This is a genomic window from Amycolatopsis sp. NBRC 101858 (assembly GCF_030269325.1).
GTDB classification, from domain to species: Bacteria; Actinomycetota; Actinomycetes; order Mycobacteriales; family Pseudonocardiaceae; genus Amycolatopsis; species Amycolatopsis ponsaeliensis.
Window position 1 is genome coordinate 676,944 of the sequence record NZ_BSTD01000002.1, and the last position, 54,201, is coordinate 731,144.

General features: G+C 72.2%; 58 protein-coding genes (2 of these 58 running past the window's edge). 24 read left to right on the plus strand and 34 right to left on the minus strand.

What is annotated here, in order from left to right; translation table 11 throughout:
* Both QSK39_RS16365 and QSK39_RS16370 read right to left on the minus strand, forming a co-directional pair.
* Positions 1-203 carry the 5' portion of a hypothetical protein gene (locus QSK39_RS16365; RefSeq protein ID WP_285479918.1) on the minus strand. The gene continues 187 nt to the left of window position 1, outside the view, so the window shows 203 of its 390 coding nt (coding positions 1-203); it begins with the start codon at positions 201-203; the stop codon falls past the left edge of the window.
* 91 nt (positions 204-294) lie between these two features.
* Positions 295-1,533, minus strand: coding sequence for a GDSL-type esterase/lipase family protein (locus tag QSK39_RS16370; protein ID WP_285478591.1), 1,239 nt, complete (start codon positions 1,531-1,533; stop codon positions 295-297).
* Between the two features lie 89 nt (positions 1,534-1,622).
* Between QSK39_RS16370 and QSK39_RS16375 the strand changes: the two genes are divergently transcribed.
* Positions 1,623-1,898 carry a hypothetical protein gene (locus tag QSK39_RS16375; RefSeq protein WP_285478592.1) on the plus strand — a complete coding sequence of 92 codons (276 nt, stop codon included), beginning with the start codon at positions 1,623-1,625 and terminating at the stop codon, positions 1,896-1,898.
* On the opposite strand, the gene QSK39_RS16380 is transcribed toward QSK39_RS16375, so the two are convergent.
* From QSK39_RS16380 to QSK39_RS16390, 3 genes are all read right to left on the minus strand, one after another.
* On the minus strand, positions 1,895-2,734 hold the full coding sequence (locus QSK39_RS16380) for a GH25 family lysozyme (RefSeq protein ID WP_285478593.1): 840 nt from the start codon (positions 2,732-2,734) through the stop codon (positions 1,895-1,897). The two genes, QSK39_RS16375 and QSK39_RS16380, sit on opposite strands and share 4 nt — an antisense overlap.
* A 91-nt stretch (positions 2,735-2,825) precedes the next feature.
* The gene (locus QSK39_RS16385) at positions 2,826-4,274 is read right to left on the minus strand and encodes a radical SAM protein (protein ID WP_285478594.1); all 1,449 of its coding nucleotides are present in this window, start codon (positions 4,272-4,274) and stop codon (positions 2,826-2,828) included.
* Entirely contained in the window at positions 4,274-6,853 is a 2,580-nt protein-coding gene (locus QSK39_RS16390) for a glycosyltransferase (RefSeq protein ID WP_285478595.1), read from the minus strand. Before QSK39_RS16390 ends, QSK39_RS16385 begins: the two co-directional genes overlap by 1 nt.
* Before the next feature lie 115 nt (positions 6,854-6,968).
* Between QSK39_RS16390 and QSK39_RS16395 the strand changes: the two genes are divergently transcribed.
* From QSK39_RS16395 to QSK39_RS16415, 5 genes are all read left to right on the plus strand, one after another.
* Positions 6,969-8,051, plus strand: a complete 1,083-nt coding sequence (locus tag QSK39_RS16395; protein WP_285478596.1) for a sensor histidine kinase — start codon at positions 6,969-6,971, stop codon at positions 8,049-8,051.
* A complete protein-coding gene (locus QSK39_RS16400) occupies positions 8,048-8,692 on the plus strand; it encodes a response regulator (protein ID WP_285478597.1) in 645 nt (214 codons plus the stop codon). Before QSK39_RS16395 ends, QSK39_RS16400 begins: the two co-directional genes overlap by 4 nt.
* 99 nt (positions 8,693-8,791) lie before the next feature.
* Positions 8,792-9,181, plus strand: coding sequence for a hypothetical protein (locus QSK39_RS16405; RefSeq protein WP_285478598.1), 390 nt, complete (start codon positions 8,792-8,794; stop codon positions 9,179-9,181).
* A 1-nt stretch (position 9,182) separates the two neighbouring features.
* A complete protein-coding gene (locus tag QSK39_RS16410) occupies positions 9,183-10,478 on the plus strand; it encodes a DJ-1/PfpI family protein (RefSeq protein ID WP_285478599.1) in 1,296 nt (431 codons plus the stop codon).
* 156 nt (positions 10,479-10,634) lie between these two features.
* On the plus strand, positions 10,635-14,288 hold the full coding sequence (locus QSK39_RS16415; RefSeq protein WP_285478600.1) for a family 78 glycoside hydrolase catalytic domain: 3,654 nt from the start codon (positions 10,635-10,637) through the stop codon (positions 14,286-14,288).
* Positions 14,289-14,357: 69 nt separating this feature from the next.
* Here QSK39_RS16415 and QSK39_RS16420 read toward each other — a convergent pair whose 3' ends face one another.
* On the minus strand, positions 14,358-14,702 hold the full coding sequence (locus QSK39_RS16420; protein WP_285478601.1) for a hypothetical protein: 345 nt from the start codon (positions 14,700-14,702) through the stop codon (positions 14,358-14,360).
* A gap of 217 nt (positions 14,703-14,919) precedes the next feature.
* On the opposite strand from QSK39_RS16420, the gene QSK39_RS16425 reads away from it, so the two are divergent.
* Complete coding sequence (locus QSK39_RS16425) at positions 14,920-15,102, plus strand: CsbD family protein (protein ID WP_284746653.1); 183 nt, start codon at positions 14,920-14,922, stop codon at positions 15,100-15,102.
* Positions 15,103-15,158: 56 nt separating this feature from the next.
* Here QSK39_RS16425 and QSK39_RS16430 read toward each other — a convergent pair whose 3' ends face one another.
* On the minus strand, positions 15,159-15,440 hold the full coding sequence (locus tag QSK39_RS16430; RefSeq protein WP_285478602.1) for a hypothetical protein: 282 nt from the start codon (positions 15,438-15,440) through the stop codon (positions 15,159-15,161).
* 54 nt (positions 15,441-15,494) lie between these two features.
* On the opposite strand from QSK39_RS16430, the gene QSK39_RS16435 reads away from it, so the two are divergent.
* Positions 15,495-16,061, plus strand: a complete 567-nt coding sequence (locus QSK39_RS16435; protein ID WP_285478603.1) for an isochorismatase family protein — start codon at positions 15,495-15,497, stop codon at positions 16,059-16,061.
* Between the two features lie 248 nt (positions 16,062-16,309).
* Here the strand turns inward: QSK39_RS16435 and QSK39_RS16440 are convergent, their stop codons facing one another.
* Together QSK39_RS16440 and QSK39_RS16445 are read right to left on the minus strand one after the other, a co-directional pair.
* On the minus strand, positions 16,310-17,212 hold the full coding sequence (locus QSK39_RS16440) for a serine hydrolase (RefSeq protein WP_285478604.1): 903 nt from the start codon (positions 17,210-17,212) through the stop codon (positions 16,310-16,312).
* Positions 17,209-18,075 carry a LysR family transcriptional regulator gene (locus QSK39_RS16445; protein ID WP_285478605.1) on the minus strand — a complete coding sequence of 289 codons (867 nt, stop codon included), beginning with the start codon at positions 18,073-18,075 and terminating at the stop codon, positions 17,209-17,211. The genes QSK39_RS16440 and QSK39_RS16445 overlap by 4 nt, the downstream gene beginning before the upstream one ends.
* A gap of 108 nt (positions 18,076-18,183) precedes the next feature.
* Between QSK39_RS16445 and bla the strand changes: the two genes are divergently transcribed.
* The gene (bla, locus tag QSK39_RS16450) at positions 18,184-19,092 is read left to right on the plus strand and encodes a class A beta-lactamase (protein ID WP_285478606.1); all 909 of its coding nucleotides are present in this window, start codon (positions 18,184-18,186) and stop codon (positions 19,090-19,092) included.
* Here bla and rimO read toward each other — a convergent pair.
* The 8 genes from rimO to QSK39_RS16490 form a co-directional block, all read right to left on the minus strand.
* On the minus strand, positions 19,076-20,443 hold the full coding sequence (rimO, locus tag QSK39_RS16455; protein WP_502873281.1) for a 30S ribosomal protein S12 methylthiotransferase RimO: 1,368 nt from the start codon (positions 20,441-20,443) through the stop codon (positions 19,076-19,078). The two genes, bla and rimO, sit on opposite strands and share 17 nt — an antisense overlap.
* Before the next feature lie 5 nt (positions 20,444-20,448).
* Entirely contained in the window at positions 20,449-20,766 is a 318-nt protein-coding gene (locus tag QSK39_RS16460) for a hypothetical protein (protein ID WP_285479949.1), read from the minus strand.
* Positions 20,767-20,861: 95 nt separating this feature from the next.
* The gene (locus tag QSK39_RS16465; protein WP_285478607.1) at positions 20,862-21,494 is read right to left on the minus strand and encodes an NAD(P)H-dependent oxidoreductase; all 633 of its coding nucleotides are present in this window, start codon (positions 21,492-21,494) and stop codon (positions 20,862-20,864) included.
* Positions 21,495-21,524: 30 nt separating this feature from the next.
* Positions 21,525-21,776, minus strand: a complete 252-nt coding sequence (locus tag QSK39_RS16470; RefSeq protein ID WP_285478608.1) for a hypothetical protein — start codon at positions 21,774-21,776, stop codon at positions 21,525-21,527.
* Between the two features lie 85 nt (positions 21,777-21,861).
* Positions 21,862-23,112, minus strand: a complete 1,251-nt coding sequence (locus QSK39_RS16475) for a PucR family transcriptional regulator (protein WP_285478609.1) — start codon at positions 23,110-23,112, stop codon at positions 21,862-21,864.
* Positions 23,113-23,136: 24 nt separating this feature from the next.
* The gene (locus QSK39_RS16480) at positions 23,137-23,835 is read right to left on the minus strand and encodes an alpha/beta fold hydrolase (RefSeq protein WP_285478610.1); all 699 of its coding nucleotides are present in this window, start codon (positions 23,833-23,835) and stop codon (positions 23,137-23,139) included.
* A 14-nt stretch (positions 23,836-23,849) separates the two neighbouring features.
* Complete coding sequence (locus tag QSK39_RS16485) at positions 23,850-24,944, minus strand: FAD-dependent oxidoreductase (RefSeq protein ID WP_285478611.1); 1,095 nt, start codon at positions 24,942-24,944, stop codon at positions 23,850-23,852.
* The gene (locus QSK39_RS16490) at positions 24,941-25,630 is read right to left on the minus strand and encodes a TetR/AcrR family transcriptional regulator (RefSeq protein WP_285478612.1); all 690 of its coding nucleotides are present in this window, start codon (positions 25,628-25,630) and stop codon (positions 24,941-24,943) included. The genes QSK39_RS16485 and QSK39_RS16490 overlap by 4 nt, the downstream gene beginning before the upstream one ends.
* A gap of 455 nt (positions 25,631-26,085) precedes the next feature.
* On the opposite strand from QSK39_RS16490, the gene QSK39_RS16495 reads away from it, so the two are divergent.
* Positions 26,086-26,511: a DoxX family protein gene (locus tag QSK39_RS16495; protein WP_285478613.1), complete on the plus strand. Its 426-nt coding sequence runs from the start codon at positions 26,086-26,088 to the stop codon at positions 26,509-26,511.
* Here the strand turns inward: QSK39_RS16495 and QSK39_RS16500 are convergent.
* Both QSK39_RS16500 and QSK39_RS16505 read right to left on the minus strand, forming a co-directional pair.
* The gene (locus QSK39_RS16500) at positions 26,508-27,014 is read right to left on the minus strand and encodes a VOC family protein (RefSeq protein WP_285478614.1); all 507 of its coding nucleotides are present in this window, start codon (positions 27,012-27,014) and stop codon (positions 26,508-26,510) included. The two genes, QSK39_RS16495 and QSK39_RS16500, sit on opposite strands and share 4 nt — an antisense overlap.
* Positions 27,015-27,287: 273 nt before the next feature.
* Positions 27,288-28,046: a D-Ala-D-Ala carboxypeptidase family metallohydrolase gene (locus QSK39_RS16505; RefSeq protein WP_285478615.1), complete on the minus strand. Its 759-nt coding sequence runs from the start codon at positions 28,044-28,046 to the stop codon at positions 27,288-27,290.
* 174 nt (positions 28,047-28,220) lie between these two features.
* On the opposite strand from QSK39_RS16505, the gene QSK39_RS16510 reads away from it, so the two are divergent.
* Both QSK39_RS16510 and QSK39_RS16515 read left to right on the plus strand, forming a co-directional pair.
* A complete protein-coding gene (locus tag QSK39_RS16510; protein WP_285478616.1) occupies positions 28,221-29,090 on the plus strand; it encodes an alpha/beta fold hydrolase in 870 nt (289 codons plus the stop codon).
* 4 nt (positions 29,091-29,094) lie between these two features.
* Positions 29,095-29,685 (plus strand): TetR/AcrR family transcriptional regulator, encoded by a 591-nt coding sequence (locus tag QSK39_RS16515; RefSeq protein WP_285478617.1) that lies wholly within the window; start codon positions 29,095-29,097, stop codon positions 29,683-29,685.
* Here QSK39_RS16515 and QSK39_RS16520 read toward each other — a convergent pair.
* The 3 genes from QSK39_RS16520 to QSK39_RS16530 are packed head-to-tail and all read right to left on the minus strand — an operon-like array spanning position 29,682 to position 31,943.
* Positions 29,682-30,224: a dihydrofolate reductase family protein gene (locus QSK39_RS16520; RefSeq protein ID WP_285478618.1), complete on the minus strand. Its 543-nt coding sequence runs from the start codon at positions 30,222-30,224 to the stop codon at positions 29,682-29,684. The two genes, QSK39_RS16515 and QSK39_RS16520, sit on opposite strands and share 4 nt — an antisense overlap.
* Before the next feature lie 53 nt (positions 30,225-30,277).
* A complete protein-coding gene (gene tsaA, locus QSK39_RS16525) occupies positions 30,278-30,778 on the minus strand; it encodes a tRNA (N6-threonylcarbamoyladenosine(37)-N6)-methyltransferase TrmO (RefSeq protein ID WP_285478619.1) in 501 nt (166 codons plus the stop codon).
* Between the two features lie 43 nt (positions 30,779-30,821).
* Positions 30,822-31,943 (minus strand): S1 family peptidase, encoded by a 1,122-nt coding sequence (locus QSK39_RS16530; RefSeq protein ID WP_285478620.1) that lies wholly within the window; start codon positions 31,941-31,943, stop codon positions 30,822-30,824.
* A gap of 399 nt (positions 31,944-32,342) precedes the next feature.
* On the opposite strand from QSK39_RS16530, the gene QSK39_RS16535 reads away from it, so the two are divergent.
* Positions 32,343-33,431, plus strand: coding sequence for a mandelate racemase/muconate lactonizing enzyme family protein (locus QSK39_RS16535; protein ID WP_285478621.1), 1,089 nt, complete (start codon positions 32,343-32,345; stop codon positions 33,429-33,431).
* A 69-nt stretch (positions 33,432-33,500) separates the two neighbouring features.
* On the opposite strand, the gene QSK39_RS16540 is transcribed toward QSK39_RS16535, so the two are convergent.
* From QSK39_RS16540 to QSK39_RS16560, 5 genes are all read right to left on the minus strand, one after another.
* A complete protein-coding gene (locus QSK39_RS16540; RefSeq protein WP_285478622.1) occupies positions 33,501-33,830 on the minus strand; it encodes a hypothetical protein in 330 nt (109 codons plus the stop codon).
* 101 nt (positions 33,831-33,931) lie between these two features.
* Complete coding sequence (locus QSK39_RS16545) at positions 33,932-35,221, minus strand: GGDEF domain-containing protein (protein ID WP_285478623.1); 1,290 nt, start codon at positions 35,219-35,221, stop codon at positions 33,932-33,934.
* Between the two features lie 110 nt (positions 35,222-35,331).
* A complete protein-coding gene (locus QSK39_RS16550; RefSeq protein ID WP_285478624.1) occupies positions 35,332-37,041 on the minus strand; it encodes a sulfatase-like hydrolase/transferase in 1,710 nt (569 codons plus the stop codon).
* Between the two features lie 114 nt (positions 37,042-37,155).
* Positions 37,156-37,551: a PPOX class F420-dependent oxidoreductase gene (locus tag QSK39_RS16555; RefSeq protein ID WP_285478625.1), complete on the minus strand. Its 396-nt coding sequence runs from the start codon at positions 37,549-37,551 to the stop codon at positions 37,156-37,158.
* Complete coding sequence (locus QSK39_RS16560; RefSeq protein ID WP_285478626.1) at positions 37,548-38,453, minus strand: NmrA family NAD(P)-binding protein; 906 nt, start codon at positions 38,451-38,453, stop codon at positions 37,548-37,550. The genes QSK39_RS16555 and QSK39_RS16560 overlap by 4 nt, the downstream gene beginning before the upstream one ends.
* 206 nt (positions 38,454-38,659) lie before the next feature.
* Here QSK39_RS16560 and QSK39_RS16565 point away from each other — a divergent pair, with 206 nt between their 5' ends.
* The 7 genes from QSK39_RS16565 to QSK39_RS16595 all read left to right on the plus strand — a co-directional run bounded on the left by QSK39_RS16565 (position 38,660) and on the right by QSK39_RS16595 (position 44,115).
* Positions 38,660-38,854 (plus strand): antitoxin, encoded by a 195-nt coding sequence (locus QSK39_RS16565; RefSeq protein ID WP_284746680.1) that lies wholly within the window; start codon positions 38,660-38,662, stop codon positions 38,852-38,854.
* Positions 38,855-38,929: 75 nt separating this feature from the next.
* Entirely contained in the window at positions 38,930-40,102 is a 1,173-nt protein-coding gene (locus QSK39_RS16570; protein WP_285478627.1) for a VanZ family protein, read from the plus strand.
* A gap of 100 nt (positions 40,103-40,202) precedes the next feature.
* On the plus strand, positions 40,203-40,589 hold the full coding sequence (locus QSK39_RS16575) for an STAS domain-containing protein (RefSeq protein ID WP_285478628.1): 387 nt from the start codon (positions 40,203-40,205) through the stop codon (positions 40,587-40,589).
* 92 nt (positions 40,590-40,681) lie between these two features.
* Positions 40,682-41,077, plus strand: coding sequence for an ATP-binding protein (locus QSK39_RS16580; protein WP_285478629.1), 396 nt, complete (start codon positions 40,682-40,684; stop codon positions 41,075-41,077).
* The gene (locus QSK39_RS16585; protein ID WP_502873282.1) at positions 41,070-42,698 is read left to right on the plus strand and encodes a PP2C family protein-serine/threonine phosphatase; all 1,629 of its coding nucleotides are present in this window, start codon (positions 41,070-41,072) and stop codon (positions 42,696-42,698) included. Before QSK39_RS16580 ends, QSK39_RS16585 begins: the two co-directional genes overlap by 8 nt.
* Complete coding sequence (locus tag QSK39_RS16590; protein WP_285478630.1) at positions 42,695-43,765, plus strand: cobalamin B12-binding domain-containing protein; 1,071 nt, start codon at positions 42,695-42,697, stop codon at positions 43,763-43,765. Before QSK39_RS16585 ends, QSK39_RS16590 begins: the two co-directional genes overlap by 4 nt.
* Positions 43,762-44,115, plus strand: a complete 354-nt coding sequence (locus tag QSK39_RS16595) for an STAS domain-containing protein (RefSeq protein WP_285478631.1) — start codon at positions 43,762-43,764, stop codon at positions 44,113-44,115. Before QSK39_RS16590 ends, QSK39_RS16595 begins: the two co-directional genes overlap by 4 nt.
* A gap of 251 nt (positions 44,116-44,366) precedes the next feature.
* Here the strand turns inward: QSK39_RS16595 and QSK39_RS16600 are convergent, their stop codons facing one another.
* On the minus strand, positions 44,367-45,161 hold the full coding sequence (locus QSK39_RS16600) for an MBL fold metallo-hydrolase (protein WP_285478632.1): 795 nt from the start codon (positions 45,159-45,161) through the stop codon (positions 44,367-44,369).
* A 47-nt stretch (positions 45,162-45,208) separates the two neighbouring features.
* On the opposite strand from QSK39_RS16600, the gene QSK39_RS16605 reads away from it, so the two are divergent.
* Positions 45,209-45,586 carry a MerR family transcriptional regulator gene (locus QSK39_RS16605; RefSeq protein WP_285478633.1) on the plus strand — a complete coding sequence of 126 codons (378 nt, stop codon included), beginning with the start codon at positions 45,209-45,211 and terminating at the stop codon, positions 45,584-45,586.
* Here QSK39_RS16605 and QSK39_RS16610 read toward each other — a convergent pair.
* A complete protein-coding gene (locus QSK39_RS16610) occupies positions 45,567-47,615 on the minus strand; it encodes an MMPL family transporter (RefSeq protein WP_285478634.1) in 2,049 nt (682 codons plus the stop codon). The two genes, QSK39_RS16605 and QSK39_RS16610, sit on opposite strands and share 20 nt — an antisense overlap.
* A gap of 74 nt (positions 47,616-47,689) precedes the next feature.
* Between QSK39_RS16610 and QSK39_RS16615 the strand changes: the two genes are divergently transcribed.
* The 3 genes from QSK39_RS16615 (at position 47,690) to QSK39_RS16625 (ending at position 48,929) form a co-directional block, all read left to right on the plus strand.
* Positions 47,690-48,142, plus strand: coding sequence for a MarR family winged helix-turn-helix transcriptional regulator (locus QSK39_RS16615; protein WP_285478635.1), 453 nt, complete (start codon positions 47,690-47,692; stop codon positions 48,140-48,142).
* Between the two features lie 112 nt (positions 48,143-48,254).
* Positions 48,255-48,380, plus strand: coding sequence for a hypothetical protein (locus tag QSK39_RS16620; protein WP_285478636.1), 126 nt, complete (start codon positions 48,255-48,257; stop codon positions 48,378-48,380).
* 129 nt (positions 48,381-48,509) lie between these two features.
* Entirely contained in the window at positions 48,510-48,929 is a 420-nt protein-coding gene (locus QSK39_RS16625) for a hypothetical protein (protein ID WP_285478637.1), read from the plus strand.
* 63 nt (positions 48,930-48,992) lie between these two features.
* On the opposite strand, the gene QSK39_RS16630 is transcribed toward QSK39_RS16625, so the two are convergent.
* The 5 genes from QSK39_RS16630 to QSK39_RS16650 all read right to left on the minus strand — a co-directional run.
* Positions 48,993-49,619 carry a DUF4360 domain-containing protein gene (locus tag QSK39_RS16630; RefSeq protein WP_285478638.1) on the minus strand — a complete coding sequence of 209 codons (627 nt, stop codon included), beginning with the start codon at positions 49,617-49,619 and terminating at the stop codon, positions 48,993-48,995.
* A gap of 182 nt (positions 49,620-49,801) precedes the next feature.
* Entirely contained in the window at positions 49,802-50,665 is an 864-nt protein-coding gene (locus tag QSK39_RS16635; protein WP_285478639.1) for a spermidine synthase, read from the minus strand.
* Positions 50,665-51,024, minus strand: a complete 360-nt coding sequence (speD, locus tag QSK39_RS16640; protein WP_285478640.1) for an adenosylmethionine decarboxylase — start codon at positions 51,022-51,024, stop codon at positions 50,665-50,667. The genes QSK39_RS16635 and speD overlap by 1 nt, the downstream gene beginning before the upstream one ends.
* Positions 51,017-52,159 carry a type III PLP-dependent enzyme gene (locus tag QSK39_RS16645; protein WP_285478641.1) on the minus strand — a complete coding sequence of 381 codons (1,143 nt, stop codon included), beginning with the start codon at positions 52,157-52,159 and terminating at the stop codon, positions 51,017-51,019. Before QSK39_RS16645 ends, speD begins: the two co-directional genes overlap by 8 nt.
* 22 nt (positions 52,160-52,181) lie before the next feature.
* Positions 52,182-54,201: the 3' portion of a glutaminase domain-containing protein gene (locus QSK39_RS16650; protein WP_285478642.1), read on the minus strand. 530 nt of this gene lie beyond the right edge of the window; only the last 2,020 of its 2,550 coding nucleotides appear in the window; its start codon lies off the right edge, out of view; the stop codon is at positions 52,182-52,184.

Sequence of the window (54,201 nt, forward strand, 5' to 3'; positions counted from 1 at the left end):
AGGAAGGGACGGTATTCGGCCTCGGTGCCGGTCCCGTTGTCCTTGGCCCAGTCGCGGGCACCGTGGCCGGCGGTCCGGCACACGGAGACGACAGTCCGCCGGAGATCGCCGCGCCGCGAGTCCGGGCGGCCTTCGGTGAGCGGGGCGACGTTCCAGGCCACCGACAGCAGGCAGCAGCCCGCGTCGTCCATCGAGTTGTTCATCACCGGACGTACTTTGCGGACCCGTGGGCACAGTCCGGTCGCTCCGACTCGCGACGTCACGCCATCGTGTGAAGAACCCGCCCGGATCGGGTCATCGACGCGCGGAGCCGGCCAGCATCGGCAGTGACACGAAGTCCGCCAAAGCCTGCTGTCCCACCGCGTTCGCGTGGATTCCGTCGCCGTTGTCGAAGGCCGGGAGGATGATGTTGGGCTTCAGCGGATCCTTCAGCACCACGTCGAAGTCCACCACGCCGGAACAGGTGCCGCCGCACGAAGACCAGCGGGAGACGAACAGGCCGATCTCGTGCCGCGCCAGGTTCGCCGCGTCGTTGTAGCCCGGGCGAGGCGTGCTCGGCGTGACGTACACGGCGATCCCGGCCGCGCGCAGCCGCGCGAAGACGGCTCGGTAACTGGAAAGGATCGCCGCCGCGTCGCAGCCGTACGCCAGGTCGTTCGTGCCGTAGTAGTAGATCACCGACGTGACGCCGTGCAGTGCCAGCACGTCGCGGTCGAGGCGGCTGCCCGCATCCAGGCCTGCCACCGACGGCGGCATCCCCGGGCACGAAGGAGCGCTCGTCGTCCCCGAAACGCCGGCGTTGGCCACCGCCAGCTGGGCCGACGCCGGGGCCTCCGCGACGATCCGGCGCGCCAGGTCGTCGGTCCAGCGGCGGTCCGCGCCGAGCTGGGTGCACCCCGGGCCGCAGTTGGTGCTGCCGATCCCGTCGACCACCGAGCTGCCGAACGGGACGACCGTTCCGTGCAAGGACGTGTTGTGCACGTCGATGGCGCTGACCACGTATGTCGAGCCGACCGTCGTACCGAAAGCGCCGCCGGAGACATCGGCCGTGTGGTCCCCTGGCGCGCTCAGGTAGTTGTCCCGCAGCGCCGCGCCGTGGCGGCCGGGCGTCGCCGTGCCCGCCACGAACATGCTCACCGCGAGATTCGTGTCCGGGCGCGTCGTGAGGCGGATTTCGTCGCTCCAGACGTCTCCGCCGACGGGAATCGTCACCGACGGCTTGCCGGCGAACGTCAGGTCGCGGGTCCCCGAAACCTCGGCGCCGCTCGTGCTGAGGCCGGCGGTGGCGTGCCCGATGGTCAGCGGCCCGGTGCCGAACGTGTTCTGGAGCCGGACGCGCACGGCATCGCCGCCCTGGCTGAGGTGGGTGATCATCCGCAGCGACCGGCCGGACACCGGCGCGTCCGCGTGCCCGTCCTGCGACTGCGCCCACGACGTGAACCAGGCGGGCCCCGCGCCGTCCGCGCCGGGTGCCGAGGCGACGACCACCGCGGAAATCGTGGCCAGTACAGCGATCCGATGGGCTGCCCGCATCCGGTCGATGGTAGGGAGCCGGTCACGGAAGCGGCAAGCAGCTTGTCCGTTCTTGTCAGCGGCCGGGTTTGCGGGTTCGATGAGCAGTCATGACGCTGCGAGGCCTGCCGAGACGGCACGAAAGCACCCCACGGCTGTTCGGCGAACCGTACGAGACCCCCGACGGCACGACGGTGATCACCGTGACCAGCCCGCCCGGTGTCTTCGCGATCCGTGACGGCCAGGCCAAGTTCGAGCCGGCGGTCGACGCGACGCGCATCGCCGTGCTGGCCGTCGGCACCGGCCTGGTGGCGGCCACCCTCGGCACGCTCGCCGTCCTGCGCCGGCCGCCGTGGCCGGACCTCACGGGCCGCTGGGAGCGTTAAGCCGCTCCCCCGGCCAGCGCGACGACCCGGCCGAACGGGCCGTTGTAGTAGTTCTGGTCGCCCGGCAGGCCACCGCCGCGCGCGAACTGCCAGATGCTCTGCTTGTCCCAGCCCGCCGGCAGCTCGCCGACCTCCGGGCCGTAGCGCGCGAGCCACAGCGGGTTCGTGTTCCCGAACCGGGACGCGTTGCCGGTGCACTGCTTCCACCACGCCGTGCTGGTGTAGATCAGCGCGCTCCGCTTGACCTTCGCCAGGTACGTCCGGGTGAAGTCGGTGATCCACGCCGTCATGTCGGCCGGGTTCTTGCCGTAGCAGACGTCGCCGTACGGGTTGTATTCGATGTCCAGCGCGCCCGGCAGCGTCTTGCCGTCGGAACGCCAGCCGCCGCCGTGGGCGATGAAGTACTCCGCCTGCTCCGCGCCGCCCGAGATGTCGGGCCGCGCGAAGTGGTAGGCGCCGCGGATCAGGCCCGCCGCGTGCGCGCCGTCGTACTGCTGGCCGTACTGCGGGTTGACGAACCCGGTGCCCTCGGTCGCCTTGACGTAGGTGAACTTCGCCCCGCCGGCCGCCGCCGCGGCCCAGTCGACGGCGCCTTGGTGCCCACTGACGTCGTGGCCGAGCGTCTGATCGGTCGTGTCGGCGCGGGCGGACCCCGGCACGACGCCTTCGTGCAGCGCGATCTGCGTGCCCGCGAAGTTCGTGCCGGCGAGCGAATAGTCGGGCGCGGCTTCGGCGGGCATCGCGACGACCACCGAAGCGAACGCGGCCAGCGCGCCCGCCCCGGCGAGGCGCGCCCGCCACCGCCGTTCGTCGTGTCCGGCAACGGTTCGGCTCATCGGGGCTCCGATCTCGGTACGGGCACGGGCGAACCCCATGCTGCCTGCCCTGATCGCTCCCCGCGAGCGATGTGTCACTCGATGTGGTGATCTATAGCTCGGTGGTGATGATCGCCTCGATCAGCGTTTCCCCCGTCCGGGTGAGTTCGACGACGCCGTCGTCCGGCCGTAGCTCGACGAGGCCCCGCGCGGCCAGCGACCGGAACTTCCCCAGCCAGGGTTCCGCGAACAGCGAACGCCCCGGGAACCGCTCCGCGTGCAAGGAATCCCGCAACGGCTGCAACGTCGTGAGCGCCATCTTCACCGCCCGCGCCTCCTGGGCTTCGGGCGTGAACCGCGTCGCCGAGCCCAGCGGGATCCGGCCGTCCGAAACGGTCTCGATGTAGCGGCGGGAGTTGACGTCGGTGATCGCCTCCGACGCCCGGCAGCTCGACGAACCACCCAGCCCGATCGCGACCTCGGCCTCCTGCTTGTCCTGGTCGACCATGATGGCCTTCCACTTCTCGGGCCCGAGGCCGGCGCGCGCGAAGTACATCGTCGGGTGCTCGGTGTAGCCCGTGGCGCGCAGGCCGTCGGTGAGCAGCTCGCGCATCTGGTACTGCTCGCCGAGCGTCGGCCAGCGGTGGCCGTCGCGCACCAGCTTGTCCCGGTACGCCGGCAGCTGCCACGCCGCCGGTTTCTCGCCGGTGACGCCGGTGCGCGTGTCGCTGTAGGAGGCCAGGTGCAGCTTCGTGCAGACCACCGCCGTGACTTCGTTCTCCAGCACGACGTCGAGGTCGCGGCGGACGCTGTCGAGGGTCTGATCGAGCAGGCCGTACATCAGGTCGATGCTGACCCACTCGAAGCCCAGCGACGCCGCGTTGCGGACGAAGTCGACGCACATCTCGGCGCTGTGCTCGCGGCCGCACAGCTCCAGCACGTGGTCGTCGAACGACTGGACGCCGCTGGACAGCTTGGTGCAGCCCAGGTCTCGCAGCAGCGCAAGCTTGGCCGGGGTGAACGTGCTGGGGTCGCCCTCGAACCGGATCGTCGTGTCCGCGGTGAAGCCGAACTCCGAACGGTAGAACTCCAGCAGGCGGCGGATCTCCGGCTCCGGCAGCAGCGACGGCGTGCCGCCGAAGACGTTGAACTCCCCCACCTCGGCGCCCGCCAGGTTGGGCACGGCGTCGAGCCACAGCCGGGCTTCGGCGATGTTGAGGTCGACCCAGTGCTTCGCCTTTTCGTACTGCACTTCGGGTTTGCCCTTGACCAGCACCACGGGGTACTGGCAGAACCGGCAGCGGTACGCGCACGTCGGGATGTAGGACCACAGGTGGATCGGCTTCGAGGAAGCCAGCTGCGCGTCCAGGTCCCGCAGGAAGTCCGACGGCGAACCGGGGACGTTGCCCGGGAAGACGTGCGCCCCGAACGGGTCCTCCTGCACGAAGTCGAGCAGGTGCCGGTTCTCCGGCGCCTCGAGGACGTCGAGCACCGCGGGCCGCGGCCACGCCGGGTCGATTGTGTGCAGCGAGCCGATCGCCTCTTCGTAGGCGAGGGTCATCAGAACACCCCTCCGTTGCCGAAGTAGTTGTGGGCCTCTCCGGATTCCCGGTCCTCGCAGTAGTAGTGGACGAACTCCGCGAAGCGCTCCGCCGGGATCTCCGCCAGGCACGGCGGGAGCGGCGGCGGGAAGCCGATGTCGTCGCCGACGTGCCGCCGCAGGCAGGCGAACAGCTCGTCGGCGAACTCGAGGTACAGCCGGTACGACGGCGTCTTGTACGCGTGGATCGGCGTGAAGTCGACGACGCGCATCTCGTCGCGGATCTCCGCGATCCGCCGGGCCAGCCGGGCCGCCAGGTCGGCGCCGAAGAACGCGATGACGGCGTCGTCCTCCAGCAGCGCCGGGGTCAGCAGCACCGGCAGGATCGTGTTCTTCGGCGTGAAGTCCTTGATCGAGAACTCCCACGCCTGAAGTGCCTCGGCCTCGGTCAGATCCGCGGCGACGGCCGGCACCGACGGCCGGATGTCGCGCATGACGATGATCCCGTCGGATCCGTAGGCCCGGCCGGCGATGACCTCGTCGATGGCGTGGTCGACGCGGCGCGGGTTGATCTCGACGCGCGAGCGCGGCGCGTAGGTGATCGCGTCGCCGCCGCTGGCGACCTTGATCCCGAAGTCCCAGTCGTCGGACAGGTGGCTGACGAACTTCCCGTCCTGCAGCTGGTAGAAGATTTCGATGCCGCCCGCGCGCTCGTAGGCGTCCCGCTCGACGGCGAAGCCCTTGCCGTCGGGGAAGCCGCCGAACAGCGAGAACGTGACGGCGCGGCACCGCAGCGTCCGCTGGATCGCGTCCCACAGCCGGGGCCGGCCGGTGAAGTGGTCGAAGTTGTAGTAGTAGTCGCAGACGCCGATCGCGGCCTTGCTCGACTCCATCGCGGCGAACAGCTCGCTCAGCCAGTGCGGGTCGACGCGGCAGTCGGCGTCGGCCGACACGAGGTAGAACCGCTCCCCCGGATCGGTGTCGGGGCGGTTGCGGCTGCGCGCCGCGGCGAAGTCCATGCCCGCCCGCCGCGCACACGACACACCCTGCTCGGACTCGGCGATCACGTGCAGCGCCAGGTCCGGATGCGAAGCCGCGAAAGCCCGCGCGACGGCCACAGTGTCGTCGGTCGAGTTGTTGTCGACCAGCACGACTTCGTACCGGCTCTTGTCGAGCGGCGCGTCGCCGTCACGCTGCTCGTGCAGCGTCCGCAGGACTTCCGGCAGGTTCGCGGCCTCGTTGTAGACCGGCAGCACGACGGAAAGCCGCGTGCCCGCACCCATCGGCGGCGGGTAGAGCCGGTCGACGAGGTCGTCGACGACCCGCGTCCCGAAGTGCGCCTGCCCGAGTTCGGAGTTCGCCAGCACCACGTCCGCCCGTTTCCCTTCGTCGGTGATCAGCTCGGAAACCTCGCGCGCGAACGCCGCGTCCGGCAGGTCGCGGGCCCGGATGTCCAGCACCGGCGCCCGGAATCCCTTGCGGCCGTACACGACGTCGTACAGCTCGTACCCGCTGGTGATGTACGGCGTCCCGGAGGCGATCGCCTCGCTGACCGGGTTGCCGTAGCTCTCGTAGTCGTACGAGGTCAGGAACGACACGACCGTCGCGTGGGCCAGCAGGTCCCGCACCGAGTACCGGCCGGGCACGGCCGTGTCGTACGGCGTCAGCCAGCCGCCGAAGACGACGCGGTCGCGGACGCCGAGCCGGGTCGCGAGACCGGTGAGGCGCGCGTGCTCCGCGGGGGTCTCGTCGATGTCTCCGGCGATGAACAGCCAGGCACCGGGCAGCAGCGCGAGCAGGTGCAGGTCCCGGTCGATGCGCTTCTGCGGGATGATCCGCGTGATCCGGGCGAGCAGCGGGACGTCGTCGGGAATGCCGTGGTCACGCCGGAAACCCGCGTTGCGCTCGTCGACCCGCGCGGGTGCGATGGCGAACGCGTTGGGCAGGACGTCGATGGCCCGCAGGTCCGGCACCCACTCCAGGGTCTTCGCCTTCGCCTGCTCGTGGAGCGCGAAGTAGTGGATGTGCGGCGAGTTCCGCGGCGCGGGGACGCCGGGGTACGGGAAGCGGCCGTACTTGGCGATGCCCGGTTCGCTCTGCCACATGAGGTCGTGGTCGCGCCAGAACACGAACCGGCCGAGGCGGTGGCGGGCGCCGTAGCGGTCGATCGCGCGGTAGAGGGCTTCGGTGTAGGTGAGGTTCTCGGGCAGGGTGCCGTTCTCGACCATCACCATCGTGACGCCGAGGCGCTCCCAGGTGGCCACGATCTTCCCCGCCAGCTCACCGGCGATCCGGTCGATCTCCGGGCGCAGCGTCTCGTCGCCGCGCTGGACGACTTCGCGCAGGACCCGCTCGACGAACTCGCCGTCGTAGCCGCGGATCGCGTCGACGCCTTCGACGCGGTCGAGCGTGACCCAACCGGGCAGCAACCCGGCTTCGTCGCGGTAGGGCCGAAAGAAGGCGCCCTTGTCGGCCTTGATGTCGTAGCCGAGGTCGAGGTGGACGCGGTGCCCGGCGAACCGGTGCGCCGTCTTGAGGAACTCGACCACGACCCCGGACAGTGCGGTGGCGTCGAAGGACACGCCCCAGAGGACTGACATCGATGTCGGACTCCCGTCTCGGCTTCGCCGTCGGTCCCAGCGTAAGCGGCGGGGCTCCGGGCGGCCGCGTGAACGCGTGGTTGACCGCGGCCGCCGGACCCCGCAGAGTGGCACCGTGACCCGGGCCCTCGGGGTGCTGACCTGCGGCGCCTTCCTCTCGATCGTGCTCGGGGTCCTCGGTTCCGGGGAGCCCGCGCTCGCGCTGGTGTTCGGCGCGGTCTTCACCGCGCTCGCGACGGCGGGCTTCGGCTGGGTGCGCGGCCGCGGCGGGTGGACGTGGCCGGCCGCGTACGTCGGGGTCCAGCTGCCGCTGGCTTTCGTGACGTTCACGATCAGCGCCGGGGTCGGAGCGACGCTGTTCCTCGTCGTGCTGGTCAGCCAGTGCGTGCTGCTGCGCCTGCCGCTGCCGGTGATCGCGCTCGTCATCGCGGTGGTGCCGCTCGTGCACCTCGGGATGTCGCTGGGCGCGGGCCTGCGGGAAGGCCTCGGCACGCTGGTTTCGGTGCTGTTCGCCGCCGTCATCACCGAACTGCTGCTGCGCGAACAGCGCTCGCGCGGCGAACTCGCCGAGGCGCACGAAAAGCTGCGCGACTACGCGACGCAAGCCGAACGGCTGGCGACCGCGCAGGAGCGCAACCGCGTCGCGCGCGACATCCACGACGGGCTCGGGCACTCGCTGACCGTGGTCCAGATGCAGGTCAAGGCCGCGCGGGCGGTCCTGCCGATCGACCCGGGCAAGGCCGACGAAGTCCTCGCGAAGGCGCAGGAGCAGGCCGAGAACGCGCTTTCCGAAGTGCGCCGCTCGGTGAAAGCGCTGCGCGAGCCGCGGCCGACGCCGTTGCCGGACGCGTTGCGGGCGCTGGTTTCCGAAGCGGGCGTCCCGGCCGAGCTCGCGGTCTCCGGTGCCGAGCGGCCGCTGCCGGAGGAGCACCGCGAGGCGCTTTTCCGGACGGCGCAGGAGGGTTTGACGAACGTGCGCAAGCACGCCGGCGCGGACCGCGTCGAGCTGGTCCTGGACTACGCCGACGCGTCCGTCCGGGTCGTGGTCCGCGACGACGGCGCCGGCAGCGACGGCGGCGCGTCTCCCGGCTTCGGGCTGCTGGGGCTGCGGGAACGCGCCGAGCAGCTGGGTGGCAAGCTCGACTTCACCTCGGCGCCGGGCGAGGGCAGCGCGCTGAGCATGGAGGTCCCGGGATGACACCGGTCCGCGTCCTGCTCGTCGACGACCAGGCGCTGTTCCGCGAAGCCCTCGGCACGCTGCTGGCCACCCACGACGGCATCGACGTCGCGGGAGAGGCGGGCAACGGCGAGGAAGCCTTGCGGCAGGCCGCTTCCGTGCGGCCGGACGTCGTCCTGATGGACCTGCGGATGCCGGTCCTCGACGGCGTCGCCGCGACCCGGCGGCTGCGGCTGGAACACCCGTCCGTGCAGGTCATCGCGCTGACGACGTTCGACGACGACGAAGACGTCTTCGCCGCCCTGCGCGCGGGCGCGGTCGGGTACCTGCTCAAGGACGTCTCCTCGGCCCGGCTGATCGAAGCGGTGCTGGCCGCCGCGCGCGGGGAGTCGGTGCTGCAGCCGTCGGTCGCCGCGAAGGTCGTCGCCCGGTTCGCGCAGCTGCCCGAACCGGCTCCCCGGGCGCTGGTGGTGCCGTTGTCCGAGCGGGAGCGGGAAGTGCTGCGGCAGCTCGCGGACGGCCGCAGCAACCGCGAGATCGCCGCGAAGCTGTTCCTCGCCGAGGGCACGGTGAAGAACCACGTGACGAACCTGCTGGGGAAGCTCGGCGCCCGGGACCGCACGCAAGCCGCACTGCGGGCCCGGGATCTCGGCCTGCTCTGAGCGGTCACATGACCCGGGTCATGACTTCCGGCACGTCCCGATCCGGCCGGCACCCGGGATTCTCGTCCAGGAGCGAAACCGCACTGGAGGGAACCCGAGATGACCACCGCCGCCCCGCCCCGGACCACCACCCGCAAGCTCGCCCGGTTCACCGGGCACTACGTCGAGATGGTCGCCGCCATGCTCATCGGCATGGTGGCCCTGCACCCGCTCTGGCCGTCGTCGTGGCTGGAGCGCGCGGACATCGACGCGCTCGTCATGGCCACGAACATGACCGTCGCGATGACCGCGGCCATGCTGCTGCGCCGGCATTCGTGGCCGCGGATCGCCGAGATGGCCGCCGCCATGTACCTGCCGTTCGTCGTGCTGCTGGTGCCGTTCTGGCTCGGGGCGATCGGCGGCGGCACGCTGATGGTCGCCGGGCACGTGATCATGTTCCCGCTGATGCTCGCCGCCATGGTGTCGCGCCGCGCCGAGTACTGGCACTGACATGCGGACCGTGCTGAAGTGGTTCGCCCTGGTCGTCGCCGTGCTCGCCGTCCCCGCCGTCGGCGCGGCCGTCTCCGCGCTCTCGGCGTTCGACGCCCTCTACGCCCCCGGCCCGGACCGGCCCCTGCCCGCCGCGGCACCGCCGGTCCACGACCCGGCCAAGCCGACCGCGGTGATCGTGGTCGGCGACCGCGGGGCCGTCGTCTCCGACACCCTCGCGCCGTACGAGATCCTGGCCGCGACCGGCCGGTTCAACGTCTACACCGTCGCGTCGAAGCGCGAGCCGAAGCCGCTTACCGGCGGCCTCGACCTCGTCCCCGACCTGAGCTTCGACGACCTCGCCGCCCGGCTGGGCCCGAAGGCACCGGACCTCGTCGTCGTGCCCGCGCTCCCCGACGTCGGCGAGCCGAGCACCGAGCCGGTCAAGAACTGGCTTCGCGCGCAGGCCGCCCACGGCGCGAAGCTGCTGAGCGTCTGCAACGGCGGCGGTGTGCTCGCCTCCACCGGCCTGCTCGACGGACGGCCGGCCACCGCGCACTGGCTGAAGATCGAGGCCTGGGAAGCCGACTACCCGGCCGTGCGCTGGGTGCGTGATCAGCGGTTCGTCGACGACGGCGACATCGTCACCACCGCCGGGATCCTGTCCGGTGTCGACGGGACGCTGCACTGGGTGGAACGGCTGGCCGGCCGCGAGGCGGCGGCCGACGCCGCGAAGGCGATCGGCTGGACGCGCTACGGCACCAGGGTCCCGGTGCACGCACCGGCGTCGATGCCGGACGCGGCCGCGATCGTCAACGCCGCCTTCCGCTGGAACCCCGACGAGATCGGCGTCCTGCTCACGAACGGGGTCGGTGAGATCGAGCTGGCGTCCGTCTTCGACACCGAAGGCCAGTCGCTGTCCTCGCGCACGCTCGCCGTGAGCGCCGACGGCGCCCCGATCCGGTCGCGGCACGGGCTCACCTTCGTGCCGCGTGGCTCCCTCGCCTCGGCGGATCTCGACCGGCTGGTCGTGCCCGGATCGACGCGCGGGGTGACGCCCCCGCCCGGCCGCCCGGCCCCGGAGTACGTCCACGACCGGCCCGGCTTCGCCTACGACACCGCGGTCGGCGCGCTCTCGCGCCACACGGACGTCGCGACCGCGCGCTGGACCGCGAAGGTCCTGGAGCTGCCCACCGACGGCGTCGTCTTCGAAGGCCGGGCCTGGCCGTGGCTGCCCACGGCACTGCCGATCGCCCTGGTCCTGCTGGGCGCGGCGACCGTCACCGTAGTGGTCCGGGTGCGGAAGCGGCGGTCCTAAAACGATTTAGGATTCCCTCGATCGTCGAAGCGATTCACCAAGCGTGCGTCCCGGTGGAGTATTGCCAACGTGTGATTTCGTGATTACAGTCACGTATCACGCCTTATTGAAACGTTTTAAATCTCGTCGTCCCGTCCCCGCCGTTAGGGAGCCCGCATGCTGCCCTCGAAGCTCTGGCGCGCGACCACCACCACGCTCGCCGCGATCCTGGTCCTGTCCGCCACCGCGGTCCCGCCGGCCGGTGCCGCTCCACCGGTGGAGCTGACCGGTGCGCACTGGATCTGGTACCCGGAAGGCGACGCCCGGGTGAGCGCGCCCGCCGCGACCCGGTACTTCCGCACCACGTTCACCGTTCCCGCGGCCGCGGTCAGCGACGCCCGGTTCGTCGTCACCGGCGACGACACCGCCGACGTCTGGCTCAACGGCAAGCCCCTCGCTTCGTCGGCACGCACCGCGGACTCGTGGCGGTCGGCGCTGTCGGTGGACCTCCGGCCCGCGCTGACTCCCGGCGTCAACACCCTCGCCGTCGCGGTCCGCAACGGTGGCGGTGCGGCCGGCCTGCTCGGGCGGGTGCGCGTGACGACCGCGTCGGGCACCACCGACGTCACCACCGGAGCCGGCTGGAAGAGCGCGACGACTGCGCCGGACGGCTGGGAGCAGCCCGGCTTCGCCGACGGGACCTGGGCCGCCGCCCGGGACCTCGGCACCTACGGCACCGGCCCGTGGGGCACGCGGGTCGCCGCGCCCGCCGCCTCGGCCAAGACGCCGCTCACCGTCGCGAGCGCCACGATCGGGCAGCGCGTGAACCCGCTGGGCGTCGACCCGGCCCAGGCCCGGTTCGGCTGGAAGCTGGCGTCTTCGGCCGCGCAGCAACGGCAGTCGGCCTATCAGCTCGTGGTGTCCACCGGCGGCAAGGACGTCTGGGACAGCGGCCGCGTCACGTCCGCGCAGCAGGCTGACGTCGCCTACGGCGGACCCGCGCTCGCTTCGCTGACCGCCTACACCTGGAAGGTCCGCGTCTGGGACGGCGAAGGCCGGATGAGCGCCTGGAGCCCGGTGCAGCGCTTCGAAACCGCGCTGCGCGACCCGGCGGCCGAGTGGACCGGTGCCTTCCTCGGCCGCGCCGCGGCCGGCCCGGACCTCGCCGGCGCGAGCTGGGTCTGGTACCCCGAAGGCGATCCGGCCGGCGGCGTGCCCCCGGCCACCCGGTACTTCCGGAAGACCTTCGACCTCACCGCCGTGCCGTCGAAGGCCACGCTGGTCGTGACCGGGGACGACACCGCCACGGTCTGGGTCAACGGCACCCAGGTCAGCGACTCGCCCCGCGTCACCGACTCGTGGAAGACGGCCGCCGTCGTCGACGTCGGGACCCTGCTGACCGCCGGGACGAACACGATCGCCATCAGTGCGGAGAACACCACGCAGAGCCCGGCCGGGATGATCGCCAAGCTGACCGTCCAAGGTGGACCGACGGTGAGCACCGACGGCACGTGGAAGGCGAGCCAGACCGGCCCGGCCGGCTGGCAGCAGCGCGGGTTCGACGACAGCTCCTGGCCGGCGGCGCGGGCCGTGGCCACCTACGGCACCGGGCCGTGGGGCGCGAACGTCGCCGTGAGCGCACCCGCTCCCCTGCTGCGCAAGAGCTTCACGGTCGCGAAGCCGGTCGCGAGCGCGCGGCTGCTCACCACCGCGCTCGGCCTGCAGGAGACCCACCTCAACGGCGCCAAGGTCGGCGGGGAGGTCCTCGCTCCCGGGTGGACCGACTACACGAAACGCCTGCAGTACCGCGTTTCCGACGTCACCGGGCAGATCCGCCCGGGTGAGAACGTGCTCGGGGCGATGGTCGGCAACGGCTGGTACTCCGGCAGCATCGGCATCGCCGGCAGCCAGAAGTACGGCACCGAGCCGTGGTACTCGGCGCAGCTGAAGCTGACGTTCACCGACGGGACGTCCACCACCGTCGCGACCGACGGCACCTGGAAGACCGGCGACGGCGCGATCCGCGCCGACGACCTCTACCAGGGCGAGACGTACGACGCGCGGCTCGCGACCGGCTGGGACCGGCCCGGCTTCGACGACCGCGCCTGGGCGGCTCCGCGCGTCAAGACCGGCGCGAAGCCGAACCTGGTGTCCCAAGTGGACAACGGCGTCACGGTGCAGCAGGAGTTCAAGCCCGTCTCCTGGACGCAGCCCAAGCCGGGCGTGTGGGTCGCCGACCTCGGCCAGAACTTCAGCGGCTGGAACCGGTTGTCCGTGACCGGCCCGGCCGGCACGACGGTGACGATGCGGCACGCCGAGGTGCTCAACCCGGACGGCACGATCTACACGACGAACCTGCGCGCGGCCCAGGCCACCGACCGGTTCACCCTGGCCGGCACCGGGAGCGCGGAGACGTACGAGCCGCGGTTCACCGTGCACGGCTACCGGTACGTCGAGCTGACCGGCCTGCCGTCAGCCCCGGCGGCGGCGACGCTGACCGGCCGCGCGATGTGGACCGCCGGCGCTCAGACCGGCACGTTCACCTCGTCGAACGCACTGGTGAACCAGCTGCAGCACAACATCCTGTGGGGTGAGCGCTCGAACATGCTGTCCGTGCCGAGCGACTGCCCGCAGCGCGACGAGCGGCTCGGCTGGACCGGCGACATCGGGATCTTCGCCGGCACCTCGACGTTCAACCTCGACGTCGCGAACTTCCTCGGCAAGTTCAGCGACGACCTGGTCGACGCGCAGCACGACGACGGGTCGTTCACCGACGTCGCGCCGGGCGTGCTGAGCGGGTCGGGCACGGCGGGCTGGGGCGACGCGGGCGTCATCGTGCCCTACACCCTCTGGCAGCGGTACGGCGACACGAGTGTGATCGACGAGCACTTCGCCGCCATGGTCAAGTGGGTGGAGTACCTGCGCTCGACCTCGGGTGCCGACCTGATCCGCGACCACCAGACGTACGGCGACTGGCTGAACGTCAACGACAACACCGCGCAGGACCTGATTTCGACGGCGTTCTTCGCGTGGTCGTCGCGGCTGGTGTCGCGGATGGCCGCGGCCACCGGGCACACCGCCGAGGCGACGACGTACGGGACGCTGGCCGACCGGATCGGGGCGGCGTTCACCAACCGGTTCACGCAGGCGGACGGCACGGTCGGGGCCAACACCCAGACCGGGTACGTCCTGGCGCTGGCGTTCGGGCTGCTGCCCGCCGACCGCGTCCAGCCGGCCGCGGACAAGCTGGCTTCGAAGGTCGCGGCGTCCGGTGGTCACCTCAGCGTCGGGTTCCTCGGCGTCGAGAACCTGCTGCCCGTGCTGGCCGCGCACGGGCACGCGGACGTCGCGTACCAGGTGCTGCTGCAGCCGGACTTCCCCGGCTGGGGCTACATGATCGGCCACGGCGCGACGACGATCTGGGAGCGCTGGGACGGGATCAAGCCGGACGGCTCGTTCAACGACCCCGGGATGAACTCGTTCAACCACTACGGCCTCGGCTCGGTGGGCGACTTCCTGTACCGCTCGGTCGGCGGGCTGTCGCCGGCTTCCCCGGGTTACGCGTCGCTGCTGGTGGCGCCGCGGCCGGGTGGCGGGCTGACGTCGGCGAAGTCGGCGTACGAGACGCCGTACGGCAGCGCGGTCAGCGACTGGTCGATCTCGGCCGGGAAGCTGACGCTGCGGGTGACGGTGCCGGCGGGTTCGTCGGCGACGGTGCAAGTGCCGACGTCGCAGCCGGGTTCGGTGGTCGCGCCGCCGGAAGCGGTGCCCTCGTCGTCCGGGTCGTACTTCGTGCCCGCGGGTACGTACGCCTTCACGGCGACCGCGTGAACCGAGAGCCGGTACCGCCGCTTCCCCGCGGCGGTGCCGGCTCGCTCCGGGCCTCCACCAGGCCCGGGGTCAGTGGCGCAGCGCGAGGTTCAGCACGTCGCCGGCGTGGTCCAGGCAGTCGGCGCAGATCACGGCGTCCCGCGCGGCGCAGTCGACGCGCAGCAGCGGGCGCCGCAGGCCCAGGAACGTCCGCCGCTCCCGGCGGCCGCAGAACTCGCACACCGCGGCCAGCGGCGACGTCACCGCCGCCAGCACGTCCCCGCTCCCGGTCTCCCGGTCGGCGCCGTCGCGCACCACCCGGAGCCCGGCCCGCACGCAGTCGACGCAGATCGGCCCGGCCTTGCCGGGGACCCGCGGGCCGTGCACCGTGCCGCAGAACCGGCAGGGCCGCCCGGCCCCGTTCGCCGCCGTCACGCCGCCTCCTCACCGGCTTCGCCGCGCGCACACGGGTGCGACGTCGCCTCCCGGCCACGCTACCCGCATCGGGCCGGGCGCCGCGCGTGGTGACGATCCTCACCGCGCTCGTCCGGCTGCGATGTGTAGGCGACCCGCGACCGGGTAATCGGGGGTCAAGGCCCTTTTGGCGACTGGCCGATCCGGAAATGTCGCCGCAACGGGAAGGTGCACCCCCATGAACGACAAACTGGAAAACAAGGGCGAAGAGCTCAAGGGCCGCGCGAAGGAAGCCGTCGGCGACGCCACCGGCAACGAGCAGTGGCAGGCCGAGGGCAAGGCCGACCAGGCCAAGGGCTCGCTCAAGCAGGCCGGCGAGAAGATCAAGGACGCCGTGAAGGGCGTCAAGGACAAGCACTGATCTGTGCCACAAACTGCCGCACCCCGGATCCCGGGGTGCGGCAGTTCGTCGTTGCCCTAAGCGAGCCGCTCCACGGCGTCGCGCGCTTCCTTGAGGTCCGCGCCGGTGTTCTCGCGGTAGACCTTGATCGCCTGGATCTTCTTGCCCTCGCGCACCAGCGCGGTGACCTCGGCGAGCCCCGGCTCCTCGACGGTCACGCCGAGCTGCGCGACGATCGCGTCCAGCTTCCGTTCCATCCGCTCGAGCCGGCGGCTGAGCCTGCGTTCGGTGGCCGACGAGCCCAGGCCGACGACCGTGACGAGCAGGACGACCCCGAGCAGCAGCATCCCGTAGTCCATGGCGGGTCATGCTACGTCGGGAAAACTGTCGGTGCCCGCGTTTAGGGTGGGGGCATGACGACATTGACCGATCGCCCGAACACCGCGTTGCTGATCGTCGACGTGCAGAACGGCGTGATGAACGGGGCCCACGACCGCGCGGCCGTCCTCGCGAACCTCGTCGCCTTGGTCGAGAAGGCGCGTTCGCAGGGGGTCGAGGTGGTGTGGGTGCAGCACACGAGCGAGGAGCTGCCCCGCGAGAGCGAGGTGTGGCAGTACGTGCCGGAACTGGCCCGGCGCGAGCCGGAACCGTTGGTGCACAAGACTTACGGCGACTCGTTCGAGGACACCGACCTGGAGGCGGTGCTGTCGGCGCGCGGCATCGGCAAGCTGGTGGTGGCGGGAGCCCAGACGGACGCGTGCATCCGGGCCACCCTCCACGGCGCGATCACCCGAGGCTACGACGCAACGCTGGTGTCCGACGCGCACACGACGGAGGACCTGTCGGCGTACGGGGCTCCGGAGCCGGGAGCGGTCATCGCGCACACGAACCTGTATTGGCAGTTCCACACGGCACCGGGCCGGACGGCGGGGACGGTGCGGACCGCGGAAGTGGAGTTCGGGGTGACGGCGCCGGCTTGAGCCGCTGCTGGGGTTGGTTGAGGCACGCGCGGCGGTGAACCTGGGCTCGCTGGGGAGACCCGAGGCCGGGTCTGGTTGCGCAGGCCCGGCCCGTAACGCCAGCGGGTGAACCTGGGCTCGCTGGGGAGACCCGAGGCCGGGTCTGGTTGCGCAGGCCCGGCCCGTAACGCCAGCGGGTGAACCTGGGCTCGGCGGGGCACTGGCGCTGCCAGGCTAGGGAGACCTGCCGGGCCTACGCGAATCCCCATTCACGCTCCGCGCAAGTGGTCGCGCAGCTCCCTCGCCACCCTGGCCATCAGCACGTCCGCCTCGGGTTGCAGGACCGCCGGGACGCGGGACTCCGTCAGCGCCACCACTCCGAACACCCGGCCGTCCGCGTGCTCGACCACTCCGGCCTCGTGGCGCAGGTTGAGCAGCGTCCCCGTCTTCGAGGACCAGCGGGCCGCGTCCGAGGCGAAGTCCGGTGTCAGGCGGTGGCGGATCACGTTGTGCGCCATCAGCTCCCGGACGCCCGTCGCCACCGCCGGGTCGATGCGCGAGGGTGTCCACAGCGCCTGCAGCAGCTCGAGCACCGCCCGGGCCGATGCCGCGTTGGCTCGCGTCACGTCCAGCTGGGCCAGCCGGTGTCCCTGTCCCTGCGTGCCCGCGCCGATGGCCAGTGAATGCGCCAGGTCGACCTCGCCCGCGCCGAAGCGCTCGGCCGGTGTGTCGACCAGGTCGGCCATCAGGTGGCGTACCGCGATCCCGGACAACCCCCAGCCGTCCAGGGTGCTCATGATCGAGTCCGGTGGGGTGAGGCCGAACAGGGCGTCGGCCGCCACGCCGTCGCTCAGGGCCGTGCTCAGGTACAGCAGGTCGTCGATCGCGATGCGGGCCGGGTGGCGGAACCGCGTCAGCCCGATCGGCCCGGGTGTCGTCACGCCGCCGGGTGCGACCTCCAGCTGCGTCGCGCCGTCCAGCTCTCCGCGGCGGACACGCTCCAGGGTCGCCGCCGCCAGGGGGACCTTGACCAGCGACGCGATCGGGTACACGCGGTCCGGGTCGATCCCCAGCTCGTGCCCGGACCGCAGGTCGCGGACCAGGAACGAGCCGCGCAGACCGCCTTCGTCCAGTTCGGCCCGCAGCTGCCGGACCAGCGCTTCCGCGCTCACGCCTCGGCCCCCAGGCACCGGGCGATCGCGGACGACAAACCGCGCACCCGCTCGGCGTCCTCCCCCAGCGCCGCGGCGACGTCGAACCCGCGCGCCAGGACGACCTCCCCGACCGGCCGCCAGTGCAGTCCCAGCTGATCGGCCTGCGCCGCCGAGCACAGCAGCAGGTCCGCCGAGCCGAACACCGCCGCGGCGGCCGCGGTCAGCGAGCCGGCCACGGCGACCTGGGCGGGCGGCAGGCCCACGGCGTCCCGCACCCGCAGCAGCCGGTCCCGCACGTGCGGGACGTCGTCCTCGGGCTGGATCCGGACGTGCCGCCGCGGGCCGCCCGACCGCCCGGCCCGCAACGTCTCCAGGTGCACGACCCGCGCCGGCGGCGCGACCACCCCGGCCAGGCCCAGCGGGACGGACCACGCGCCCTCGTCGGCCGGGACCGCGACCAGCGCCGCCCGCACCTCCTGCGTGCGGACGAGCTCGGCCCGCTCCCCCGGCGGCGCCACGCGGAATTCCAGGTGGACGTCCCGCGCGCGGGCCTCGGCGGCCAGTTCCGCCAGCTCGCGCACGCCGCAGGTGTCCGGGACGGCCACGCGCATCGGCCGCAGCCGCGCCTGCCCCGCGTCGTGGTCCAGCGCGTCGGCCAGCTGCACGAGCCGCCGGGCCGAAGGCAGCACGTCCCGCCCGAACGGCGTGAGCCGCGCCCGGCGGGTCGTCCGGTCGAAGAGCCGTTCGCCGAAGTGCCGCTCCAGCGCGGCGATGCGCCGGCTCGCGACCGGCTGCGGGATCCGCGCGACCGCCGCGCCCGCGGTGAAGCTCCCCGCCTCGCTCACGCTCACGAACGCCCTGCAGCCGCCGACCAGGTCCACGACCCCACTCTATGCGATTCCGGCATCGAACCGTGCACTTCCGTCTTGGACAGCATGAGCGAACGCGGTGAGACTGCGGAGGTCGATCAAGATCGGAAAGGATGCCTCGTGCCGTTCCCCCACGTCCGGCGGGCCGCGCTCACCGCACTGGCCCTCGTGTCGCTCACCGCCTGCTCCGCCGAAGCCCCGGCAGCAGCCCCGCCGGCGACGGCGTCGATGCCGTCGAAGACCGCCACGGCCCCGCAACCGGACTTCGCGCCCCTCGAGCGTGAGTTCGACGCCCGCCTCGGCGTGTACGCCGTGGACACCGGCTCCGGCCGCGAACTCACCCACCGCGCCGACGAACGCTTCGGCTACGCCTCGACGCACAAGGCGTTCTCGGCCGCCGCCGTCCTCCAGCGCACGAGCGCCGACGGGCTGGCGAAGGTGCTGAAGTACACCCGCGCCGACCTGCAGCCGAACTCGCCGGTGACCGAAAAGCACGTCACCACCGGCATTTCCCTGCGCGACGCGATCGACGCGGCCCTGCGCTACAGCGACAACACCGCCGCGAACCTGCTGTTCGAGGAGCTCGGCGGGCCACCGGGGCTGGGCGCCGCACTGCGCGGGATCGGCGACACGACCACCCACGTCGACCGGACCGAACCCGGCCTCAACGACCTCGCGCCGGGCGACGTCCGTGACACGAGCACCCCGCGGGCGATGGCCGGCAGCCTGCGCGCGTTCACCCTCGGCACCGCGCTGCCGCCGGACAAGCGCCGGATCCTCACGGACATGATGCGCGCCAACACGACCGGCGCGACCGTGATCCGGGCGGGCACGCCCGCGGGCTGGGCCGTCGCCGACAAGACCGGCACCGGCGACTACGCGACGCGCAACGACATCGCCGTCGTCTGGCCGCCCGGGCGCGCACCGATCGTGCTGGTGGTCATGTCCGACAAGAAGGCGAAGGACGCGAAGGCGGACGACCGGCTGATCGCGCAGGCCGCGAAGCTGGCCTTCAGCGGCCTTCAATAAGGACGCGGGCCTCGAGGTCGACGCCGTGCGTGCCGACGACCTCGGCCCGGACCAGCGAACCGGGTTCCGGCGCCTCGCCGATGAACGTCACGTGCCCGTCGACCTCCGGTGCCTGGTGGGCCGCCCAGCCGATTCCGGCGGTCCCGACCAGGACCTCCACGACGGTGCCGAGCCGTTCCTCCGCGCGGCGCGAGACCAGGTCGTCGGCCAGGACCGAGAGCTCCTCGACGCGCTCGGCACGCACCGTGGCCGGGACCTTCTCCGGCAGGCCGGCGGCTTCGGTGCCGTCTTCGTCCGAGTACTCGAACACACCGGCGGCGTCCAGCCGGGCGTGCTCCAGGAAGAGCTTCAGCTCGGCGAAGTCGGCGTCGGTCTCGCCCGGGAAGCCGGCGATGAAGTTGGACCGCACGCCGGCGTCCGGCGCCACCGCCCGGATCCGCTCGAGCAGCTGCAGGAACCGCTCCCGGTCGCCGAACCGGCGCATCCGGCGCAGCACCGGGCCGCTCGCGTGCTGGAACGAGAGGTCGAAGTACGGCGCGACGCCCGGCGTCCCGGCGATCGCCTCGACGAGACCGGGCCGCAGCTCGGCCGGCTGCAGGTAGCTCACCCGGACGCGGTCGGCGACGGCGGCGAGCTGCGGCAGCAGCTTCTCCAGCGCCTGCAGGTCCCCGAGATCCTTCCCGTAGGACGTCGAGTTCTCGCTGACCAGCACCAGCTCGCGCACGCCGTGGCCGGCGAGCCACTCGGCCTCGGCGAGGATCTCGGCGGGCGGCCGCGAGACGAAGGCGCCGCGGAAGCTCGGGATCGCGCAGAACGTGCACCGCCGGTCGCAGCCCGACGCCAGCTTCAGCGGCGCGATCGGCCCGCCGCCGAGCCGGTGCCGCAGCACGCGCGGGCCGCTCGCCGGGCCGTGGCCGGGCACGTGGGCGGCCTGCCCGGCCGATCGCCGCACCGGCGTGATCGGCAGCAGCGTGCGCCGGTCTCGCGGGGTGTGCGCGGAGTGGGTCCGGCCTCCGACGACGTCCTCGATGCGGTCGCCGATCTCCGGGTAGTCGTCGAACGACAGGACGGCGTCGGCCTCCGGCAGCGCGTCGGCGAGCTCGCGGCCGTAGCGCTCGGCCATGCAGCCGACCGCGACGACCTTGGCGCCCTTGCCGGAAGCGGCCAGCACCGTGTCGATCGACTCCTTCTTGGCCGCCTCGATGAAGCCGCAGGTGTTCACCACGACGACGTCGGCTTCGGCGCCCGGTTCGGCCAGGCGCCAGCCCGAATCGCCGAGCCGGGCGGCCAGCTCGTCGGAGTCGACCTCGTTGCGCGCGCAGCCCAGGGTGACCAGGGAGACGGTGCGCACGACGATCAGTACGCGACGACGGTGACGTTCGGCGGCTCCGAGTCCCCGATCGCGGAGACGACGTCGCCCCGGCCGCCGCCTTCGTCGCCGATCGCCCGGGTCTGGACCAGCACCGGTGAGTCGACCGCGGGCGCGACGGCGCTCAGCGGCAGGTAGGCGGTGACGACCAGGCCGCTCGCCAACAGCACCCGGGCGATCCTGCGGCGCCGGTCGCCGGACTCCCGGACGCTGACGCACGTGCCCCACTGCTGCCCGGCCGGCGCTTCCGGCGTGGTCCCCTGACGTCGACGGCGTTCTTCGGCCATCCGCTCGAGCATGCTCACGGGTCCCCCTCGGTGCGTCCGGTAGCCGGTCGAGCCGAGAATCGCACGCTCCGCGAAACCGCCTCAAGGTCTTCACCGGAAGTGGCCGGAACCGGTCAGTGACCACCGAACAGGTGCCCGACCTCGGTTTCGACGTCGTCGAGCCACCCGGCCCGGCGCCGCTCGTCCGCGTCGGCGACCACGCGCAGCACCAGCCGGCGCACCTCCGGTTCGCCGAGGTACGGCGGGAGGCAGCGCTTCCAGATCGCGTCGAGCGGATCGCCGAAGAGCGTCCGCTCGCGCTCCTCGGTGGTGTCGGACGTGTTGACGACCAGCAGCCGCCGCAGCGAGAGCAGCGGATCCGGCGCGCCGCCGGCGTCGTCGAGGCGGTACGCGACACCCGGCACGAGGATCCGGTCGAGCCAGCCGCCGAGGATGGCGGGCGGCTTGCCCCACCAGTTCGGGTGAACCGCGACGAGCCCGCCCGCTTCGCGCAGTTCGTCCCGGTGCCGCCGCACCAGTGGATCCGGTTCGGCGGCGAGGAACTCCTCCGCCCGGGTCCCGCTCGTGTACGCCTCGTCCGCCCGGAGCACCGGGTCGAAGCCTTCGGCGTACAGGTCGTGGAAGAACACCGGCCGTCCGGCGCGGGTCAGGGCGTCGCGGACCCGCTCGGCGAGGGCGTGGTTGAAGCTCCCGGGCCGGGGGTGGGCCAGCAGGACCACCACCGGCCGGGACGTCTCGTCGATCACCGCGTCAGCTTGCCACGGCTCCGGTCCGGATCAGCCCGCGTTCGCCAGCAGGCCCGGGCCCGAAGGCGCGTTCCGCATCAGGCAGGCGTGGCACGGCATCCCGCGCAGCCCGTCGAGCACTTCGGCCTCGCCGGGGAAGATCTCCTCGCCGCACAGCGCCGTCAGCTGCGCCGGCACGGCGCCCACCGGCGGCACGGGGATCAGGTGGCAGACGCGTCTGCTTTCACCGACGACGCCTCGGCGTAGCCGCACCAGCGCGAGCATCCCACCGTTCTCAGCCATACACGGAACGTAGGCCGAACGGCTCATCGCGGCTTCGTGCCCGCGCACCAACGATCTTCGACGGCGGTGGTCCGGGGCACCAAAGTCACGCCGGCGACAGCACGGCCGCACCCAGGCGGTGGCTCAGGTTGAGCGCGAGCTCCACGTCCAGACGGCTCTCCCCCAGCTCGCGCGGCAGCAGCTCCTGCGCCTTGCGCACGCGGTACTGCACCGAGTTCTTGTGCATCGTCAGCTCCCCCGCGGCCGCCGTGTAGCTGCCGCCGGACGCGAGGAACACGCGCAGGGTGTCACGCAGCCGCGCGCAGTTCTCGTCGTCGGCGCTCAGCGTGCCGAGCGTGCTCGCGACCCACAGCCGGGCCGCGTTGAGGTCGGTCGTCATGAGAGCGACCGTGCCGACCTCCCGGAAGGTGAGCACGCGGTCGCAGTGCTCGCCGGCGGCCAGCGCCAGCGCGTGCACGCGGCGGGCCTGCTGGTGGGTGTCGCGGAACCCGTCGACGCCGGTGCCGGGGTCGCCGACCGTCACGCGCACGCCGGGGTCGGCCTCCGCGAGCGCGGCGTCGAGGTGCTCGCGGCGGACCGACGCCACCGGGAGCCACGCCCACGCGCCGGCCTCGTCGCGGGGCACGAACAGCGGACGGCCCTGGCCGCCGGCGCGCTCGAGCACCGCGCCCGCGACCGACTCCAGCAGCGACAGCACGTCATGGGCCTCGGAAGCGTGCCAGACGACCATCCCCACGTGCGTGCCGCGCAGGCGGTAGCCGATGACCGCCTCGGCCGCGTCGACGTCGGCCGGGCCGCCGTTCTCGCCCAGCAGGTCCAGCACCTTCGCCGCCCGCGCGGCACTCCGGTTGAGCAGCCACTTGTCGCGTTCGTCCTGGTAGACGCTCACGAGCTGGCGCACCACCCGCGTGATGAACTCGTAGGCGACCTTGAGCAGCCGCCGCATCATGGCCCCGAGCAGGGCCGCGTCGTCGACCAGCCGGATGCACTCCTGGAACCCGAAGTCGAGCATCGCGGCCTGCCCGAGGTCGTACGCCCGGATCAGGTCGAACACCGGCGTGCCGCGCTGCGCCAGCCGGCGCGCGTACTCCATGGCCGCGGCCGGCGGCTCGACGGTCGCGGGGTCGATGCCGTGCCGGAAGATCTGCAGGGCGGTCTCGATGTTCTGGTAGACGCTCGCCGACAGCAGGCTCACCATGCGCTCGTCGTCGTTGACCAGCTGGGGCAGGTCGGCCGCGTACAGCTGGACCAGCTCCGCGGTCAGTTCGCCCGCCCGGTCCGCGAGGGTGGCGGCGATCTGCCGGATGCGATCCGAGACGATTTCTTCGTCCACCATGGAGCCACCCTACGGGGTGAACGATCAAGCTCGTGCGACGAACTCGTCGATCAAGGCGAACGTTTCGGCCGGTGCCTGAACGTGGGGCACGTGCCCGGCGCCCGCGACGACCTCGAACCGGGCGTCGGCGAACGCGGCCGCGTAGGCCTTGCCGAACGCCGGCGGCACGACGACGTCGTCCGCGCCCCAGACCAGCAGCGCCGGGATCCGGACGCGCGCGAGCCGGCGCAGCAGCTTCGGGTCGGCGATCCGCGGGCCGCCGTAAACCCGCAGCGCGGCCATGTCCGCGGGGTCCGGTCCGGGTGCGCCGGGTGGCGGCTGCGGCAGGCTGATCGCGTGACCCTCGACCTCGGGGCCGATGCCGTCGAGCACGACCAGCCGGCCGAGGCGGTGCCCGCGGTCGCGCACGGCCATTTCGGCCGCGACCCAGCCGCCGAAGGAGCTGGCGACCACGAGCACGTCGTCGGCGTCTTCGTCGTCCAGGAGGTCGAGGTAGGTGACGGCGAGGTCGTCGACGCCGGAGAACCAGTCCGGCCGGGGCGTGCCGGCCCCGCCCGGGTGCGTCGGCGCGAGCACGCGGGCGTGCGGCGCGAAGTGCTCGACGATCGGCTCGACGCCGCGCGGGCCGGCGCCGCCGTGCAGGACGAAGACGGTGCGGTCGCCGCGGCCGGTGTCGACGAGGGGGATGTCCAGTCCAGAGTGGGGCCGCAGGGTGCGGGTCATGGTGGTTCCTTCCGTCAGTGGTGGGCGAGCATCCGCTCGACGAGCGCGCGCGGGGCGTCGGGCCGGAAGCAGATTTCGAGGTTGTCCTCGGACTCGCGGGCGGCTTCTCCCGCCCGTGGGAACAGCGCGGTTTCGTACGCCGTGAGAGCGCTTTCGACGTCGTCGTGGGTGGCCAGCGCGAGACCCAGTTCGGTGGCGTCGAGCATGGCGAGGTTCGCACCCTCCCCCGCAAACGGCGACATGACGTGCGCCGCGTCGCCGAGCAGGGTCACACCCGGCGCCCGCACCCACCGGTGGCCGGCCGGCAGGGCGTGGATCGGACGCGGGACCAGGACGCCGTCGCTTTCCTCGATCAGGGCGCGCAGCCCCGCGTCGAAGCCGGCGAAGACGTCGAGCAGGCGCGCGCGGTCGACGAGGTCCGCGACCGCGTCCGGGTCTTCGTTCTCGACCGCGGCGTACACCCGGATCCGGCCGCCGCCGTTGCGCTGGGCGATCAGGCCCTTCCCGCCGGCCAGCGCGAACATCGAGCCCGGGCCGACGAGCGCGGCCGCGGCCGGGTGCCGTTCGTCCACATCGGACAAGTTGGCTTCCACGAACGACAGTCCGGAGTAGCCCGGCACGGTGGCCGACAGCAGTGGCCGGACCTTCGACCACGCGCCGTCCGCGCCGACGACCAGGTCGGCCTCGACAATCTCGCCGGTGCCCAAGGTGAGCCGCCCGGCGGACACCGCGGTCACCTTGGTGCCCCAGCGGACGACGCCGGCCGGCAGCGATTCGACCAGGATCCGTTTGAGCGCCCCGCGATCCACCTCGGGCCGGGTACCGCCGCTCTCCTCGGCGGTCTCCTCGAAGTGGACGACGCCGTCGCGGTCCAGGATGCGCAGGGCCTCGCCTTCTTCCCGCGCCACGGCACGGAACTGCGCGGTCAGGCCGGCTTCGGCGAGTGCGCGCAGGCCGGACTCTTCGTGCAGGTCGAGCGTGCCTCCCTGGTCGCGGGCGGTCGGTGAGGCGTCGAGCTCGTAGACGGTCGACGCGATCCCGCGGGTGTGCAGGACGCGGGCCAGCGTGAGGCCGCCCAGCCCGCCGCCGACGATGGCGATGCCGGTCATGGGGTCTCCTCGGGTTCGGGGCGCGGGGTGGCGAGCGCGCCGTTGAGCAGCGCGTCGAACGCCCATCGCGAACGAGCGGGGCCGGGGCCGGACACCAGGTCGGCGGCCAGCGCGGCGATGTGCGGATGAGTCCGCGCGGATGCGGTGGCCAGCGAGCCGACCATGACGTCGTGCTCGCGGGCGGCCCCCGGCTTCTCGCGACGGCTGCCGTTTTCGACGGCGGTCGCCGTGGCGGTCAGCAGCAGGACGTCGACCGCCCAGGCGGCCTGCCCGGGAGCCATGCCGCCCGCGTCGAGCAGCGCGAGCACCGCTTCGACGAGGGCCAGGTAATGCGGCCCGCTCAGCCGGGTCACCAGCGCGACCCGGGCGAGGCTCGGGTGCGCGAAGAGGACGGACCGGTAGGAGTCCAGGACGGCCCACAGGCGCTCGCGCCAGTCGCCCGTCCCGCCGAGGTCCACCTCCGCGAGCAGTTCGTCGAGCACGGCGGCGTGCAGTTCTTCGGTGTCCTTGACGTACACGTAGAGCGAGGCCGCGCCGGTGTCCAGCTCCTTCGCGAGCCGGCGCATGGTGACGCGCTCGACGCCCTCGGCGCGCATCACCGCGACGGCGGTCGCGACGATGCCTTCGCGGGTCAACGCCGGTTTCGCCGGGCGTTCCCGACGGTTGTACGTGCTTTCCGGAGCCATGCCTCCACTGTAGCGAACATGTTCGTTCCGAGCACGTTTGCGACGAACATGTTCGTCGCGGCCTGCGTCACAGCTACCGCCGGCGCGGGCTTCCCCACGCTCGCGAACACGGGAGCGAGTGACCGAACTGATCCGTCAGGCCCAATGTGCACCGCTGCCCGGTTGAATGCTTCCGCACTGAAACAATCGGAAACAAATCCGAAACACAGACCAGTCCCCTAACTGGTCTGGACCACAATATGAAGATCACCCGGATGGCGGTTTCTGGCTCTACCGCAGGGTAAATCCAAAGGTACAGACCACTCTGGCATTTCGCCAGAGAAAACCGGTTAAGCAACTTTCGGGGGGTGCGTGAACTTCTCACGGACGGTATATCTGATTCCACCGAATCCGCAGCGGCCGGCGCCACCACCGGCCGGTTCGATGCCGTCCGCCCCCCGCTCACCGGAGGCACCATGCACCGCCTGGACCCGGCCCGCGACCACGTCATCGGGCTCTACCGGATCGTGATCGGCTTCCTCTTCGCCTGCCACGGCCTGAAAACGCTGTTCGGCCTGTTCGGTGCGAAGGCACCCGCCGCCGTCGGGGTGTGGCCTGGGTGGTGGGCCGCGGTGATCCAGCTCGTCTGCGGCACGCTCGTCTGCCTGGGCCTCGGCACCCGGGCGGCCGCGATCCTCGGCTCCGGCTCGATGGCCTTCGCGTACTTCACCGCGCACCTGCCGGACGGCCTGTTCCCGATCCAGAACGGCGGCGAAGCGGCGACGCTCTTCTGCTGGAGCCTGCTCGTCGTCGCGTTCGTCGGCCCCGGCCGCTTCGCGCTCGGCAACCTGCCCGCCCTGCGACGGGCTTCCGAACCGGCGCGGGAGCGCGTAACGGCTTAGGGGCGCGAGATCCCGACGCCGCTGCGGGCGTCGGGACCGTACTTCGCCAGCTCCGCCGCGAGGTCGAGCCGCCCGCTCTTCCCCCGGTCCTCGTCGGTCAGCAGCTCGCGCGGGATGATCCAGACGACTTCGAACTCGAGCCCGCTGGGATCCTTGGCGTACAAGGACTTCGTGGTGCCGTGGTCGGAGGAGCCGACGAGCGCGCCGGCCTCGGTGAGGCGGCCGGCGAGCCGCTCGAGGTCGCCGAGCGTGTCGACTTCCCACGCGAGGTGGTACAGCCCCACCGACGTCTTCCCCGCACCGGAGTCCGCGGCGGCCGAGCCGAGCTCGAACAGGCCGAGGTCGTGGTCGTTGGTCGACCCGGGTCCCCGCAGGAAGGCCGCGCCGGGGTACAGCTCGCCGTCTTCGGTGTATTCGAACCCCAGCACGTCCCGGTAGAACGCGACGCTTTCGGCCAGATCCCGGACGTAGAGCACGGCGTGGTTCAGGCGAAAGATCGACATCGAGGCTCCCCGCGCGGCACGCACATCGGTTGAAGTTTCAACTGAAGGTTACCACGAACGACGGTGCCCGGACTTCTCCGAGACCCACTCTCGGTAGGTGCGGTGACCGACCGGGCGACAAACCTTCGACACCGCATCGAGGCCCTGGTCAGGCGCGCCGGCGGTTCGTAGGGTGGATCCACCGCAGGACACCGTGTCAGCTGTCCCGCGGGCGGTGGCGGCCCCGGGTCCGACCTTTCCCCGAAGCCAAGTCCGGGGCGCCACCGCGTTTCGTCAGCTCACGGTCCCGCTCTCCCACCACCAGCTCTGCGAGCCGTAGGCGTATTCCACCCGGCTGTCGACGTGCTGGTGCGCGTCCGAGAGCGTGTACCGCTCCAGTCCGGAGAAGCCGCAGGCCTCGGCGAGCACGTAGACCTGGCGGGTGCTCAGCCCGTTGACGTAGGCGTCGGCCGCGGTGCCGTAGACGTGCATGCTGTTCGACGCGCCGCCGACCGACTGGTTGTGCGCGATGCTGCGAAAGCCGGAGGAGATCGTGATCGACCGGCCGCCCGCCTTGAGCCGCAACGCTTCCAGCTTGTACATCAGCCGGCGGACGTTCTCCTTGACCGTCGCCTCGGCGACTTTCCCGCCGCCGAACCCGGTGCCGTCCTTCGACATGAACTCGCTCCACTCGAAGTGCGCGGTCGAGCCGTCGGCCGACTCGAGAGCGTCGAGCGCGGCGAAGTCGTCGGCGTCGGCGATCCCGTTCGCCGTCAGGTGGTTCGCGGCCTGGAAGCGCTTCAGCGCGGCCGTGGTGCCGGGCCCGAAGTCCCCGTCGACCGAGACGTAGGTCTGCTGCGGACCGTCGGCGGCCCACCCGGCGACGCGGATCTGCAGCTCCTTCACGGCGGCGCCGGTCGAGCCGGACTTCAGCGAAGACGGCCAGGAGTAGGCCTCCGCGACCGCGGGGAAAGCCGTCATCGCGGCGACGCCACCGGCCAGGGCGAGCCCGGACTTGATCAGGGTGCGGCGGTCGAAGCGGGACGGGCTCATCGGAACCTCCGAAGTGCTCGGCGACAGGGCGCCGCAGCAGACCCCGGCCGGCCAAAGATCCGCCAAGCTCCATCCCCGCCGGCCCGGGCCCCGCGCCGGCCGGCCGCACTCTTCGTGAATCCCTGACGAGCCACACTCATTTACATACATACACCACGTATGTATCCTCGCCCCATGACGAATCGGAGCGAATCCCTGGGTCAGGAGCGCCGGGTCCGGCTGCCGGCCGGCGAGGTGCGGTACTTCGAGCGGGGTGCGGGTGCCCCGGTGGTGTTCGTCCACGGGGTGCTGACGAACGCCGAGCTGTGGCGGAAGGTGGTGCCGGACGTCGCCGCCGCCGGATTGCGGTGCCTGGCCCCGGATCTGCCGCTCGGCTCGCACGACCTCCCGATGCGGGCGGACGCCGACCTCTCCCCCGCCGGCAACGCCGACCTGATCGCCGACTTCCTCGACGCGCTCGACCTGCGGGACGTCACGCTCGTCGCGAACGACACCGGCGGTGCGCTGACGCAGATCCTGCTCAGCCGCCGTCCGGAGCGGGTCGGGCGGGTCGTGCTCACGCCGTCGGACTGCTTCGAGTACTTCTTCCCGCCGATCTTCAAGGCACTGCCGCCGATCGCCCGGATCCCCGGTTCGATGGCGGTGCTCGGGCAGCTGCTGCGGATCCGCGCGCTGTACCCGCTGCCCGTGCTCTTCGGCTGGGTGACCAAGCGGCCGCTGCCGGACGCCGTCGCGCAGGCCTACCTGTCGCCGCTGCGGAAGTCCGCCGGGGTGCGCCGCGACCTGCGCAAGCTGCTGCGCGAGGTGCACCCGCGGCACACGCTCGCCGCCGCGGAGGCGCTGCGGACCTTCGACCGGCCGGTGCTGCTCGCGTGGGCCCCGGAGGACAAGCTCTTCCCGATCCGGCTGGCCCACCGCCTCGCCGCGCTGCTCCCGGACGCGAGGGTCGTGGAAGTCCCGGACTCCTACACCTTCGTCTCCGAAGACCAGCCCGCCGCGCTGGCCGGGCACATCGTCGAGTTCGCGGGCGTCATGGCAGATTAGGCGGGTGCGACGTACCCAGCAGGACCGTTCCGCCGGCACGAAGGCCGCCCTGGTCGCCGCCGCGCGCGAACTGTTCGCAGCCCGCGGCTACCAGGCCGTCCCGGCCGACGAGATCACCCGCGCCGCCGGCGTCACCCGCGGCGCGCTGTACCACCACTACGCCGACAAGCAGGGCCTGTTCCGGGCCGTCGTCGAAGAGCTGGAACGCGAGCTGACCGAGGAGGTCCAGGCCGCGTTCGCCGGCGGCGCGGACCCGCTGACCGGCATGATGCAGGGGCTCGGCGTCTTCCTCGACGCCTGCCTGCGCGAGGAGGTCCGCCGCATCTCGCTCACCGACGCCCCGGCCGTGCTGGGCTGGGACGTCTGGCGCGAGATCGAGGCGGAGTACGGCCTCGGCCTGATCGTCGCCGTGCTGGAGCAGGCCAGGGCGGACGGGCTGATCGTCGAGATGCCCGTTCGCGCCCTGGCGCAGCTGGTGCTCAGCGCGGTGATGGAGGCGGCGAGGATGATCGCCGCGGCCGACGAACCGGCGCGGACCCGCGCCGAGGTCCAGCAGGTCCTCGGCGGCTGGCTCGCGAGCCTCCTGCGGACCTAACGCGTCGTGTAGGTGCTCAGCACCGCGGGCCCGACCGGCGTGCTCGACACCAGCCGCAGGTCCACGGCGTCTTCGAAGAGCCGTCTGCCCTCTCCGGCCACGCTCGGGAAGACGAGCAGGCGGTACTCGTCGACCAGACCGTGGCGGCCGAGCGCCTGCACGATCCCGACCGACCCGATGACGATCAGATCGCCCGTGTCCTTGGTGACCTCGTCGACGAGATCTCCGTGCAGCAGCGAGGAGTTCTGCCACGCGGACACGTCGGTCAGCGTCCGCGAAGCGACCAGCTTCCGGGCCGCGTTGAGGCGGTCGGGGAATTCGCCGGTGCGGCCGGGCCACAGCTTGGCGAACAGCTCCCACGTGGTGCGGCCGAACAGCAGGGTGCCGGTTTCGAGCAGGGTGCCCAGCCGGAACTTGTCCCCGGCCACCGCCTCCGGGCCGTGCCGGAAGGCCCAGCCGCCGGCGGCCGTGCCCCCGGAGCCGTCCGGGTCCTCGACGACACCGTCCAGGGTGAGGAACTCGACGACGATCACGCTCATGACCACTCCCGGTGGATTCCCGCCGCGCCCGGGTGGCGCGGCCTCACCGGTACCTACCGGCGGCGCCCGCCGGATTCATCGCCCAGGTGCGCGGGAGTCGTCCCGTCTTCGACCTCGACCGCGTCGAACCACCCGCACGCGGGCTCGCCGGGCGGCCGGTCGAACCGCGTCACGTACGGCTTGAGGTCGAGCACGGGCGTGCCGTCCAGCAGGTCGACCCCGGCGAAGCGGATGGTGGCGCCGTCGACGCCGAGGAGCCGGACCAGGCTCAGCCCGATCGGGTTCGGCCGCCGCGGGCCGCGGGTGGCGAAGATGCCCATCCGGCGGCCCTCGCGGCGGAGCAGGTACGGGACCTGCGTCAGCGTGCCCGGCCGGTCGGGGCGGTCCAGCAGGCTGAGCAGCCACGCGTAGTCGAACCCGGCCAGCCCGGCCAGGCCTTCGGTGTACCGCGGGTCGAGCTCGATCGTGCCTTCTTCGGCGCGGTTCGCGCCCGCCTGGACGGGCGTGTGCTCGAGGTCCGTGCGGGCGGTGCGCACGACACCGATCGGGATCATCGGCCCAGCGTAGGACCTGGCGACCGGTGCCGTGCGCGACGCACTACGCGGTGACGAGCGAGAGACCGTAGGTCTGCAGGATCTCGTTCACCGGCTGGAACCACGTCTCGCCGCCGGAGCTGCAGTTGCCCCAGCCGCCGGACGTCACGCCCTGGGCCTGGTCGCCGGTGATGAAGGAACCGCCGGAGTCACCGGGTTCGGCGCAGACGTTCGTGCGGGTCACCTGGTAGACGGCGCCCTGGGAGTAGTTGACGGTCTCGTTGAGCCCTTCCACGACCCCGCAGTGCCAGTGCGTCGTCGAGCCCGAGCGGCACACCGAGGTGCCCACCGGCGCGACCCAGGAGCCGCGGACGAGCGCGTCGCTCACCGTGCCCCAGCCGAGCACGACCGGCGCGTTCCACCAGCCGTTGCCGGTGCGGATGAACGAATAGTCGTTGCCGGGGAAGGAAGAACCGGCGAAGCTGCCCATCGCGGAGCCGTCCCAGCCGACGACCGAACTGCCGACGCCGCCGCAGTGCCCGGCGCTGACGAACCCGCCGTTCACGGAGAAGCCGATCGAGCAGCGGGTGTTGCCGTTGATGTAGTACGGGTCGCCGCCGACGGTGCCCGCCGAGAACGGCTCGGCGGCCGGTGCGGTCGCCACGGTCACCGGGCCGGCTTTCGCGGCCCGCGCCAGGAAGGAGTCGACGTCGGCGCCGTGCGCGCCGGGCCGCAGGGTCACCACGACACTCCCGGCGCGCGGGTCGGTGCGCCAGCCGCTGACGGCCGCCGGTGCGGGGTCGGCCTTGGCGGAGGCGTCGATCGCGGCCTTGGCCGCGTCGAGCTTCGCGGCGCTGACCTTCGCCGGCGCGGCTTCGGCCCCGGCCTGCCGGACGGCGGTCGCCGCGGCGGGGTCGGTCACGCCGACGACGAGCTTGCCGAGCGCGGGGTCGAACCAGGCACCCCCGAAGGCGGCGCCGGCGGCCTGCTGCGCGGCCGGCATCACCCGCGCGGCGGTGATTTCCTGGCCGAGCCGGGTTTCGGCCTGGGCGGCGGTCAGGCCGAAGTCCCGCTGCATGGCGGAAATCAACCCGGGCGAAGCGACGGCCGGACTGAGTGACGCGGAGGCGAGGGACGCGGTCAGGACGGCGGCGCCGCCGAGGGCGAGGGCGATTCTTCGACGCATGAGGTCTCCTTCGAGGCAGGGGGGAAAGAAACTCACCGTGGGCCGAGTGTGCGGGCGGATCGTGGGGGTGGTCCAGATTTGTCCGGTCTTCTGTCCGGAATTCGCGGAGGCGAACGTCTGTCCGTTGTGGACTTCGCGCGCACAACGCTTGCCACACAAGGAGTTTCGTGCTCGCGAAAGAACCGCGAACAGGCCTCGCCTCGTCCGCGCCGGCGGTCGCGCACCGCCTCAGAAAGGTTTGGACCAGTAGAACACGGGGGCCCCGCCGCGGGTCCGAAAGAGAGTCTGCGGGGCAGCAGACGTGCATGAGCGTCCCCCTCAGCGGCACCCCGGCCGTTGACAGCGTTCACCCCACCGGGCAAGAATCATATTTCCTATAGGATTCTGTCAGGGGGATCGTTGACTGTCGTCACGCGGGCCGAGGCCTTTCTCGTCGATGTCGAGGTCGAACGGGTCCGGACCGACGCCGTGCAGGCGTTCACGTCCCAGGAGACCGTCTTCGTCGAGCTGACCACCGACGACGGCGGCAGCGGGCTCGGCTACTCCTACACGATCGGCACCGGGGGCAGCTCCGTCGTCGCGCTGCTGCGCGATCACCTGCTCCCCCGCCTCCTCGGGCGGGACTCCCGGCTGGTCGAGGCGCTGTGGCGGGACCTGTTCGCCGCCACCCGGGCGACGACCGTCGGGGCCATCACCTCGCTCGCGCTGGCCGCCGTCGACACCGCGCTGTGGGACCTCAAGTGCCGGCGGGCCGGCGAACCGCTGTGGCGCGTCGCCGGCGGGTTCCGGGCGCGCGTTCCCCTCTACGACACCGAGGGCGGCTGGCTGCACCTGAGCACCGAGGAGCTCGTCACCGGCGCGAAGGCCGCCGCGACCGCCGGGTGGGGCGGCGTCAAGGTGAAGATCGGCAAGCCCGACGCGAGCGAGGACCTCGACCGGCTCGCCGCGGTCCGCGCGGCCGTCGGGCCGCGGTTCGACCTGATGGTGGACGCGAACCAGTCGATGACGGCCGCCGAGGCCGTCCGCCGGGCGGCGGCGTTCGGCCCGCTCGACCTGTTCTGGCTGGAGGAACCGCTGCCGGCCGACGACGTCTCCGGGCACGCCCGGCTCGCCGCCGCCACCGCGGTCCCGATCGCCGTCGGCGAGTCGCTCTACTCGATCGCGCAGTTCCGCGACTACCTGCACCGCGGCGCCGCCTCGATCGTGCAGCCGGACGTGGCCCGGGTCGGCGGCATCACGCCGTGGCTCAAGGTCGCCCACCTGGCCGAGGCCTTCAACGTCGAGGTCTGCCCGCACTTCCTCATGGAACTGCACGTCAGCCTCGCGGCGGCCGTGCCGAACGGCCGGTACGTCGAGCACATCCCCCAGCTGCGCGCGATCACCCGCACCGGACTCACCGTCGAAAACGGCCACGCCGTGGCCCCGGAAACACCCGGGCTCGGAATCGACTGGGACCGCGACGCCATGGACGACCGCCGCACATCGTGAAAACCGAAACCGCGAACACGACACCGCCCGGCCACCCGGAAATGGGTGGCCGGACGGTTCTTCCCGAAATCAGATTTCGTCGACCTGGTAGGTGACCACCCGCGCCGGGACGAGCAGCGCCCCGGCGCATTCCGCGGTCGCCGGGCCGAATCCGTACGGCACGAAATCACCGGCCACGAACCAGAACGCGCTGCCGTTGGCGCAGTGGGCGAGCACGCGGTACCCGTAGCCCTGGCCGGGGAAGCAGCTGACCGAGACGCCCTGCCCGAAGAGCGTTCCGTAGCGCTCGCCGAAACAGCCGGGTGGCGCGAAGTCGCCGCCGGCCGCGACCGCGGGCACGACCGACAATCCGAACAGCGAAAACACAGCGACCGCGAGAACCGCCAATTTCCTGCGCATGACCACTCCTCAACGCGGAGAACCCCGACGCAACCGAGCTTAGGAGGGCGGAAGAATTACCGGCAATTCATCGGAACAGTGAATGCGAGCGCAGCGGAAAGTCACGACGCTGCTCCATCCGGGCTAGCCCGCGCCCCTGGACGGATGGTGGACGGCCGCGCGATTCCGCAACGGCTGACGCAAACCCGATCACGCCCGGCGTTCTTCGCCGCGTAGACGGCCTTGTCCGCGGCCCCGAGCACTTCGTCCACCTCGCGGCCCGCGTCCGGGTGCACCGCCACCCCGATGGACACCGAAAGCCCGGCGATCCGCGTCCCGTCCGCCACCACCACGGCCAGCTCCGCCACCGCGTCGCGGATCCGCTCGGCGACCGCCACGGAGTGGACCTGCCCGATGCCGGGCAGCAGCACGACGAACTCCTCGCCGCCGAACCGCCCGACCGCGTCGTAGATCCGCACCTCGCCCCGGACGGCATCGGCGACCGCGCGGAGGACGTCGTCGCCCGCCAGGTGCCCGTAGGTGTCGTTGACCCGCTTGAAGTGGTCGAGGTCGAGCATCAGGATCGCGCAGTGCCCGCCGGCGCGCGCCGCCCGGCCGAGCTCGGCCTCCGCCCGCGTCCGCCACTGGGCGATCGAGAGCAGGCCGGTCTTGGGATCGCGGGCTCGCAGTTCCAGCCGCCGCCCGAGCTCGCCGCGGTGCAGCAGGACGAGGGGCAGTACCAGCAGCGGAACCAGCAAAGGCCGCACCACCAGCAGCGCCGCGGCGGCCGCGCCGAGGCACAGCGTCGCCGCGTCGAGCAGGTTTTCCGACGCCGAACCCGCGAAGGAGAGGAACGGGCACGCCGGATCGTGCAGCTTGAACCCGATCAGCACCAGCAGGTTGTTGACCAGCACGAACGTCAGACCGCCCGCGGCCGTTCCGGCCAGGCCGCCGAACAGCCCGGCCGCGGCGTGGACGGCGAAGACGGTGACCACGTGGGTCGCGACCGAGCACGCCGCCCGGTACGGCCGGGCACCCGGAACGCCGCCCACCGTGCGCAGCCAGAAGTGCCCGTAGACCAGCACCGCCAGCACGACCGCGAGCAGCGGCGGCAGCGAGAGCGCCCCGGCGAAGAACCACACGGAAGTGACGGTGACGTGCGGATTGCTGGCCAGGAACCGCCGCATCCTCTCGGCTTTCGCGGACAGCTCGGTCTGCACGACCGCCGAGCCGAGCAGGACCGCGAAGAACACCCACTCCCGTACCGTCGGCACCGGAGACGGCACGGCGAACGGCAGCACGACCGCGGTGACCTCGACCGCCAGGTAGTACGGCAGGACACCGGGCGGCGCGGTACGCAGCCCGCCGGGTCGCTCCGGACGGGCAGCACCGATTTCCCCCTGCTGATCCACTTTCCCTCCCGTGGCCGTGGATCGGCCGGGCTCCCCCGCCCGGCGCTCCCAGGATAGGCGCACCGGGCGGGCCCGCGGAAGCCGCCGGACGGGGTGTCCGAAGTGGACGGTCAGTGGGCGAACGCGGTCAGGAAGCGGTCGCGGAAGGAGTCCATCTTCCAGACCGGGGCCTGCGCGGCCGGGTGCAGGCCGTCGGTCCAGCCCCAGCCGGAGATCCGGTCCAGCACCTTCGGGTCCTTCGCCACGATCGTGATCGGCACGTCGTGCACCGCGCCCTGCGGGGTGACCACCGGCGGCTGGTGGTCGCCGAGGAACACGAGCACCGTGTTGTCGTCGCCGTAGTGCTGCATGAACGAGATCAGCGTCTTGAGCGAGTAGTCGGTGGCGTCGCGGTAGGCCTCGCGGATCTTCTCCGGGTCCTTCCAGACCGACTCCGGCGCCTCCCCCGCCCCCGGCTGCGGCGCGAAGATCGAGCCGTCGCCGACCTGGTTCCAGTCCACCAGCCAGGGCCGGGGCGACCACGGCGCGTGGCTGGACACGAGGTCCAACTCGGCCATCACCGGCTTCTGCGCGCTCTTCGCGAGCTCGTTGCGCTGCAGCATCGAGAACGTGTACTGGTCCGGCATCGTCGCATAGGCGAACCCCGGGCCCTTGTAGCCGATGTTCCGGAAGTCGTAGTAGGCGTCCGGGTGGTAGAACCGCTGGCCCTCCGGCCAGTCCTTCGTGTGCGCGGGGACGTCCCAGACCGTCTTCCAGCCCGCCTTCTGGAACGCACCGCCGAGGGTCAGCCGGTCGCTGTCGAGCAGGTTGTTGTAGCGCTGCTGGTTGTCGATCCACATGCCGGACTCGACGGTGGAGTGCGCGAGCCAGCTGCCGCCGCCGAACGTCGAGGACGACAGGAACGCGCTCTTCGCGCCGATGCCCGCCGCCTTCAGCTGGGCGGTGCCCGCGTCGAGCGTCGCGCCGATCTTCGGCGCGAACTCCGGGTCGTCGAGCGCGACGCGGCCGTAGCTCTCCACGAACGTGAGCACCACGTTCTTGCCGCGCAGCCCGTTCAGCAGCTGGTCACCCGGGGTGTTCCGGAACGCGTCGTCGGCGGCCAGCTCACCGAACGGCCGCTGTTCTCGCAGGTCGGTGCTCACCTGGCGCAGGTCGTCGTACGCCGAGGCGGCGGCGTTCTGGGCGGCGACCGGCTGGCCCGGCGCGATCTCGACGCCGAACACCGAGCAGACGATCCAGATCACGCCGAGCACGGCCACCACCCGCGTCGCGCCGGTCCGCCGGCCGGCCGCGATCCGGCTCAGCCGCAGCATCGCGAGCACCATGAAGGCGACGATCGCGATCGCGAGCACCACGGCACCGGCCAGCGCGGCGTACGCACCCACGTCCCCGATCTCGCCCGCGAGGAACTCGACCCCGGCGTTGAAGAAGCTCCAGTCGTAGATCGGGTCGAACGGCTTCTCCAGCGTCGCGTAGAAGCCCGTGTCGAGCGCCTTCAGCACGGTGAGCAGGCCCAGCACCAGCCCGACCAGCACCGCGACGACGCCGCGCGCCCGCGGCGGCAGGACCAGCACGAACGCGGCCACGATCAGGCCCTCCACCGGGACGCGGACCAGCGCTTCCGGCGAGAACGAGTTGAGGTCGTCGGGCGCGAGGAGCGCGAAGAGCACCAGCAGCCCGGCCAGGACGGTGAGCACCACGCTCGCGACGGCGTGCCGCCGGGCGGCCCGGGGCAGCCCGAAGTCCGGCAGCGGTGCACCCCCCTCCGGGGTGCGGCGGCGGGCACGCCGCGGCAGCGGCAGACCGGTGGTTCCCATCATGGTGCGGCCTCACATCACGGTTCACGGGTCGGCCGCCGATCCCCTGCGGCGGGGACGGCGGTCTCACCGCATATACGGGGCGCGGCGGCGTGCGGTTCACGCCGCCGCGCCCGGTCACGCCGCGGGCGGCCAGAGGTAGAGCTTTTCCGGGACGATCCGGACGATCAGCCGCCGCGCGTCCGGTTCCGGGGGCGGTGTCTTGCCACCCATGTAGCGGTCGTACATTTCGTGCAGCAGGACCTTTTCCGGGTCACCGGTGACTTCGACGCGGCCGCGGATTTCGACGTACCGGCCGGGGTTGCTCGAGACCAGCAGGCTGACCCGCGGGTCGCGCCGCATGTTGCGCGTCTTCAGCCGGCCTTCGATGGTGCTGAACACGACGGTGTCGCCGTCGCGCTTCACGAAGATCACCGACGACTGCGGCCGTCCGTCGGCGTTCGAGGTGGCGATCACCGCCGTGTGCGGGCCGTCGAGCACCTCGCGGGCGGCGTCGGGCAGGGGCACGGTCACCGGGACGTCCTTTCGGAAAGCCAGTCGACGAAGGTCAGCAGGCCGGGGTGGAGCTTCCGGACCTCGGCGGGGTCGCGAGCGCCCGCGTACGCGGCTTCGAACTCCCGGGTGAACCGGAACATGTTGGCCAGCTCGGCGGGGAGGACGTCGGGCGGAACGTCGTCGAACCGCACGGGTTCGCCGTGGGCCTCGGCGAACGCGGCCGCGAGCTCGGCGCCGGTGAGGTTCTCGCCGGTGATGCTCACCGTCCGCCCCACCAGCTCCGGACGGCGCAGGATCGCGTGGGCGCAGCGGCCGATGTCGGCCACCGCGATGCCGGGCAGGCGCGCCGGTCCGAGCGGCAGCGCCAGCGCGAGGACACCGTCCTCGCCGCGGCGCGGGCCGCCGCCGTCCAGGAAGTTCTCCCAGTAGAACGCCGTGCGCAGGAACGTCGTGGGCACGCCCGCGAACTCCGCGTCGGCCGCGCCCTTGACGTCGTAGTGCGGGACGCGATAGCCGCCCGGCAGCAGCGGGACCCGGTCGTCGGCGAGCGTCCGCGTGTCCTCGAACGTCGACCACACGACGTGCGCGACGCCGGTGTCCCGCGCGGCCGCGGCCATCGTCGCGGCGTGCGCCCGTTCCCGTTCCGGCGGGTGCTCCTGGGCGGACGTGACGCAGAAAGCGCCGTACGCGCCCGCGAAGGCCGCCTCGACCGACGCGGGGTCGTCGAGGTCCGCGGTCACGACCTCGGCACCCAGGCCGGCCAGTTCCTTCGCGCGCGGCGAACCCGCGTCACGGGTGATGGCCCGGACGGCGAACGCGCCGCCGGGGTCCGCGGCGATCGAGCGGACCAGCCCGCCGCCCTGCCGCCCGGTGGCGCCGACGACGGCCACCACCCTCTTCTCTTCGTGGGGAGTGCTCATGCCTGTACCGACCGGGCCCGCGACCAAAAGGAATCGGCCGTACCCGAACCCGCCGGTCCCAAACCCGCGAGCCCGGCTTTCACCCGGGAAAGGGGCGGTAATACCCACGACAGGTGAGTGCCTGCCGCCGTTCGGTTGCGGGCCGGTTGCGCCGGTGGTCTGCTCGGGAGGTCCGAAGATCGATTCCGCACGGAAGGCCCGCAGCGATGAACCTGTTCGACAAGGCGAAGGAAGCCCTCGGGAACAACCCCGACAAGGCCGACCAGGGTGTCGACAAGGCCGCCGAGGCCGCCAAGCAGCGCTTCGGCGACCACGCCGACAAGATCGACCAGGGCTCGGACAAGGTGAAGGACTTCCTGCACAAGCAGGGCGGCGGGCAGCAGGACGCGCCCCCGCAGTAAGCCCGCCCCGGTGCGCGCCCAGCCGTCCGGGGGAAGCACGCTTCGCTCCCCGCTCGGCTGGGTACCACCGGCTCCGTGGTCGCCACCTATCTCGTCCCCGTCCGCACCGCCCTCATCCTCTTCCCGTTCCTCGTGCTGGCCGTCATGCTCCCGGCCGCCTTCGTCAGCTACCGCCGGCGGGGCCGCGCCGGCGGCTGGCCGACGTTCGTGTTCTACGCGTTCCTGTTCTACCTGCTGGCGATCGCCACGCAGACGGTGCTGCCGCTGCCCGCCGACCCGTCGTACTGCGCCGGGCACACGTACGCGAGTTCTCCGCAGTTGCGGCCTTTCTACTTCGTCGAGGTGGTTTCGCAGCGCGCCCGCGGGCATTGGAGCCCCGGCGCGCTGCTGCACAACCCGGCGGTCTGGACCACCGCGCTCAACGTCGTGATGCTCGCGCCGCTCGGCTTCTACGTCCGCTACGCGCAGCGGATGCGGATCGTGCCCGCCGCGCTGATCGGCTTCGGCGTGTCGCTGTTCTTCGAGCTGACGCAGCTGACCGGCCTGTGGTTCGTCTACCCGTGCCCGTACCGGCTGTTCAGCGTCGACGACCTGATCCTCAACACGGCGGGCGTCGTCGTGGGCTGGCTGCTGGCCGGTCCGCTCGGCCGACTGCTGCCCTCGCCGCAGCCCGAGCACGACCGGCGCCACTACGCCGCGCGGGTCACGTTCACCCGGCGGCTGTTCGCGCTGGCCACCGACCTGCTCGGGTTCGCCGCGCTGCTCGGCTTCCTGTTCGGCCTGCTGACGCTGTTCGGCGAGGATCTCGAGCACCGCGACACGCCGGTGGTGATCCTCGCCCTCGTCTGGTTCGTGGTGCTGCCCGCGGTGACCGGGTCGACGCCCGGGAAGCGGGCGATGCTGCTGCGCGTGGTCCGCCGGGGCCGCCGCCGCGCCGGGCCCGTCGCGCTGCTGGTCCGCAACGGCGTCCTGCTCTCGCCCCTGTGGCTCACGTGGTGGCTCCTGGAGCTGGACCACTGGGACCTCGGCAGGCACCCCGAGCAGCTGCTCCTGCCCGTCGCGCTGGCCGCGTCGGTGTTCGTCGTGGGCGTCTGGACGCCGCTGGCGGTGCTGCTGGACGGCGAGCACCGGGCGCCCTACGAACGGCTGACCCGCACGGTCAACGTCGCCATCGTGGGACCGGCCGAACCGGAGCCCGAACCGGCGGCCGAACCGGCCCGCCCCGACAAAGTCCTTAAAGGACTGTGATGGGGCACCGTGCTGCCTCGGCCGGAGGGCGCTGGTAGATTGCGACGGGAGCAGGTTGAGCCGCCAGCCCGCGTCCCCGATCCCCCATTCTGGAGCTTGCATGACCACCGACGCACTGCGGCCTCGGCAGCGGTTTTCCGGTGACGGCTGGTCCGTGGACATCCACGAGGACCGCGACCTGGAGATCTACACCCTGCGCGGCGAGTTCGACTTCGCGGTCTCGGCGAAGCTCGCCGGACTCCTCCCGGCCGAGCCCGGCGCCCGCCGGATCGTGCTGGACATGACCGAGGTGGCGTACTGCGACTCCAGCTGCCTGCAGATCCTGCTGCGGCTCGGCACCCGCCTGCGCGACGCCGGCGGCCGGCTGGCCGTCGTGTCGACCGTGCACGCGGTGGTCCGGCCGATCGAGCTGCTTGGCCTCGGCGACGTCATGCCGCTGCACCCGAGCCTCGCTGCGGTGCGTGCCTCTTGGGGCGAAGAAACGTGACGGCCTCCGATATCCGTGTGGGCGGGACCGGATCCGGGCATGAAGAAGGGGAGGGCTTCTCCCCGGGGCCCGGCAAGGCGGAGGAGGCGGACATGAACCTGAGAGGCATCCGGCACGAGCTCGGCATCACCGCCGAGCTCACCGAGCTGGCCAAGGTCCGCCACTGGGTCCGCACGGTCCTGGGCGGGCTCCCGGCCAACGTCGTCAGCACCGCGGTCATGGTGGTGGACGAGCTGACGTCCAACGCGCTGCGCCACGGCCGCGCGCCCTACCACGTGCGCCTGCTGCCCGGCGCCGCCAAGCTGCGGATCGAGGTCGACGACGGCGGGAGCGCGTCCGCCCGCCGCCGGGCGCCGTCCGACCAGGGCGGCCGCGGGCTCCTGCTGGTGGAGCGCTGCGCGGCGGCGTGGGGCCAGCTGCGCCGGCCCAGCGGCAAGACGCTGTGGGCCGAGCTGGCCACCGACGACCCTGCGGGCGCCCGTGGCTGACCCGGTGCGCACCGCGCGCAGGGCCCCCGACCTCGGCGACCGCGGCTGGGGCGCCGCGCCGATGGCCGCCCTGTCCGCCGACGCCGGCGGCGTCGTCCTCGCGCTCAACGAAGCCGCGCGCACGCTCTTCCCCACCGCCGCGCCCGGCCGGCTCCTGGCCGACACGGTGGCGGACTGGCTGGCCGGGGCGCACGACCGCCGCGACGGCGGGGTCGTCCGCGGCGAGGTCGGCGAGCAGGCCTTCGCGGCGCACCCGATCCCGCACGGCGAGGCCGTGACGTGGTGGCTGGTCGACGAGACCGACACCCGCGTCGCCCAGGACGCCCTGGCCCGCGAGCAGGAGCGCACCGCGTTCCTCAGCGACGCCTCGGCCGCGCTGCTGGGTTCGCTCAACCTGGAACGCTGCATGGAGGTCGCCGCCCGGCTCGCCGCGCAGCACCTCGCCGACGCGGCCCTGGTCCTGGCCCCCACGACGGGCGGGAACTACCCCGCCGTCTCCTGCGTGCGCGGCGAGGAGCCGGCGCGGTCCCGGCTGGAGATCGACCCGGACGAGCTGCCCGGGCTCGGCGAGGCGCTGCAGGGCTTCCCGCCGGTGCCTTCGCGCTGGCTCGACCCGGACGCCGCCCCCGGCTGGGTGCTGCCGGCGGGGTTCGGCCCGGTCGGGTCGATCGTCGTCACGCCCCTGCCCGGCCACGGCGTCCCCGCCGGTGCCCTGGTCCTGCTCCGCCGCGGCGAGCGCGCCTCCTTCACCGACCAGGAGGAGCTCTTCGCCCGGCTGTTCGCGGCGCGGGCCGGCGCGGCGATGTCGGCGGCGCGCGTGTTCGCGCTGCAGGCGTCGATCACCGACACGCTGATGCGCGAGCTGCTCCCGCCCACCCTCGAGCAGCTCGGCGGCGTCGAGTTCGCCGGCCGCTACCGGCCGGCCCGCGACGGCGAGCGGATCGGCGGTGACTTCTACGACGTGCACTCGGCGATCGACGCCGAGAGCGACGAGTCGCTGGCCGTGCTCGGCGACGTCTGCGGCAAGGGCCTCGACGCGGCCGTGCTGACCGGGAAGATCCGCACCACGCTGCGTGCGCTGCTGCCGATGGCGGGCGACCACCAGGGGCTGCTGAACCTGCTGAACCGCACGCTCGCCGACCGCCGGGACGCCCGCTTCGTCACCCTCGTGCTGGCCTCGGCCCGCCGCGAAGGCGCCACCGTCCGGCTGCGCGTCACGTGCGCGGGCCACCCGCCGCCCCTGATCGTCCGGGCCGACGGCCGGGTCGAGGAGGCCGACACGCACGGGAGCCTGATCGGCGTGCTGCCGGAGATCGAGTCGACCGGGGCGGACATCACGCTCGACCCGGGCGAGACGTGCCTGCTCTACACCGACGGGATCATCGAAGCGCGGGGCGGCCCGCTCGGGGACGCGATGTTCGGCGAGGACCGGCTCCGGCAGTCGCTCGTCGAGTGCGCGAACATGCCGGCCGACGCCGTCGTCGAGCGGATCCAGATGCTCGCCTCGCAGTGGATCGGCCGCGGCACCCACGACGACATGGCCGTGCTGGCCATCACCGCACCACGCGGGCAGCACTTGGCCGCGGTCGGCGGTCACGGGCGCGGGAGGTACACGGCATGAGCACCACCACCCGCACCCCCGGGGTGGCCGAGCACGCCGAACGGCTTTGGGACGCTGTCACGACCGGCGACGAGTACGCCGCCGGCGACGTCGTGGTCCAGGCGCTCGGCGACGGGGCCGACCCGGAGAGCCTGCTGCTCGACGTGATCGGCGCGGTCCAGCGCCGGGTCGGGCAGGAGTGGGCGGCCAACCGCCTCACGGTCGCCCAGGAGCACGCGGCGACCGCGATCAACGACCGCGTCATCGCGACCTTCGGTTACGTGCTGAAGCGGCCGGACCCGCACCTCGGCCGGGTCACCGTCGCCTGCGTCGACGGCGAGTGGCACGCGATGCCCGCCCGGCTGCTCGCCGAGGTGCTGCGGCTGCGCGGCTTCCAGGTCGACTACCTCGGCGCGCAGGTGCCCGCCCCGCACCTGGTCGCCCACCTGCACCGCACCGGGCCGGACGCGGTCGCGCTGTCCGGGTCGATCGCCACCCGGCTGCCGACCGCGCACGCCACGATCACCGCGTGCCAGGCGGCCGCGACGCCGGTCATCGCCGGCGGCGCGGCCTTCGGCCCCGACGGCCGGTACGCCCGGCTGCTCGGCGCCGAGGCGTGGGCGCCGGACGCGCGCTCGGCCGCCGACCGGCTCGCCGAACCGCTCCCCCGCCCGCACGCCGGGCACCAGCCGCTCGACGACCTGCCGCACCTGGCCGACCAGGAGTACACGCTGGTCACGCGCAGCTCGGGCCGGCTCGTCAAGTCGGTGCTGACCGGCCTGGAGGAGCGCATCCCGGCGATGCGGGCCTACACCGACCTGCAGCGCCAGCACACGGCCGAGGACCTCGCGCACATCGTCGAGTTCCTGGCGACGGCGCTGTACGTCGGCGACGGCGAGCTGTTCACCGGTTTCCTGAGCTGGACCGCCGGGATCCTGACCGCGCGAGGCGTCCCGGCCGCATCGCTGGTGCCCGCGCTCGACCTGCTCGAAGCGGAGCTGCGCGACTTCCCCCGGGCGACCGACCTGCTCCGCACCGCGCGCACGCACCTGGCGGAGCCGGCGACCGGATCGGAGCGGTCGGCATGACCGGCGGGCTGAGCTGCACCTGGACGGCATCGGACAGCGCGACGGCCCGCGTCGCGATCGTCGGCGAGCTCGAGTTCGCCACGGCGCGGCTGCTGCTGCAGCTGGTCACCGACCGCCTGGCCGAGCACCCGGACGTGCAGGACGTCCGGCTCGACTGCGGCGAGGTCGCCTTCTGCGACTCCTCCGGGCTGTCCACCCTGCTGCTGGTCCACCGCGCGGTCACCGGCGCGGGGTCCCGGCTCCACCTGGACAACCGAACACCCGCGCTGGATCGCTTGCTGGCGTTGACCGGCACGACGGCGTACCTCACCGGCGAGGCCGCCGACTCACGCGCGCGCCGCGACTCCTAGCGTCGGTCCTGGCCGGTCACCTGCACCCCGGTAGCCAGGGTGCGCCCGGCTGGATCGCCGCGGCACCGGCCCCGGACGCCACCTGCCGATGCCGGGCCGCCGCGACTCCTCGGCGCTGTCCAGCAAGCCCTCCCGGGTCGCGGTCGGGGCCGGCCGGGTCGCTGAGGCGGGTGACCCGAATGTCTTGAATGAGTCATTCATTTCGTCGGATGAGGTGAATGAGTCATTCAGGGCACTCGCCGCCCGTCGACTCATGCTCGCAGGCGGTCCAGCTCCCACGGGTCGTGGGCGCTGAAGAGTGTCACCTCGTCGCCGTGGCGCCGCGCCAGCTCGCGTAGCCGTGCCTGCGTGCCGACCCGCACGTCGTGGTGGATCTCCGAGCGGGTCTGGACGATGTCCAGCACCGGGTGCGGCTCGGGGTCGGCGGTCAGCTCGCGGTGGTAGTAGTACGCGTCGCCGCAGTGCAGCAGCCAGCCCGTTCCGTCGTGCACCGCGACTCCCGCGTGGCCCGCCGTGTGCCCGCCGAGCGGGACCAGCCGGATGTCCGCCGCGACGTCCCGCACCGGCACCGAAGCGAAGCCGAACCAGTCGTCCCCGGACGGGGTTGCGTAGGTTTCCCACTTCGGGCCGTGGGCCCAGTGCGCCGGCCGGTAGCGGAAGCTCGGTGCCTCGGCCAGCGCCGCGTCGAGTTCGGCCGTGAGGACGTGGACCCGCGCGTCCGGGAAGTCGGGCAGGCCGCCGCAATGGTCGACGTCGAGGTGGGTGACGACGACGTGCCGCACGTCCTCCGGTGAGAAGCCGAGCCGGGCGATCTGCCGGACCGCCGTCTCGTCCTCGGCCAGCAGCGGCTGGGCCATGGTGACCCAGTCGCCGCCCAGCGTGCGGTCGGGGTCGCGGACGTCGTCGAGGCCGAGACCGGTTTCGACGAGCACCAGGCCGTCGTGCTCGGTCTCGGCGAGCAGGCAGTGGTTGACCGCGTGCGCGGCGGGGAGTCCGGGGGCTTCGATCTGCCGCACGGACCCGCAGTTGAGGTGGTGGATCTTCATGCCGCCATCGTCCGACTTGAACTACGCTTCAAGTCAAGGAGGCCACGATGACCCTGCTCGACATCGCCGAAGTCGCCGAGAAGTCCGGGCTGGCGCCGTCCGCGCTGCGGTTCTACGAGAAGCGCGGGCTCGTCGAACCGGCCGGCCGCAACGGCCTGCGCCGCACGTACCACCCGGACGTCCTGCGCCGCCTCGACCTCGTGGCCTGCGCCCGCGGCGCGGGGTTCACGATCGCGGAGATCGCCCGCTTCCTCGTGGCGACCCCGAGCGACGACGCGCTGCGCGAGCGCATGGCCGTCAAGGCGACCGAGCTCGACGACGCCATCGACCGGCTCACCCGGATGCGCGACAGCCTCCGCCACGCCGCGACCTGCGACCACGTGCCGCTGGTCGAGTGCCCGGACTTCAAGCAGGCGATTTCTTAGCCAGCTTGGACGGCCACCAGACATGGCGCCCGACGTCCACGGTCAGCGCGGGCACCAGCAGCGACCGCACCAGGAACGTGTCCAGCAGGACGCCGAACGCGACGATGAACGCGATCTGCGCGAGGAACAGGATCGGGATCACCGCGAGCGCCGAGAACGTCGCGGCGAGCACCACGCCGGCCGACGTGATCACGCCGCCGGTCAGCGACAGCCCGCGCAGCGTGCCGTCGCGCGTGCCGCGGGTCAGCGCCTCCTCGCGGACCCGCGTCATCAGGAAGATGTTGTAGTCGATCCCCAGCGCCACCAGGAAGACGAACCCGAACAGCGGCACCACGGGGTCCGCGCCGGGGAAGTCCAGGAGGTGGTTGAACACCAGGGCGGACACGCCCATCGTCGCCGCGAACGACAGCACCACCGTCGCGATCAGCAGCAGTGGCGCGAGCAGCGACCGCAGGAGCAGGGCCAGCACGAGGAAGATCACCAGCAGCACGATCGGGATGATCAGCGCGCGGTCGTGCTCCGAGGTCTTCTGCGTGTCGAGCTGGATCGCCGTCGGGCCCCCGACTTTCGCGTCCGCGCCGGGAATCGCGTGCACGGCGTCGCGCAGCTTGCCGACGGTCGCGACCGCCGCTTCGGAGTCCGCCGGATCGTCGAGCACGGAGAGGATCTGCACACGGCCGTTCACCACCTTGGGCAGCGGCACCGACTGCGCCACACCGTCCATTTTGGACGCCGCCAGCACGGCGGGCACGGCGTCCGCGCCGGCGATCGTGATGACGGGCGCGCCGAGGCCGCCCGGGAAGTGCCGGCCGAGGACGTCCTGCCCGGTCCCGGATTCGACCTGGGTGAGGAAGACGTCGGACTGCGCGGTGCCGGACGCCTTGAGCTGCGGCAGGAACGCGACGCCGACACCGAGGATCAGCGCCGTCACCACCCAGACCGTCCGCGGGCGGCGGCCGACGAGGCGTGCCACGCGGCCCCAGATCCCCGCCGTCTCCGGGTGCGGCGAGCCGAGGGCCGGCTTGAACGGCCAGAACGCGCCGCGGCCGCAGAGGGCCAGCACGGCGGGAAGGAACGTGGTGGACGCCAGCAGGGCGGCGCCGATGCCGATCGCCGCGACCGGGCCGAGGCCCTTGTTGGAGTTCAGGTCGCTGAACAGCAGGCACAGCACGCCGAGGATGACGGTGCCCGCCGACGCGGCGATCGGTTCGAGCGTCGCGCGCCAGGCGAGCTTCAGCGCGTCGAACCGGCTGGGCGTGTCCCGCAGCTGTTCCCGGAACCGCGCGACGGTCAGCAGGGCGTAGTCGGTCGCCGCGCCGAACACGAGGATCGAGAGGATGCCCTGGCTCTGGCCGTTGAGCGCGAGGATGTCGTTCTTCGCCAGCAGGTAGACGACGAGGCTGGCGAGGCCGAGCGCGAACACCGCCGAGAGCAGCACCAGGAACGGCAGCAGCGGGCTGCGGTAGACCACGATGAGGATCAGCGCGACGACCCCGCCGGCGACGAGCAGCAGGATGCCGTCGATGCCGCCGAAGGCCTTCACCAGGTCGGCGATCTGCCCGGCCGGCCCGGTGACCAGCACGGTGAGCCCGGCCGGGGCGCCTTCGAGGTGCGCGCGGACCTCCTTGACGACGTCGCCGGGATTGCCGTCGGCGGAGATGGGCACGGCGAGCTGCACGGCCTGGTCGTCGCGCGGCGCCTGCTCCGGCTTGCCGAGCGGACCGACGACGCCGGGGATCCCGCCCAGCTCCTGGGCCTTGGCGTCGAGGAACCGGCGGTCGTCGGCGGTCAGGCCGGTGGTGCGCTCGGCGACGACGGTCGCGGGCAGCACCTGGTGCGGGGTGAAGGCCTTCTGCTCGTCGGAGACCTCGGTGGCCTCGGCCGAGCGCGGCAGGAAGGCGGCGTTGTCGTTCTTCGCGACTTCGCTCAGCTTCCCGGCGAACGGCCCGCCGAACCCGCCCAGCCCGAGCCAGGCGATCACCAGGAGGGCAGGGATCAGCCAGCGGAGGCGGCGCGGCTTCTCGTTCATGGTCGCTAAGGTCCTTTCGAGGGCGAACACGCCCAATTGTTCAGCAAGCTGAACATTCTGCACGACGACCCGGAGTGACGGTGAGCACAACCCCCGAACCCGACCTGAGCACGTGGCCCACCGGCCGCCTGCTCGCGGTGGCCGCGCGCCTGGTGGAGCACCGCTGGGCGGCCGTGCTCGACGGAATGGGACTCACCCACGCGGGGCTCATCGCGCTCCACACACTGCGCGACGGGCCGCTCCCCCAGCGGACGCTGGCCCGGCGCTGCCAGGTCACCGACCAGACGATGAGCCGCACGCTCGACCGGCTGGCCAAGGCGGGGTTCGTCACCCGGACCCCGGACCCGGCCGACGCGCGGCGGCACCTGACCCGGCTGACGGCGCGCGGCCGGGCAGTGCACGAACAGGCGGTGCGGGCCGAGCCCGCGTTGCTCGGCGTGCTGGGCGAAGACGACACGTTCCGCGCCGGGCTGCTGGACGTGATCACGCGGCTGTCCGCCGACGATCGAGACCAACCGGTGACCTGAGCGGCCCCGCGCAGGCCAGGCCCGGATTCGCGGGCCCGGCCCGCTTCGCCGCCGTCATTCCGGCGGTTCAGCTCCGGCGGGTGTGGGTAGCTCTTCTGGCATGTGGATCGCGGTGAGCACCCCAGTGGCCCTCCTGATCGCTACCGTCCTCATGGAGCGGTTCGAGCGACGATGCACCCTGTCGCCCGCCGCGAAGGCCGAAGCGGCCGAGCTGCCGGCTTCCGCCGCCCTCGAATAGAGTCCCTTGTGGACAGTCCGCCTCGACTGTGATCCACGTCTCAATCCTCCTCGTCGAGAACCCGCGACCCCTTCCGCGGCGACTGACGAAGCAGATCCGGCGAACTCCGGGTCGAGGGAGGAGAACACCATGCGCAGCAAGTCCACCCGCACGGTGATCGGCCTGGCCACCGCGGCCGGGCTCGTCACGGCGGTGAGCATCGGCATCGCCGGCGGTGCGTCGGCGGCATCAGGGACTTCGGAGGGGACCATGATCACGCAACCACCCCAGGGCGCTCGCGCCACCGTCGAGGTGACGCCGAACCCGACGACCCAGCGCGGCCAGGAAGTGACCATCACGGGCAGCTGCGGAGGCGGCACCGGACTGAAGTCCGTGCTCGGCGGCTTCCCGGAGCACCCGGCACTGGAGAACATCCGGATCGTCGACGCCGGACCGGACCGCTTCGTCGCCAAGGCGACGGTGGCCCGGCACATCGGCAACGGCGTCGGCCCGGTCTTCGTCGACTGCGGCGGCGAAGCGGGAGTGACACTTCTGGTCACGCACGTGTGAGGCGAACGGCCCGCTCACCGGAGACGTTCCGGTGAGCGGGCCATCCGGCCGATTTCGCCGAATTCAGCAGGTCTTCCACGCGAAGTGGTAAATCGTGTCGACACTCGCGTGCTCGGAATCCATTTCGATGTAACTCGTTCCGGAGGAGGTGCCCGCGTCCGCCCGCAGTTCCGCATTGATGTTCAGGTTGCGGTCCTCACCGCACGGGGCGAACACCAGCGCCGCGACGTCGGTGGTGTCGCTCGCCCGCCACACGCCGTGGAACGGGCCCGGGAACGTGTGCCGGACCCGCGCGGTCGGCGACGTCCCGGCAAAGTAGTAGTTGGCCTGTTCGAGCGCGCTCGCCCCGCTCTCGATGTGCGCGTAGCCCCGGTACTCGGCCTCGGCGATCGCGTACGTGAACCCTTGGGGCACATGGACGAGCACGTTGATCTGGCAGTTCTTCCGGGCGTCGAGCGCGGACGCGCCACCGCCGGCCTTGGCGGTGAAGTTCGTGTAGTGCACCGTGAACGACGTGTTGTCGGACGCGACGTCGGCCGACGCCGTGGCGGTGCCGGCCGGGCAGCCGGACCCGTTGATGGTCTTGATGTCGAGCGTGATCTTTTCGGTCGGAGCCGATACCGCCGCGGAATCGACGGGTGCGGCGACGGCGGACAGAATCATTCCGGCTACGACCACTAAACCGAGCATGACGCTCCTCCAAATGGGCCACGGTGCCTTTTGCTCACGATGATCGCGCGCGGAACGGATAGTAGCGCGATCGCCGCCATTTCGACGGCCACTGAACGGAGTAACACGACAACCCGGAGTGCGGGAAATCCATTTCCCGCTATTTCACCCGTTATCCGTTGTACAAATCGAAGAATCGGCGGTCAGGACTGGTTCAGACCAGTATCGTGCCGGAGCGAGTAGGGCGGGGTCGCGCCGGCGAGCAGGGCGGCGGCGTCCAGCGTCGTGGCCCGGCTCCCCCGCTCCGCGAACCGCCGTGCCACCAGCGCACCCGGTTCGCCGACGCGGTCCGCGCGCCCGGAGAGGAAGGCCCACTCGTGCTCGTCGGAACCGAAGTACAGCACCGTCCCGAACACCTCGCGGAACCGCCGCCACGACGCGAGCAGCGTTTCGTTGCGCCACAGCGTCGGGCAGCCCGCCTGGCAGGTGACCACTCCGCCGGGTGCCAGCACGCGCACGCAGCGGCCGAGGAAGTCCGTGCCGTACAAGCGGTTGTGCTGCGCGCCGGGGTCGGTGTTCTCGTCCGGCAGGTCGATCACGACGACGTCGTAGGTGTCGCCCCGCGCTTCGGCCGCGGCCAGGAACGCCCAGCCGTCCTCGAAGGACACCCGGACCGGCCCCGCTCCGCGCGCGAGGTCCGCGGTCGTGTAGCCGTAGGGCAGGTGCTCGGCGCAGGCCCGCACCGCCTGCTCGTCGATGTCGACGTGGTCGACCTGCTCGGCCCCGGCGGCCACCGCCAGCTCGGAGGCGACCCCCTCGCTCGACCCGATGATCAGGACCCGCCGCATCCGCTCGGCCAGCAGCAGCGCGGGCACCATCAGCGCCTCGTGGTAGACGAGCTGGCTCGCTTCGGTGCTCTGGCGTTCGCCGTCGCAGAACAGCGAAATCCCCTGCGCGGTCTTCCCGATCAGCACCTCCTGGAACGGCGTGCGCGCGCTGAACACGACGTCGTCGACCTCCCAGACGCGGGTGAGGCCGGCGCCGACCGGTTCGTGGATCGTGGGCATCAGCGTTCTCCCCGGTGCAGGACGGACAGGTGGACCGAAGCGGCGTCCAGCGACTTCGCCAGCAACCGCAGCGCGTGCTCGGGGTCGGCGCGCTCGCCGCAGGTGAACACGTCGGCGAACAGCGACCCGTGCTCGGGGTAGGTGTGCACGGACGCGTGCGACTCGGCCAGCAGCGCGATCACCGTGGCGCCCTGCGGGGCGAACCGCTTGGCCACGATGTCGACGACCGTCGCGCCCGCCTCCGTCACCGCCGCCCGCAGCAGCTCCCCCAGCCGCGTGGCGTCGTCGAGCAGGCCCGGGTCGATGCCGTGCAGCTCGGCCAGGACGTGGCGCCCGGTGAACCGGCCGACCTCAGGCATCACCCCACCGCCCGACGCAGTGGGTGCGCAGCGGCTCGATGCCGTTGAACGCGACGGACGCGTAGCTCGCGGTGTAGGCCCCGGTGCCCGGCAGGTCGAGCCGGTCGCCGGTCGTCAGGGACAGCGGCAGCTCGTACGGTGTGCGCTGGTAGAGGACGTCGTCGCCGTCGCAGGTCGGCCCGGCGAGCACCACCGGCCCGGCGGGGCCGTCGTGCGGTCCGACCGGCTCGAACCGGTAGGCGATGGCCTCGTTCTCGGCCTCGGCCAGTCCGTTGTAGCGGCCGATGTCGAGGTACACCCACCGCCGCTCGCCGCGCTGCGCGACCAGCACGACCTCGGTCCGCAGCACGCCCGCGTCGGCGACGAGCACCCGCCCCGGCTCCAGCATCAGCGCGGGCCGGCGCCCGGGGAAGGACGTTTCGAGAGCCGCGGCGATCTTGGACGCGTACGTGGCCAAGGACGGCACAGCGGTCCGGTGCGGGGTCGCGAAGCCGCCGCCCAGGTTGAGCCGCGTCATCGCGACGCCCTGCGCCTCGGCCTCGGCGAACAGCTTCGCCGCCGTGGCGATCCCGATCTCCCACGCGGCGACGTCCGGCTGCTGCGACCCGACGTGGAACGCGATGCCCGGGCGCAAGCCGAGCGCGGCCGCGCGCAGCACCAGGTCCAGGGCCTCCGCCGGTTCGCAGCCGAACTTGCGGCCGAACGGCGTCACCGAGTCGGGCGCGTCGAGCACCACGCGGATCGAGACGGCCGAGCCCGGCGCGTACCGGCCCAGGTGGTCGACGTCGGCAGGCGCGTCCGACGTGAACTCCCGGACCCCGCGCTCGAAAGCGAACGCGATGTCGCGGGGCTTCTTGATCGGGTTGCCGTACGCGAGGTCCGCCGGGGCCGCGCCGCGCTCGAGGCACAGCGCGAGCTCGGCGGGCCCGGCGACGTCGAAGCCGATCCCGGCCGCCACCAGCGCGTCGAGCACCGGGGCCGCCGGGTTGGCCTTGACCGCGTACCGGATCAGCGCGCCCGGGAACGCCGAGCGGACCTCGCGCGCCCGCGCCGCGACGGCGTCGGTGTCGACGACGAGGCACGGGGTCGGCGGGTCCTGGTCCTCGAGGAACCGGCGGACGGGATCGGCGCACACCGCGCCAGTCTCGCAAACGACGTCAGACGAACCGCCACAGGTGGTCCGGTGACCCGTTGTCGTCCCACTGGGTCACCTGCGCGCCGTCCGCGGTGGACTGCTGGTCGACCGCCATGACCTTGCCGCTGCGGACGTTGACGAGCTTCGACCAGCCGCCGCCGGCGTCGGCGATCCGCCAGTTGTGGTCGGGGGTGCCGTTGTCCTGGAACTGCTGCACGTGGGCGCCGTTGTCGAGGCTCTGGTCGTGGACCGCCAGGATCTTGCCGCTGTTGCGGTTGACGATCCGGACGGTGCCGTCGCCGTTGTCGACCACGGCCCAGAGGTGGTCGACGGTGCCGTTGTCGGCCCACTGGGTCACTTCGGCCGTGTCGGCCAGGGACATGTTCGACACCGCGAGCACCTTGCCCGAGCGCTGGTTCTGCAGCTTGCGCCACACCGTGGCCGACGCCGCCGGGCGCGTCAGCAGGGCCAGGTAGCCACCCGCCACCGGGCGGGCCTGGAAGCCGCGCTGGGTGGCGTCGGCGACGACGTACCAGTCGCTGAACGGCACCCGCTGCGGTGTCGTGTTCGCGTAGCTGTACACGCCTTCGACCAGCGTGTTCCGGATGGTCGGCTGGTCGGTGAGCCACGCGGCGGTCCACAGCTCCCAGTCGGCCTTCGTGTAGTTGTTGCGCGGGTCGAGCAGGACGCCGTGGGCGCCGGCCCGGCCCTGGTACCAGGCGGCCTCCTGCGCCGCGACGCCGAGCGGGACCAGGTCGAGGCCGAGCACGCGGTCGGCGAAGCCGTTGTACTTCAGGCTCCACGTGCCGGGCTGGTCGTAGGCGAGCTTGAGGTGCTGGTTCGACGAGTCCTGGGCCAGCGTCACCCACTGGCTGACGTAGCTGCGGGAGGTCGACCGGTAGCGCTGGACGTCGGCGGTGTTGCCGGTGGCGGCGGCGATGACGCCCATCGCGCCGACGCCGATGATGCCCTTGAGCGCGAGGTTGGCGCTGTGGGCGATGAAGCCGGTGAAGTCGTCGGTCTGGTTCTGGAAACCCGGGTCGAGGGTGTTCCCGATCAGGTACTCCGCCCACTGCCGCAGGATCCGGTAGTGGGCGGTGGCGAAGGTGTTCGCCTCCGCCGACGGGAGCCGCTGGACCAGCGCCGCGGCCATGATCAGCATGTTGGCCGACTCCTCGACCGGCATGCTCTCCTCGTTGCCGTCGTTGTGCCCGGCCGCGTCCGGGTAGTGCGCGCCGACGTCGTGCTCGGAGAACTGCATCGGCCACCCGCCGTGCTCGGCGTAGTCGAGCACCGGTTCGAGGATCAGGCGCAGGTAGGCCGGCGACAGGTACAGGTAGCCGGGGAACGCCGGGTAGATGACGTCCACAGTGGACATGTTGCCGCTGGAGGAGATCTCCTTGAGGAAGCCCCAGGGCGCGCCGCCGCGGTCGACGAGCTCGGTGCCGCCGAACGCCTGGCGCAGGGCCAGCGCGCAGATCCCGGCGTAGTGCTCGCCGGTGGTGCCACCGCCGGCTGCCGCGACGGCGTCGTCGTGCAGGCGCTGGTCGATCGCGGTGGCGGCGGCGAGTGCGCTCGCGTAGTCGTTGCCGAACCAGACGGCCATGTCCTGCCAGCTGCCCCAGTAGTGCGTCCACCAGGGGTTCAGCGGCGTGCCGAGGTAGCGGACGGCGGGCGTGCGGACGTGCCCGATCGAGAGCGTGAACGGCGCCGAAGTGCCGCCGGCCGGGATCGTGCCGAGGTTCTTGTTGAAGGCGAGGACGGGCCAGCGGTCGCTGATCGCGCGGGGCTGGGCGGAGTCGCTGGTGTTCGGCAGGCCGCCCTGCCCGGCCGACGCGGCGCGCACGACGGTGTCCTGCCCGATCTGCCAGCTGACGCCGGACGTCGGCGCCGCAAGTACCAGCGAACCCCAGCTGGCCTGGTCGCCGTTCTCCTGCAGGACACCCGGGCTCGCCGGGGTGCAGCTGAGGAGGGTGTAGCCGCCCGACTGCTGCTGCGTCCAGGTGACCGGGGTCGCGGTGTCGCCGTGGACCCACTCGGCG

What these genes read in the sequence shown, in the direction of transcription:
- QSK39_RS16520 (WP_285478618.1), bottom strand. Translation starts at nt 30,224, where the DNA reads ATGAGCGTGATCGTCGTCGAGTTCCTCACCCTGGACGGTGTCGTCGAG.
- QSK39_RS16370 (WP_285478591.1), bottom strand. Translation starts at nt 1,533, where the DNA reads ATGCGGGCAGCCCATCGGATCGCTGTACTGGCCACGATTTCCGCGGTG.
- QSK39_RS16470 (WP_285478608.1), bottom strand. Translation starts at nt 21,776, where the DNA reads ATGGCTGAGAACGGTGGGATGCTCGCGCTGGTGCGGCTACGCCGAGGC.
- QSK39_RS16510 (WP_285478616.1), top strand. Translation starts at nt 28,221, where the DNA reads ATGACGAATCGGAGCGAATCCCTGGGTCAGGAGCGCCGGGTCCGGCTG.
- QSK39_RS16605 (WP_285478633.1), top strand. Translation starts at nt 45,209, where the DNA reads ATGACCCTGCTCGACATCGCCGAAGTCGCCGAGAAGTCCGGGCTGGCG.
- QSK39_RS16505 (WP_285478615.1), bottom strand. Translation starts at nt 28,046, where the DNA reads ATGAGCCCGTCCCGCTTCGACCGCCGCACCCTGATCAAGTCCGGGCTC.
- QSK39_RS16380 (WP_285478593.1), bottom strand. Translation starts at nt 2,734, where the DNA reads ATGAGCCGAACCGTTGCCGGACACGACGAACGGCGGTGGCGGGCGCGC.
- QSK39_RS16590 (WP_285478630.1), top strand. Translation starts at nt 42,695, where the DNA reads ATGAGCACCACCACCCGCACCCCCGGGGTGGCCGAGCACGCCGAACGG.
- QSK39_RS16630 (WP_285478638.1), bottom strand. Translation starts at nt 49,619, where the DNA reads ATGCTCGGTTTAGTGGTCGTAGCCGGAATGATTCTGTCCGCCGTCGCC.
- QSK39_RS16435 (WP_285478603.1), top strand. Translation starts at nt 15,495, where the DNA reads ATGACGACATTGACCGATCGCCCGAACACCGCGTTGCTGATCGTCGAC.
- QSK39_RS16540 (WP_285478622.1), bottom strand. Translation starts at nt 33,830, where the DNA reads ATGCGCAGGAAATTGGCGGTTCTCGCGGTCGCTGTGTTTTCGCTGTTC.
- QSK39_RS16595 (WP_285478631.1), top strand. Translation starts at nt 43,762, where the DNA reads ATGACCGGCGGGCTGAGCTGCACCTGGACGGCATCGGACAGCGCGACG.
- QSK39_RS16530 (WP_285478620.1), bottom strand. Translation starts at nt 31,943, where the DNA reads ATGCGTCGAAGAATCGCCCTCGCCCTCGGCGGCGCCGCCGTCCTGACC.
- QSK39_RS16500 (WP_285478614.1), bottom strand. Translation starts at nt 27,014, where the DNA reads ATGTCGATCTTTCGCCTGAACCACGCCGTGCTCTACGTCCGGGATCTG.
- QSK39_RS16415 (WP_285478600.1), top strand. Translation starts at nt 10,635, where the DNA reads ATGCTGCCCTCGAAGCTCTGGCGCGCGACCACCACCACGCTCGCCGCG.
- QSK39_RS16390 (WP_285478595.1), bottom strand. Translation starts at nt 6,853, where the DNA reads ATGTCAGTCCTCTGGGGCGTGTCCTTCGACGCCACCGCACTGTCCGGG.
- QSK39_RS16485 (WP_285478611.1), bottom strand. Translation starts at nt 24,944, where the DNA reads ATGACCGGCATCGCCATCGTCGGCGGCGGGCTGGGCGGCCTCACGCTG.
- QSK39_RS16400 (WP_285478597.1), top strand. Translation starts at nt 8,048, where the DNA reads ATGACACCGGTCCGCGTCCTGCTCGTCGACGACCAGGCGCTGTTCCGC.
- tsaA (WP_285478619.1), bottom strand. Translation starts at nt 30,778, where the DNA reads ATGATCCCGATCGGTGTCGTGCGCACCGCCCGCACGGACCTCGAGCAC.
- QSK39_RS16385 (WP_285478594.1), bottom strand. Translation starts at nt 4,274, where the DNA reads ATGACCCTCGCCTACGAAGAGGCGATCGGCTCGCTGCACACAATCGAC.
- QSK39_RS16430 (WP_285478602.1), bottom strand. Translation starts at nt 15,440, where the DNA reads ATGGACTACGGGATGCTGCTGCTCGGGGTCGTCCTGCTCGTCACGGTC.
- QSK39_RS16565 (WP_284746680.1), top strand. Translation starts at nt 38,660, where the DNA reads ATGAACCTGTTCGACAAGGCGAAGGAAGCCCTCGGGAACAACCCCGAC.
- QSK39_RS16610 (WP_285478634.1), bottom strand. Translation starts at nt 47,615, where the DNA reads ATGAACGAGAAGCCGCGCCGCCTCCGCTGGCTGATCCCTGCCCTCCTG.
- QSK39_RS16490 (WP_285478612.1), bottom strand. Translation starts at nt 25,630, where the DNA reads ATGGCTCCGGAAAGCACGTACAACCGTCGGGAACGCCCGGCGAAACCG.
- QSK39_RS16495 (WP_285478613.1), top strand. Translation starts at nt 26,086, where the DNA reads ATGCACCGCCTGGACCCGGCCCGCGACCACGTCATCGGGCTCTACCGG.
- QSK39_RS16625 (WP_285478637.1), top strand. Translation starts at nt 48,510, where the DNA reads ATGCGCAGCAAGTCCACCCGCACGGTGATCGGCCTGGCCACCGCGGCC.
- QSK39_RS16410 (WP_285478599.1), top strand. Translation starts at nt 9,183, where the DNA reads ATGCGGACCGTGCTGAAGTGGTTCGCCCTGGTCGTCGCCGTGCTCGCC.
- speD (WP_285478640.1), bottom strand. Translation starts at nt 51,024, where the DNA reads ATGCCTGAGGTCGGCCGGTTCACCGGGCGCCACGTCCTGGCCGAGCTG.
- QSK39_RS16375 (WP_285478592.1), top strand. Translation starts at nt 1,623, where the DNA reads ATGACGCTGCGAGGCCTGCCGAGACGGCACGAAAGCACCCCACGGCTG.
- QSK39_RS16425 (WP_284746653.1), top strand. Translation starts at nt 14,920, where the DNA reads ATGAACGACAAACTGGAAAACAAGGGCGAAGAGCTCAAGGGCCGCGCG.
- QSK39_RS16550 (WP_285478624.1), bottom strand. Translation starts at nt 37,041, where the DNA reads ATGATGGGAACCACCGGTCTGCCGCTGCCGCGGCGTGCCCGCCGCCGC.
- QSK39_RS16475 (WP_285478609.1), bottom strand. Translation starts at nt 23,112, where the DNA reads ATGGTGGACGAAGAAATCGTCTCGGATCGCATCCGGCAGATCGCCGCC.
- QSK39_RS16575 (WP_285478628.1), top strand. Translation starts at nt 40,203, where the DNA reads ATGACCACCGACGCACTGCGGCCTCGGCAGCGGTTTTCCGGTGACGGC.
- QSK39_RS16405 (WP_285478598.1), top strand. Translation starts at nt 8,792, where the DNA reads ATGACCACCGCCGCCCCGCCCCGGACCACCACCCGCAAGCTCGCCCGG.
- QSK39_RS16600 (WP_285478632.1), bottom strand. Translation starts at nt 45,161, where the DNA reads ATGAAGATCCACCACCTCAACTGCGGGTCCGTGCGGCAGATCGAAGCC.
- QSK39_RS16480 (WP_285478610.1), bottom strand. Translation starts at nt 23,835, where the DNA reads ATGACCCGCACCCTGCGGCCCCACTCTGGACTGGACATCCCCCTCGTC.
- QSK39_RS16580 (WP_285478629.1), top strand. Translation starts at nt 40,682, where the DNA reads ATGAACCTGAGAGGCATCCGGCACGAGCTCGGCATCACCGCCGAGCTC.
- QSK39_RS16635 (WP_285478639.1), bottom strand. Translation starts at nt 50,665, where the DNA reads ATGCCCACGATCCACGAACCGGTCGGCGCCGGCCTCACCCGCGTCTGG.
- QSK39_RS16560 (WP_285478626.1), bottom strand. Translation starts at nt 38,453, where the DNA reads ATGAGCACTCCCCACGAAGAGAAGAGGGTGGTGGCCGTCGTCGGCGCC.